Genomic DNA, 54,957 nt, shown 5'->3' on the forward strand with positions numbered 1-54,957 from the left:
GGAAGGCATCGCCGGAGACGAGACTCGCGCGCAGCGGCAGGGTCAGACGCGCGCCGCGTTCGCTGACGCTGAGACGGATGCGCCGCGCGCGCGGATCGCGCACGCGCAGCACCTCGATCTCGCGCCCGTCCTCGAGCGTCAGACGGAGCGAGTCGCGCTGGATCGAAGCGGGCTTCGCGGAACGCGACAACAGGCGCGACAGGGACGGCATGCGCGGATTGTAGTGCGCGCACGCCGCGCGGTGGTCTGCGGTGGACGCACGCATGCGCCCACGGACAGCAGGATCACTCCGCCTTCGACAGCTTCAGCGCGCCTTCGAGCACCGTGAACAGGCGCTTGAACTCGCCGCGCATCAGCGCGAAGCGGGCATCGAGTTCGGCGCGCATGTCGTCGTTCTCGGTGTGCTCGAGCGAATCCAGTGCGCCGTCGAGCAGCTTGAACTTGCGCACGATCAGATCCTCGCCGAGCACGAACGAGACGTGGTCGTCGAGATTGAGCGCGAGCTTGGTGACCTGCTTGCCGGCATCGAGATGGCGGGTGATCTCCTCGCACTGCAGATCCTGACGCTGGCAGCGCACGATCGCGCCCTGGTCGGACGGATCCTTGAGTTCGCATTCCTCGCCCAGCGTCAGGCCGTCGGGCAGCGGCTCGCCGGCGATCCAGCCGGTCATCACGCCACGCGGGGAGACCTCGGCATTGAGCGGCAGCGCGGGAAAGCTGCCCAGCGCGGTGCGGATCTGCGACACCAGGTTTTCCGCACTCTTGCGGCTGGACGAGTTCACCGCGACCACGCCGTGCTGGAGGTCGATCAACGCATCGCTGCGCACCGGCTTCACGAACGCGCGCGGCATCAGTTCCTGCAGCAGGTCGTCCTTCATCTGCTTGCGCATCTTGCCGCCGGGCTTGCGGCCCTGCTTTTCCTCGAATTCCTCGATGCGCCGCGACAGCAGCTCATTGACCACCGGGCCGGGCAGGATCTTTTCCTCGCCGCCCACGGTGACCCAGATCGTGTCCTCGATGCGGTGCGCCATCACTTCGGCCTCGCGACCCAGCGGCGAGACGAAACCGTGCGAGGACATCTCCAGCGGGCCGACCGGCTTGAGCGGGAATTCCGCCAGACGCGCGTCGAGCTCGGACAGGTCGAGGTTGGTGGGGAAGCGGAACAGGGTCAGATTGCGAAAGAACATGGGGCTGATGAGTCCATTGGAAGTGGGGAGGGACGCCGCAGGGACGCGGTGGCGTCAGAACGTGCGGGATACGGGCCTGCGCCGCGCGTGGACAGGCGTGGACGGCCGGCGCCGCGTCGACGCGGCGCGGATGGCGGTGGTCATGCCTCCCGCATCGCGATGTCGATCGGCGCGTGCGGCGCGTCGGGCAACCAGGCGTCGATCGCGGCAGGCGCCGCGCCGGCACCGGACATGCGGAAATCGAACAGCGCCGGATCGCTGAGCTGCGACGGGCTGACATTGCCCAGCGAGCGCGCGATCGTCTCGATGCGTCCGGGCGTCTCGCGCTCCCAGGCCTCCAGCATCTTCTGCACCTGTTTGCGCTGCAGGTTCTCCTGCGAGCCGCACAGGGTGCAGGGGATGATCGGGAACGCCCTGGCCTGCGCATACGCGGCGATGTCGGCTTCGGCCGCGTAGGCCAGCGGACGGATCACGACATGCTGGCCGTCGTCGCTGCGCAGCTTCGGCGGCATGCCGCCGAGTTTCGCGTGGAAGAACATGTTCAGGAAGAACGTTGCGACCAGATCATCGCGATGATGGCCGAGCGCGATCTTCGTGAATCCGTGCTGCTCCGCGTGGTGATACAGCGCGCCGCGACGCAGGCGCGAGCACAGCGCACACATCGTCTTGCCTTCAGGGATCACCCGGCTGACGACCGAGTAGGTGTCCTGCTCGATGATGTGGAAGTCGACACCGCGCGATGCCAGATAGTCGGGCAGCACGTGCGCGGGAAATCCGGGCTGCTTCTGGTCGAGGTTGACCGCGGTGATCGAGAACGCCACCGGCGCCCTGGACTGCAGCTGCAGCAGGATGTCGAGCAGGGTGTAGCTGTCCTTGCCGCCCGACAGGCACACCATCACCTTGTCGCCGGCCTCGATCATGCCGAAGTCGGCGATCGCGCGACCCATCTGGTGGCGCAGCCGCTTGCCGAGCCTGTGCACGGCCGGCGCGTCATGGCGCGGATCATGCGCGCGCGACAGCGGTTCGTGCAGGGGCAGGACGGTACTCATCGCGCCAGTTTACCGGGCGCTCCAATCGGCCGTACGGCAACATCCCCGCGACCGCGCGCCAACACGCGCCATGCCAGGCTGCGACGCCATTCCTGTTGAACGGAGAGCGCACATGTCGCGCATCGTCATCATCGGCGGCCATGGCCGCGTCGCCCTGCAGCTGGCCCGGCGCCTCACCGGAAGCGGACACGCCGTGACCGCGCTGTTCCGCAACGCGGCCCACCGCGACGCGGTCGCCGACACCGGCGCGACGCCGGTCGTTTTCGACATCGAGCACGCGCAGACCGATGCCATCGCCGCGCAGCTCGCAGGCCACGACGCGGTGATCTGGTCGGCCGGCGCAGGCGGTGGCGATGCCGCGCGCACCTATGCGGTCGATCGCGATGCGGCGATCCGCTCGATCGACGCCGCGGCCAGCGCCGGCGTGCGGCGCTACGTGATGGTGTCCTACATCGGCGCCGGCTTCGACCACGGCATCGCACCGGACGACGGCTTCTTCGCCTATGCGCAAGCGAAAGCCGCCGCCGATGCGCATCTGCGCGACAGCGCGCTGGACTGGACGATTCTCGGCCCGGGCCGGTTGACCGATGACGCCGGCAGTGGCCGTGTCGCCGACGGGACGGAGGCCGACAGCGGCACGCCGGTCTCGCGCGCCAATGTGGCGGCGGTCGCCGCTGCCGCGCTGGACGCGCCGGGCACCGTGGGCCGCACGCTGGATTTCGTCGATGGCGACGTGCCGATCGGGACCTTCGTACGCGGCGACTGATCGCCGGCACGTGCGGATGGCCGGGCATCCGTTCGCCTGCGCCGTCCGCACTGCGCGTTAATGCGGCGGTGCGGCGCGCGGTCGTAGACTGCACGCCGATCGCGTGGCCGCCCGTTGCGGCACGTGGCGTGCAACGAATTCTCCAGGAGCGCAATGACGTGAAGCACTGAGCCGACATCGAGCCCGACGACCCGACCGGGTCGCGTCCCCATGTCCGCGAGGTCTTCCATGTCCGTGCCCGTCTCCCCGACGCGTTCCGCGTCGCTGTCTGTCTCTCCTGCCGTCGTGGCCGCGCTGCGCGCCCGTGGCCTGTCCGCCGCGCGCGACGACGGCAGCCTGCTCTACGACGCTCTCTCGCTGGTGCTGCCCGACGGCCCCAGCGCGCTGGTCGGTGCCAACGGCACCGGCAAGTCCACGCTGCTCCGGCAGCTGGCCGCGGGCGCACGCGCCGGCACGGTCGAAGTGGCCGGCGGTCTGCAGCTGCTGACGCAGCATCCGGGTCCACTGCCGCCGCGCGTCGTCGATCTGCTGGGTCTGGGCGCGCGTTTCGATGCGCTGCATCGGCTGCTGGCGGGTCATGGCGACGCGGACGATGCAGCATGCGTCGACGACGACTGGTCGCTCGAAACGCGACTGGAGGATGCGTTCGCAGCGCTGGGCCTCTCCGGTCTCGCGCCGACAGCCGATCCGTCGCAGCTGTCGGGTGGGCAGTGCCAGCAGCTGCGTCTGCTCGCGGCCTCGTGGTGCCCTGCGCGCGTGCTGCTGCTCGACGAGCCCAGCACCTTCCTCGATGGCGACGCGTCCGCGTCCTGGTGCCGGCAGTTCCTGCAACGCGCAGGGGCCCTACTGATCGTGACCCACGATCCCGTGTGGCTGCGCGCGATGCCGCGGCTGGCGGAGTTGCGTGGCGACGGGCTGCAATGGATCGACGGCGGACTCGACGCGTGGCGCGCCGCGCGCGATGCCACGCGTCGTCAGGCCGAGGATGCACTCGCACAGGCACGGCGCGACCGCGCGCGGACGCAACGCGCGGTCGGACGCGAACGCCAGCGGCTCGACCAGCGCCAGGCCCGCGGGCAGCGGATGCGCGAGGACAGCAACCAGTCCCCGCTGCTGCTGGACCACGCCAAGGGCAATGCCGAACGCCATGCCGGACGCACGCGCGGTGCACTGGCGCAGCGTCTCGCCGATGGCGACGCCGCGGTGCGTGACGCGTTCGCCGCGACCGATGCGATGCCGCCACCCGAGTTCGTCGACGCCGAGGTCATGCTGCCGGTCGCGCGGCGGGTGTTGCGATTCGACGGCGCGCATCCCGTCGCCGCCGCGCCGGTGCAGGCGCTGACATGGGATGCGTTCGGCCCGGTGCGCATCGGACTCGAAGGGCGCAACGGCAGCGGCAAGACCACGCTGCTGCGCGCGCTGCGCGGCGAGACGAGGCTCGCCAGCGGCACCGTCGAGGCCTGCGTGCCGGTGCAGTCGCTCGACCAGACGCTCGCGACCCTGCCCGAGACGATGCCGGCGCTCGACTGGCTGGCCGCGCAGATGCAGGCCGATGCGATGGACGTGCCCGCAACGCGACTTGCGCTGCTCGGCCTGACCGGCGCGCGGGCGCGCCAACCGCTGGGCCGGTTGTCGGGCGGCGAACGCATGCGGGTCGCAATCGCGGCCGCCGCATGGGCGCAGCCGGCCGCGCCGTTGCTGCTGCTCGACGAACCCGCCAGCCATCTCGATCTCGACAGCGTGGATGCGCTGGTCGCGCTGCTGCGTGGCTGGCCCGGCGCACTCGTCGTGGTCAGTCACGATCCTGCCGTGCTCGATGCGCTGGCGCTGACCCACCGTTTGCACCTCGATGCAAACCGCCTCCATCTGCAACCCGTCGATCCCTGAGCGACAAGCTGCACCCGCAGGACGGGCAGAGCGCAGCGAAACCCATCAAGTGGCCTGGTACGTCGAGCGTCAGTCGCGTCACCTCAACGAAAACAGGCGCCTTCCGGCGCCTGTCTCGTTCCACGCTCAATCCGATGCGGCTTGTCTCAAGGCACCCACACCAGATTGCGCGTATTGGGATCGGTGGTGATCTCGCGCACGCGGCCGCTGCCGTCGAACTGCACCTGGAACTCGGCGAAGCTGCTCATCCAGTAACGCCACAGCTCCGCGTCCAGATCCGGGTTCTCGCTGCTGATCGGATAACCCAGCGACATCAGCACCTGTTCGCGGGTCATGCCGGGGGTGATCTTCGCGCGCTTGATCGCGTCCTGGACCTTGGCCGGATACGTGGCGATCTTCGCCGCCGGATCCTCGGTCACCACGTAGCGCTTCGCGAAGTCGGGCAGGGCGATGTCACGGCTGTAGTCGTTGCCGATCGACTGGCGTGCGCCGTCGATGCGTACATTGACGCGGTGACGGCCATAGCCGGTCACGCTGGTCGGCGTGCCGACCGGGATCACGCGCTTGCCGTTCTCGGCGTAGTTGCTGTCGCTGATCCAGCTGCCGTCGCTGCGCAGGTTGCAGCACAGGTAGCCGTCGTACTTCTCCTGTGCGGAGAGCTGGGCGGTGGCCGCCAGCGCGGCGAGGGCGAGCAGGGGCGCAGCGAGGCGCGCGGATGCGCGACGGTTCGATCGGAGGGACATCCTGGTTCCTTGGCGAAGCGGCCGGGGCTGCCGCAGGTGGGCACCACGCGGCACGCGCCGGCGTCGCGCCGGCCCCCTGCACGGCGCACCGCATTGTCTCAGCGGCGCCGCACGCCGCCAAGACGCCGGACCGGCACGGTGTTGCGATAAGCTGCACCGCATGTCGACCGACACGCCCGACATCGACCCGAGCCGGAGCGCGCTGCTGTTGCGGCTGCGCACCGAGCATCGCGATCTCGACCGCACCATCGCCGAACTCCAGGCCACCCCGGCGCCCGAAGCGCTGGCGATGCAGCGCATGAAGAAACGCAAGCTGCAGCTCAAGGACTGCATCGCCCGGCTGGAGTCGGACATGATTCCGGACGAGCCGGCCTGAGGCGGAACGCCGGCATCTGCGGACAGAGAGCAGGTGCCGGTTGCGCTATCTCGAGGCAGCGGCGACATCGGTCCAGACACGTGCGCGTGCGCTCAGTCCCGCGTCTCCGGCGGCACTGGATCCGGATAGACATCGAGTGGGCGAAGCAGTGCTTCACGTGGAAAGTCGACCGGCACTGCACCGCCGTCGACGATGCGCCTGACGATATCGACCGCAGGCGATCGCCTGGTGGCCTCGTGGTAGAAGTCGAGCGAGAGATCCAGGATCGCCTGTTCCGTTCCCCATAGCGCCAGAAGCGGTCCCTCTTGCGACGTCGCTGCCAGATAGATCTGGCCGACGCTCATGCGTGTCGAACCGCAGTCGCGAAAGCTGTAGGTGATCATCTTGAAAGCGTCCGCATTGCCCTTGAGGGCATCGAGCACCTTGATATGGCCGACTGCATGATGGGTGCGCGCGGCGCCTCCCAATGACCTCTCGACTTCGAACGCACTCGTCAGCTGGAACACGAAGACCGTCGGCGCGGTCGCCACGATCTCCCGGAAGACTGCCTTGGGCGGATCCGCGCATGCCACCGCACGGGTGGCCGGCAGGCACGCGAGCAGCAGGAGCAGGACACCAGCGAAATGCGAGCGGCTGATACGAGAAGCAGCGGAGCGCTTCAACATCGGCGGCAACCTTCAAGGCGGACGGGCGGACGGGCGGACGGGTCGAGAGGACGCGGGTCAGTCAGGAATGACATGCCCGATCCGCCAGAGCACACCGGTCGGATCGATCAGTGTGAAGTCCCGGATTCCCCAAGGCCGATCGTCCGGCGGACTCAGACGAACCGAGAATTTCGTGACCACACCTGACGCCTCGACATTGCGGTGCCAGTCGTCTGCATTCAAGACGAGCATGTGCATGACGAAGTTGTGCGCGTGTTCCGGGTTGTAGAACTGCGACAGCAGGAATGATGTCGCGCCGAAACGGACGTATGCGAGATCGTGCGATTCCAACGTCGTCTCGAAGCCAAGCGCCTCGTAGAACGCCATGGATTCGGCGAGTTCGCGCGCTGGCACGAACGCCTTGATTTCGATCGTTTCCAGATTCATGTGTCTCGCCTCCGGGATTGCGTTGATCCAGCCATGGGCCGGCGTTGGCTCGCGCAGGTTTCAGGGATCACCGTAGCCGGTCACCGAGAGCGGGCCGGGAAGTCCGGACGCCTCGTAGCCGATGATTTCCAGGCCCGCGATCGCATCGCCTTGTGACCAGACGATCACGGCAACGGAGGCGCCATCGATGGAGGCAGGCGCCTCGGCAAGCAAGTGGCCGACGGTGGCGTCACCATCGGGACCAAACCAGATGGTGGCGCAGCCACATCTGCAGGTAGCGGTCACGCTCAGCGCGGGAATGGACGCGATCAGCGCGGGGCCGGGCGGCACTTTGGCGCCGACGGCCAGAACGCGCGCGACGAGTTTCGCTTCTTGATGGGAGATCGGGCGCGACATGTGGTCTGTTCGATGCACCTTCGGGCCGAGCGTGCGAAGTGGGTCGGAGACACCCGGTCAGAAATCGTCCTGCGTACCGGCACTGCGTCCGAAGAGGGTGCCTGCTGCAGTGCCGATCAGCAATGCGCAAATGAGGACCAGCCACTCCAACACGGCGAAGGGGTGCTCGACAGGATCGAGGATGACGCGAAACACCTGCGACACCACGACGGCGGCAAACACCTGAAGCATCAGCGCGGCCCAGGCGTGGACAAAAGGCCTGGATGTCTGCTTCGCGGACAGGTGGGCAAAAATTCCGCTGCACACAACCAGGGAGGCAAGACTGCTGGCCAGAGCGGTGTTCCAATCGGCTGGCAGGCAGTATCCCTCGAAGAACCCGAGCAGGAGCTGGGCGGCAAACAACAACGCTGCATATGTAGCGATGCGTTTCCAGTTCACGACGTGCGCCTCGACTGCCAGTTCCCCGGATCAGATCGAAGCGGGATTCGACTGTACTTGACCGGTTTCAGCTTGCTTGGCCCTTGCGACTGACGGGCAGCGTGTATGTAAAGCGCATCGGCCCGGGATGCGCATCGCGGGCAGCGATGAAGCTGGCCGCACGGGAGGCAAAGATCATTGCCTGCGTCAGCATTGCCCAGGACATGCCGACGATCTCGACGGTATTGCCGGTCATACAGCCTGCGTCCGCAACGGCGACCCGGCGCGCCGCGAAGACCGGGATGGCCCCCCCAGCCCGTTCGCTGGAATGAGGTTGCGGGACATCGGTCGCGCCGTCGGCGCGCCGCGCGGACGAAGCGGCCACGTCACTCGGCGACGGCGACTGCTGCTTCCGCAGGCTTCACCGCCTCCGGACTCACCTTCTCGATCGAGTGCCGCAGTTCGCGGCCGAGGATGACCTTCGCGTCCTTGGCCCAGTTGGCGAGGCGGTCGTCGAAGACGAGTTTGCTGTTGCCGTCGAGTTTGACGAGGCCGAGTTCGCGGAGCTTCTGGATGAAGCCGCGGAACAGGGACTTGTCGAAGAACTCCGGTGCGGCCGGGGCGTAGAGCAGCGACAGGCGCTGGGCGGCGAGCTGGCACAGGCTTTCGAGCTCGCCGGCGCCGAGCGTGCCCGGCCCGTTCTTGGCGAGCACGGAAATCGCGATGTAGTAGCGCTCGAACGCCTGCTGCAGCGGGTGGCTCAGCGCGCGCAGGCGGAAGACTTCGTCGGTCTGGCCGGCGTTGCGGGCATAGATGCCGTCGTCCTCGTCGCTGACGCGCTCGAGCAGCGCTTCGCGCTCGAAGGTCTCCAGCGTCAGGGCGATGCGCTCGGCGAACGTGTCCTCGTCCCACGGCAGATACAGCTCGGCCTGCAGGAACGGATACATCGTGCGGCCCAGGCGCAGCAGCGTGTGCCGGCTCATGCGCCGGTTGTGCAGGAAGCAGCACGCGATCCAGGCCGAGGCGGTGAACAGGTGCAGTACGTTGTTGCGGAAGTAGGTCAGCAGCACCGACTTCTCGTCGTCGACGCGGAACACGTCGCCCAGCGGATGCGCGACGCGTTCGAGCACGTTGATCTCTTCGCCGTGCGCGACGATTTCCTGCGGCGTGTGCGGCGTCACCGTGACGCGGTCCGAATACGGCACGTCGACCAGCAACTGCTTGGACAGCGCGATCTGCGCGAGCAGATCCGCTTCGCCCATCGCGTGCTTCGGCGTCGACAGCAGCGCCAGCGCCAGCAGGTTGATCGGATTGACGTCGGCGGCGCGGTTGATGTTGACGTTGATCTTCTGCGCGATGACGTCGACCGTGCGCGACAGCCACTCGGGACGCTCGCTGTCGGCGACCGCGTTGCCGTCCCAGCCGGTCGCGTGTTCGGCGAGCACATCGGCCAGCGCGATCGGCTCGCCGAAGTTCACCACCACCTGGCCGTAGTTGGAGCGGAGCACCTGCGGAATGCTCCACAGCAGCTGCCAGATCGATTCCTTCTTCTTGCTCTTGCCCGACAGCTCGTCGAGATAGCTGCTGCCTTCCATCAGCTTCTCGTAGCCGACGTAGATCGGCTGGAACAGCACCGGCCGGCTGGGCTGGCGCAGGAACGCGCGCAGCGTCATCGACACCATGCCGCCCTTGGGCGCGAGCAGGCGCCCGGTGCGCGAACGGCCGCCTTCGACGAAGTACTCGATCGAATAGCCGCCGGCGACGAGCTGGGCGACGTACTCGGCCAGCACGGTCGAATACAGCGCGTTGCCGCGAATCGAGCGGCGGATGAAGAACGCGCCACCCTTGCGCAGGATCGTGCCGATGACCGGCAGGTTGAGGTTGATGCCGGCCACGATGTGCGGCGGCACGATGCCGCGGTTGTAGAGCAGATAGCTCAACAACAGGTAATCCATGTGGCTGCGGTGGCTGGGCACGTAGACGATTTCGTGTCCGGGCGCGGCGGCCTTGAGCGTGTCGATGTGGTGCACCAGCACGCCACGGAAGATGCGGTTCCACACCGTGGTCAGCAGGTAGCTCGCCGAGCGCACGACGGGGTGCGAGTAGTCGGCGGCGATCTCGTAGGCGTAGGCGTGGGCCTTCTTCCACGCGTCCTCGGGCTTGCTGTTGTCGCGGCGCGCCTGGTCGGCGATCGCGTCCTTGACCGCGGGCGAGGCGAGCACCTTGTCGACCAGCAGGCGGCGGGTCGAGAGGTCGGGGCCGATGATCGCTTCGCGCACGCGGTTGAAGTGGGTGCGCAGTACGCGCGAGAGCTTGCGCACCGTGCGCTCGGCGTCGAGACCTTCGGCGAGCAGCGGGCGCACGTCGACAGGCTCGGCGAAGCGCACCAGGGTGTCGCGGCCGTTGAGCAGGATCGCCAGCAGGCGCCGGAAGCGACCGACGATGGTCCAGTTCTCGGAGAACAGCACCGCGAACCAGCCGTTGTTCTTGTCCGGCGAGCGGCCGACGAAGATCGAGACCGGCACCACCTGCACGTCGAGCGCCGGGTCGCGGCGATGCGCCTCGAGCAGGCGCGCCAGCGATTCGGAATGCGTCGCCTTGGATTGCGGCTGCCCGGTGGCCATCGCCAAGGCGCCGCCGGCATTGCGCCGCGACAGCGCGACATAGGCGCGCTTGCGGCCGAGCGGATCGCCGGGCAGGGGTTGCAGCGGCGAGGGCAGGCCGGCCTCGCGACATGCGCGTTCGAGGATCAGCGCATTCGACAGGCCGTAGTCCTCGAGCACGTAGCAGACCGGGCGATGGTCGACGAGCGTCTCGGGCGTCTGCGGCTCCACCTTCAGGCCGATCCACGGACCCATCAGCCAGCCCAGCAGGCCGGCCCACCACGGACGGCGCACCGCGCGGCGCGGCGCGGCCAGCGGCACCGGCAATGTGCTCGGCGCGACGGGCGCGGTTACCGGGGCGTCGTCGGCAGAGGCCGCGTCACGTGCGGGCGCCGCGGCATCGTCCGCAGGCGCGACATCCGGCGCAGGCCCGGAGGCCGCGGGCGGAGACACGGCGTCGGCCGGGCGGTGGTCGGTGCGCCCGGTGGCGTCGCCGTCCGGGAACTCGAGGGTCGGTTGATCAGGCATCGTCGGCATTATGCCCAAGCGGCCCGTCCGGGCCGCACCTGCGGCGCCCCACTCAGGGTTCCGCCGGCGCAGCGGCGGGCGCGGCTGCCGCAGGCGCCGCCGCGGCCGCGCGGGCATGGGCCAGGAAGTCGCTGACGTACCAGCGGCCGTCATGGCGTTCGACGGCGATCACCGCGTCGACCGGGCGACCGGCCAGCTGATACCGCATGCGCACGCGCGCGGCTTCGCCGGTCTGGCTCTCGAGCGTGGCCTCCACGCTGTCGAAGGTCTGGTCCAGATCCAGTCCATAGGCGGCCAGCCGCAGCTTGCCGGCGGTGAACAGCGGCGACAGCCCGGTCAGCCCGGCCTGCATGCCTGCGGCGCCGAGCGCGGCATCGCTGGCGATACCGCCGGCCCGCGCAGCGGCGACCAGCGCCGAGATCGTCTCCTGCGCGCGCACGCGGTCGGCCAGTGGCGCGGCGCCGGCCCAGTCGCTGGCCGCGGCGATCAGCTGGGTGTAATGCGCGCGTTCGTCCTCGCTGAAATCGCCGCCCTGCTCCAGATACTGGATGGCGAACCCGCCCAGTCCGACCGCAGCCGAACGCATCTCGCGCTCGGCGCCGGCGAACTGCCGGTTGAAGGTCTGCAGCAGCACGCGTTCGGCCTGCGGCGCGCTCAACGCTGCAAGGACCGACGGCAACTGCGCCGACAGTGGCAGTTCGTCGAGCGGCCAGCGGGTGCGCCCGGCGCGCCAGGCGGCGTCGAGTTCGGGCCGCAGTTCGGGCGTGGCCGCATCCCGCGCGAAGGCCGCCAGATCGCCGGCACGCAGATGCGCCGTGAGCAGCGTCACCGCTTCCACCGGCGTCGCCCCACCGACGGCCGGCGCGGCCTCGGCCGTCTCGTCGCGCTGGCAGGCCGCCAGCCACAGCACCAGCGGCAGCAGCACCGTGACGGCACCTGCGCGGCGGCGTCGACGACGCGCGTCGGGCGTGCGGGCGGAGAGGGACATGCAATGGATTCCTGCGAAGCCGGACACCCCATCTTGCAAGCCGGTCGATGACCGGACAAGCGCGACCGTTACAGGTCGCGCAGCACCCAGCCGTGCGGCGTGTCGGTGGCGCGGGCATCGAGCGCGGCCTGGGCGATCTCGTCCGGGCTGCGGCCGGCCTTCCAGGCGGTCGCGATCGCCGCCAGCCGCTCGCGGGTCGCGCGGGTGTAAGCGCCTTCGAGCTCGTTCTGCGCGTCGACGGCCAGCTTCTGCGGATACAGCGTGCGGGCGTCTTCCGACTGGTTCAGCAGCGCGATCATCCGCGACAGGCTGGTGTGGAAGGTCTCGGCCGACAGCGCGGTGCGCTGGGTGCGCTGCAGGTGCCAGACGGTGAGGTATTCGACCGGGCCGAGCATGCGGCGCGGGGTCCCGCCGAAGAATTGGCCGGAGAAATCGCTGGCGGAGACCGGCGCGGCGCTGTCGGGCAGGCGGGTCGCGCCCCAGGAACTCAGCGCACCGCCGGGCAGATCCATACGCCGCAGCGCGGTGCCGATCGTGTCGGCGAGCAGACGCTGCGCGCGGGTGTCGTCGCTTTCCGCCACCACGCCCAGCAGACGCAGGAACACCGGATACCGGTCCTCGCCGAGCCGCCGCACCAGCCGCTTGAGCACGGTCAGGCGGTACTCGGGATCGGCATGCGCCGCCAGCGCCGACACCATGCGATCGGCGGCGACGCGCAGCGACTGCGCGGAGGGAACGGCATTCATGGACGGAGCACCAGCGTCAGGCACGGAAGTCGAGGCGCCCGGACTTTAACCCAGCCGCTGGCCGGGCCTGCGCAGGAAACTCAGACGAGTGCGTCGAGAATCGCGTCGGCGCCCTGGTCGGCCGCCTGCGACAGATCGATCGCCGACAGGCGCGCTTCGAACGCTAGGTCGCCGGGCAACTGACGGTTGCCGGCAGCAACGCCATCCCAGGCGGCGACGTTGAGCACATCTTCGCCCGGGTCAGCCTGCGGGCCGCGCGGGGCATCCGCATAGCCACCATCGGCCGGTGCGAGATCGGCACCCGGCTGCTGGCGCAGATCGTCGAACGCGACATGCCCACCCAGCCGGTCGAGGCTGGCGGCATTGAAGCTGACGTCGGAAGGCATGCTGCTCATCGGAACGGAGGCCTGAAAACCCTTGGGGGACTGGACCGCTTCTGCGGCGATGGCGGGACTGTAACGCTGGTGCCATGGAACGGCTATCTCGGGCTGTCCCTAGGGTGTCGGCCAACCCGCATGGGCCGGGCCCCGCGGCTGAATCCCGGTTGGACAGCGCCGCGCGCGACCACGTCGTCTTCACCCGCGCGTCCCGGTTTCCAGCTCGAACGGATGCGTCACCCGTGCATGCTAGCCTCCGCTCGAACCGCGCGAACCCGCGCGCATTCGATCGATCGGAGTGCGGATGGCCGAAGAGAACGAGGGCGCCGACAAAACCGAAAAACCGACCAGCAAGAAGCTCAAGGACGCGCGCAAGGACGCCAACGTCGCCAAGAGCCGGGAGCTGACCAGCACCGTGCTCATCATGGGCTGGCTGGCCGGTGGCTGGATGCTGATGGGGTACATGTTCCGGCGGATCAGCGGGCTGTTCGATCAGAGCCTGAACGTCATGAACCAGCCGTTCGACATCGCGCTTCGGACGATCGGTCCGCTTGCGGCGCAGACCCTGCTGGCGGTCACGCTGCCGCTGCTGCTGCTCGCGGTGCTGCTGGCCCTGGTCGTCGAGTTCCTGCAGGTCGGCCCGGTCCTGTCGATGAAGAAAGTGACGCCGGACCTGTCGAAGATGAATCCGGTCAGCGGCGTCAAGAAGATGTTCTCGATGGACAACCTCGTCGAGCTCATCAAAAGCGTTCTCAAGAGCGCGGCGCTGCTGACCATCGGCGGCTTTGTGCTGTGGGGCATGTTGCCGAACCTGCTGCAGCTGCCGTTCGCACAACCCGCCGCGATCGGCAGCGCCATCTGGCACGCCCTCAAGTGGATCGGCATCTGGACGATCTTCGTGTTCTTCTTCGTGTCCGCGGTCGACGCCTCGTACCAGAAGTACTCGTACATGAAGAAGCTGCGCATGAGCCGCCGCGACATCAAGCAGGAGGTCAAGGAGAACGAAGGCGACCCCTACGTGAAGCAGCGCCGCAAGCAGTTGCACCAGGAATGGTCGCAACAGAACATGCTCAATGCCGTCCGAGGATCGAATGTCATCGTGACCAACCCCACCCACATCGCCGTCGCCCTGCAGTACGAACAGGGCGACGATCTGCCGCTGGTCGTCGCCAAGGGCGAAGGCCACGTCGCCGAAGAGATCAAGCGCGTCGCCGAGGAAGCCGGTGTGCCGATCCTCGAGAACGTGCCGCTGGCCCGCGGACTCAATGCGCGCGTCGAGATCGACGACTACATCAGCGACGATTTCTTCGAAGCCGTCGCGCAGGTGCTGTACTGGGCCGAGGGCGTGCGCATGGGCGAGCATCGTCCCGAGCCGCCGGAATTCAATCCGCCGCCGGACATGCGCGAGGAGATCGGGCTGGCCGAACCCGAGGCGTTGCCGCCGCCGCTGGCGGATGATCCGTCGGTCGTGGAGCGGCTCGAGGATCCGCGGGATCCAATGCGATAGGGATGGGTTGCGGCGCCGAGGCGCCGCTTCTTTTTGCTGGTTCTTTTCGAGCGCGCCAAGCGCGCTCGCTTTTGCCTGCCTTGCTTCGCTTTTGCCTCTGCTTCTGCTCGTGCTTTTGACTTCAATCGAGCCGTAAAGCGAGCCGAGCATCGCAGGGCGACGGGGTCGAAGAGCAGCCCATGTCTGAGCGCAGCGAGCTTGGGCTGCGTGCCCCGTTGCCCGAGAAGCGCAGGGGACCGCCGCGGCTGTATCGCGGCGGATCGCGTCCGGCGAAGACGGTTTTGCTTACTTTTGCCAAGACAAAAGTAAGTCGCGCGACAGCGCGGAAGCCCTGTACTTGATCTTCGCCTTCCGAGCACTTCGTCTGACGGCGCATCGAAATCCAGCGCCAAGGCTGAGAAGCGAAAAGCAATTGCAGGGCTTTCGCCCGCTGCGCGTGCGAGTCCCTTTTGGATGGACCCAAAAGGAACCAAAAGGTCCCTTCGCCGAACGCGAGCCGACGCGATGAAGCCGCGTCGGTGCCCTGTGCTCCTCGTCTGACGCGGCACGCAGCCCAAACTCGCTGCGCTCAGACACGGGCTGCTCTTCGGCCACGTCAGCCTCCGGTGCTCGGCTCGCTTTACGGCTCGATTCAAGTCAAAAGCTGAAAGCAGAAGCAGAAGCAGAAGCAGAAGCAGAAGCGAAGCTAAAGTCCAGAGCCTAGCTAAACGTCGGAGCCGGCGCCCGATGCGGGAGCGCGCGCTGAAGCGCTGAAGCGCTGCAGCGCCTAAGTCGCACTGAACGCGTGCTTGAGCGCCTCGATCAAGCCACTGTTGTCGACCAGCCGCGTCATCACGATTTCCACGAACACCCCGATCATCAACAGGATGATCGCCGTCGCCAGCCACGCCTTGATCGGCATCGTCAGTGCGAAGACGTTGAGCTGCGGGGCGTAGCGGTTGACCAGGCCGAAGGACAGGTCGATGACGAGCAGGATCACCATGGCCGGCGCGGCGATCAGCAGCATCGCGGTCATCAGATAGCCGAACTGCCCGACGAACAACGCCATCCCGCTCATTCGAAGGTCGGGAAAGAAACTCAGCACCGGCCAGACCGTGTAACTCGTCATCAACAGATCGAGGAACACGAGAAATGCGCCGCTGGCCATGAACAGCCAGGTCGAGAACTGCGACAGGAACTCGCCGTGCAGCGAGGTCTGGTGGCCCTGGATCGGGTCGAAGATCTGCGCCATCGACATGCCGACCTGGGTGTCGATGATCACGCCGGCGGAACTGATCGCCCAGAAGACGATGCCGTAGCAGAAGCCGATCGAGATCCCGATGAAGGTTTCCTTGAGCACGATCAACGACCAGTGCGAGGTGCCGGCCGCTTCGATCAAAGGCGCGCCGGCGAGCGCGATCGGAATCGCAACGATCGCTAGGCTCACCATGAAGCTGTTGCGCACCATCGCCGGCACCGTCTCGGTGGTCAGCAACGGCAGCATCAGGAATGCGCCGGCGATGCGCGGCAGCGTCAGCGCGAGGGCCAGCATCGGATTCGAGCCGAAGTCCATCAGCGTCGGACGAGGCCGGGGAAATCGATGAAGATGCGGTCGGCGAACACGTACAGCGTGCCGCCCATCAGAGAGGCGGTGATGAACAGCGTGATCACCACCGCCAGGAATTTCAGCGCGTAGGGAAACGTCTGTTCCTGCAGCTGGGTCGCCGCCTGCAGGAACGCGACGACGAGGCCGATCAGCGCGGCCGCGGCGACCGGCGGGCCGGACAGCAGCAGCACCAGCCACAGCGCTTCCTTGGTGAACTCCAGCACGTCGCTCATGTGGTGACTCCATACGTGAGCACCAGGCCGTGCACGAGCTTCGCCCAGCCGTCGATCAGCACGAACAGCAGCAGCTTGAACGGCAGCGAGACCGTCGTCGGCGACAGCATCATCATGCCGAGCGCCAGCAGGATGTTGGCGACCACCAGGTCGATGATCAGAAACGGCAGGAAGATCAGGAAGCCGATCTGGAACGCGGCGGTGAGCTCGCTGACGGTGAAGGCCGGCACGATGACGATGAAGTCGTCGGGCGTCAGGCCGTCGCGACGCTCGGGCGGCAGCATGCGCTGCACGCTGCGCAGGAAGAACGCGCGTTCGGAATCGCTGGAGTGCTGGATCAGGAACGTGCGCAGCGGCTCCTTGCCCGCATCGATCATCGTCAGCATGCGGTTGGTGTCGAAGCTGCCGCCCGCCGCCGCAGGCGCACCGCCGCCCGTAGTGGCCGTGCCGCCGGTGACTTCTTCGGCCAGACCCCTGGGCTGTTCGGCAGCGTCTTCTTCGCGCGGATCATTGCTTGAACCGCCACGCACCGCGGCGAACATCGGATCGACACCTTCGGGCGTGCCCTGTGCCTGCGCTTCGGCGGCGAGCGCGTCGGCCGCGGCCGGGCTCGTCGGCCCAGGCGTCTGCGCTTCGGCAGGCGCCGGTGTCGCCGCAGGACGCACATCGATCGGACGACCCTCACGCACCGCCTGCTGCTGCGCACGTGCGTCGATCTGGCGTTGCACCGACGCCGGTGGCGGGCGCCCTTCCAGGCGCGCCTGCACCGCTTCGTTGACGTCCAGGATCACCGGATACATCACATAGATCGACAGCACGATCGCCAGGCCGTTGATGACCACGTTCGGCGGCACCTGCTGCAGGCCGAGTGCGTTGCGCAGCAGGCTCAGCACCACGACGATCTTGGTGAACGAGGTGACCATGACCGCCACGAACGGGGCCAGCGCGAGGCTGACCACCGTCACCAGGACGAGGGCGGGCGAGAACGTGCTGAAATCCATGCATCAGCTCCAGGACAGCAGGCGGACGCCCAGCGTATCGCCAACCGCGACCAGTTCGCCCTGTCCGGCGACGCGGCCGTTGGCGCGGATGGTGACGTTGGCGCCTTCGAGGTGCGCAGGCAGCGCGAACACGTAGCCCGGCTGCAGGCCGGCGATGTCCGACAGGCGCAGTTCGACCTTGCCCACGTCGAACTCGACCTCGACCGGCAGGCGGCCGGACGGATCCTCGACGGCGGGGGTGTCTTCGGTCTGCGGTGTTTCGGCGGCGTCGGTCTCGCTCATGCGGGGCGTCTCCTGGTGGCGGGGGCGTTGGGTGGGCGGACCGTCGATGCGCCATCCGTCCGGTCCGGATCGGACCGGCCAGCGCAGACCGACGGCATTGGCGTGCAGCGGGGGCATCTTGACGTGTCCGACGACGATGACGTCGCCGGGCCGCAGACTCTGGACGTCGGCGCGTGTCAGCGGCGGCGCCAGGATCGCGATCGTCGCGACCGTCGGCAGCTGGCGCCAGTGCCCCGGATCGATCGGCGGACGCGGATCGGCATCCGTACGGGCGAACAGGGCCTGCAACCAGGACGCGGGGGCGCGCAGCGCGCCACTGACCGCGGCGCCGCCATCGGCGGGCGTGAAATCGAGGTCCAGCCAGATGACGTCGCTGTCGGGGGCGGTCACCGGCGCATCGGGCAGCGGCAGCAGCGAGGTGCCGAGCGCGTCGCTGATCTGCACCAGCGTCGTCTCGTGCATCAGGCTCCAGGCCAGCACGCGCGCGCGGCCGCGCCGGTCCTGCCAGTGCAGGCCGTCGTCGTCGACGCGCGGCGACGACGCGAGCTGCAGCGCAAGCCGGGTGCCGTCGGCGTCGAGTTCGAACACGCCGCCGTCGAGGGTCGCGACCGCGGGCGATCGACCGCTGCGCAGCCGCAGGATGCCGGTCGGCGTGGTCCATTGCCGGGCACGCGCATGCAGGCCGCGCAGCACGTCGGCCTGGGTCGGCGAGAGCCGCGGCAGGCGCTCGCGCAGCGGCGCGTGCGAGGACCCGTGCGACAGGGAAACCGCGTTCGCGTCAGCCATGGCCCAGCGCCACCTTCATCAGTTCGGGGAGGGATCGCACTCCGAGTTTGCTCATCATGTTGGCCCGATGCAGTTCGACGGTCTTGATACTGATGCCGAGGATGTCGGCAATGATCTTGTTCGGTTTGCTGGCGACGACGAGATCCAGCACCTGCCGCTCGCGCGGACTCAGCTTCGCGAGCGCGGCGCCCTGCGGCGAGCCTGCCTGCGCACGTTCGCGACTCAGTGCGTTGCGGATCGAGTCGACGATGGCATCGTCGCTGAAAGGCTTCTCGAGGAAGTTCGACGCGCCCTTGCGCATCGCCTCCACCGCCAGCGGCACGTCGCCGTGCGCGGTCACGAATATCAGCGGCAGCGTGGAGCCACGGCGCAGCAGTTCGTCCTGCAACTGCAGGCCGCTCATCTCCGGCATGCGGATGTCGGACACCAGACACTCGCCGTCGCCGTGGCGGGTGCTGTCGAACACGGTGAGGAAGGCCGCGCCGGATGCGAACGCGCGGACCTCGAACCCCGCGGTCTCGAGCAGCCAGGCCGTGGAATCGCGGAAGCCGTCGTTGTCGTCGACGAGATAGACACAGATGCCGGTCACGCGTCAGATCCTCCTGTCCGGGGTCGGTAGCGTGAACCCGAACACGCTACCGCCGCCATCCCTGGCCTCGAAGAACAGCCGGCCTTCGTGGTATTCGATGATCGAACGGCAGATCGCCAGGCCGATGCCCAGTCCGTCCGACTTGGTGGTGTAGAACGGCGAGAACAGCTGTTCGCTTTCGGCCTGGCTCAGGCCGGGGCCGCGGTCGCAGACGCGCACCTCGACGTCGCCGTCCAGATTCACCCGTGCCTCGATGCGCAGGCCGCGCTGCGCGGCAGGCACTTCGCGCATCGCCTCGATCGCGTTCTTGACCAGATTGAGCAGCACCTGCTCGACCATCACCCGGTCGGCGTAGACCTGCGGCAGTTGCGGTGCCAGCGCGAGTTCGACACGCAATTGCAGGCGTTCGGCCTCCAGGCGCAGCAGTTCGAGCACGGTGTCGACGATCAGCGGCAGGTCCTGGGCGTCGCGCCGTGGCTCGCGGGCGCGGACGAACTCGCGGACGCGCGCGATCACCGCACTGGCGTGTTCGGCCTGGGTGCGCGCGGCCTGCAGGGCGCGTTCGACCTGCACCGGCCCGCCGGCCTGGTCGACCAGACGCAGGCTGCCGTTGAGGTAGTTCACGATTGCCGCGAGCGGCTGGTTGAGCTCGTGCGCGAGCGTCGCGGCCATCTCGCCGACCGACATCATCCGCGAGGTGAACAGCAGTTTTTCCTGCTGCGTCTTGTGCGAATCCAGGGTCTCGATGCGTTCGCTGATGTCGACCGCGGTCAGCAGCGCCAGCGCACGGCCGCCGCAGTCGAGGTCGCGCCAGTGCAGCGCATACCAGCGCCCGCTGCCGGGCGCGCGGACTTCCTCACCCCGGGCCTCGCCGGTGATTTCGCCGTACAGCGTCGCCAGCAGCGCATCGCGCTGGGCATGGCCGGGCAGGGTGCCCAGATCGCCTTCGAACCGGCAGTTGGCGGCGACCCGCACACCGGTGGCGCGGTCGAACGCGGCGCAGGCGAACGGCACCGCCTCGAGGACTTCGGTCAGCGCCTTGGCGCCATCGTCGGTGGCCGTGGCGGCAGTGCGCGCCGGGCCCGCGCGCCGGGTTCCGGTCGGCGGCGTCATGCGATGCGCGACATCGTTTGACTGCTAACGTGACGGCGCACCAGCAGGGTGTCCCTTCCGCGAGAACCCATGATCCGCGTCGCCCGACTCCGCTCCGCCCTCATCGTCCCCGCCGTGCTGCTCGCCACGACCGCAGAAGCGGCCGCCGCGCCCGCCCGTACGCCGAGTGACTCGTTCGTCGGGGAGTTGCTCGCCATCGTCATTCCACTCGTTCTGATCATCGCGGGCCTGCTGTTCCTGCTCCGGCTGGTACGACGGCGGTACGGATTGTCGGGGACCGATGCCCCGTTGACGGTGCTGCAGATTCTGCCTGTGGGACCCCGGGAGCGCGTGGTGCTGGTCAAGTCGCGCGCCGGCCGGGTGTTCGCGATTGGCGTGGGGGCGCAATCTGTGACGTTCATTACAGATCTCGATACCGAAGATCTGGAAGCCCCCGCGTCGGCGGCCTCCCTGGCCACTTCGCATTCACTGTCCAATATCGACGGTGATCGTTAAGTCCCTGTGACGCTTGGGTTTTTATCCGGCGACACCCGGAACGGAACCGTTTTCACACCGATTCGACACTTTGGCTGGAACCTCCTTGCAACATCGAATTGACCTGTACATAACATAGGCCGACTATCGTACAGGGGCACAATGTGACGCACGAGGGCAGGGGCTTATGCGCCGAATGGACACCAGAGTGTGTGGATCTGCCGTTTCCGGCGCGCGTCTCCGTATGCGTGCCCGTGACTGCGTGATGCGTGTCCGTCCGGCGATGGGGGTGGCCTCGTGAAGGCCTTTCTCGCCACCCTGACCGGGGCGCCGGCCGGCGCAGCGCCGCGCGCCAAGCTGGGCTACAGCGACATCATCCTGGCCTTCGCCGCGGTGACGATCATCAGCGTGATGATCCTGCCGCTGCCGCTGGTGATCATCGACACCCTGGTCGCGGTCAACATCTCGATCGGCTTCGGCCTGCTGCTGCTGGGCATCTACATCCCCACGCCGGTGGCGTTCTCCAGCTTCCCCAGTGTGTTGCTGCTGACCACGCTGTTCCGGCTGGCGATCTCGATCGCGATCACCCGGTCGATCCTGCTGCACGCCGAGGGCGGTCACATCGTCGAGACCTTCGGCACGCTGGTCGCCGGCGGCAATCTGGTCGTCGGCATGGTGGTGTTCCTGATCATCACCGTCGTCCAGTTCATCGTCATCGCCAAGGGCGCCGAGCGCGTGGCCGAAGTCGCCGCCCGCTTCACGCTGGACGCGATGCCGGGCAAGCAGCTGTCGATCGACTCCGATCTGCGCGCGGGCCTGATCGACAAGGACGAAGCGCGTCGCAAGCGCCGCCTGCTGGAGACCGAAAGCCAGCTGCACGGCTCGCTCGACGGCGCGATGAAGTTCGTCAAGGGCGATGCCATCGCCGGCATCGTCATCATCCTGATCAACCTGCTCGGCGGTCTGGCGATCGGTGTGCTCCAGCGCGGCATGCCGCTGGCCGAAGCGACGCACGTCTACAGCATCCTGACGATCGGCGATGGCCTGGTGTCGCAGATTCCGGCGATCCTCGCGACGATCGCCGCCGGTCTGGTGGTCACGCGCACCACTGGCGAGATCGACGACCGTCATCTGGGCGACGCGATCACCCGGCAGGTGTCGAACCAGCCGCGCGTGATCCTGATCACCGGCATTCTCGCGCTGCTGATGACGCTGGTGCCGGGTTTCCCGTGGCCGGTGTTTCTGGTGCTGGGTCTGGGCCTGCTGACCTTCAGCGCTTACCACTACCGCTACCAGTTCGAACTGCTGCGCCGCCTGTTCCGGGTGACCGACGAAGAAGTGGTCGCCGACGTGCATGCGTCGGTCGATCACGACGATCTGGCGCCGCCCGCGCCGCTGCAGCTGCAGGTCTCGCCGCTGCTGGCGCAGTCGATGGGTGCGCACAATCTCGAGGCGCGCGCAGTCGACATCGCCCAGCGTCTGCGCGAGGAATACGGCGTGCCGGTGCCGGTGCCGTCGCTGCGTATCGTGTCGACCTTCGGCGAGGACGAGTACCGTCTGACCGCGTTCGGCGCACGTATCGCCACCGGTCGCCTGCGCAGCGATGCGATGCTGCAGCCGCAAGCGGCGACCGCAGCGAATGCGAACAAGCTGCCCGGCTTCTACCCGGCCGTGGTCGCGGGCGAATGGGTACAGAGCGGCGAAGGCACACAGCCGCCGCTCGAAGTGCTCGGTGCCCATATGACCGCGGCGATCCGCCGGCGCATGGGTGGTTTCCTCGGCATCCAGGAGACTTCGAACCTGTTCGCCAAGATGCAGCGCGACTATCCGGATCTGGTCAAGGAGATGCTGCGCGTCGTCGCGCCCCAGCGCGTGGCCGATGTGCTGCGTCGCCTGTCGGAAGAAGGCGTGCCGGTGCGCAACCTGCGCGATGCGTTCGAGGCGATCACCGATGTCGGTGGCCGCGAGAAGGACGTGGTGCTGTTGACCGAATACGTCCGCGTCGCGCTCAAGCGCGAGATCGCGGATCGCTATTCAGATGCGGAACGGACGCTGCATGTACTGTTGATCCATCCGGAACTCGAGGACAAGTTGCGGCAATCGGTCCGCGTGGCGGGCGGTGCCAGCCAGCTTGCGATCTCGCCGGAACTGGCCGGTCGTCTGGGCAACGAGGTGCGTGCGCACCTGGGCCGTCAGGCGGCAGGCGTCAAGCCGGTGCTGCTGTGCTCGCTGGATGTGCGCCGGCACCTGCGCAAGCTGATGGAGGTCGATTTCTTCGATCTGCCGGTGCTGTCGTACCAGGAACTCGCACCGGACCTGCGCATCGTGCAGGCGGGCCAGATCAATGCATGACCGAGTCGCATCATTTAGGGGCGTGCGCGCCGTCTTCGCCGGAGTTCCGGCGGCAGATGCCGTGCAGGCGATGAGAGGACTGACATGACCGAACATACCCAACACCAGTCGAACAACGTGCTGCGCATCGTCGATGGCCTGCATGCCGGCGCCAGCCGCGTGCTCGCCGACGAAGAGATGATCCTCGTGGGCAGCGGCGAAGACTGCGACATCGTGCTGGCCGACGACGCCGTCGCGGCGCACCATGCGTTGATCAGTCTCGTCGGTGGCCGCTTCCTCGTCCGTGCGCTCGATGCGCCGGTGAAGGTCGGCGCGCAGGACATCCATCCCGGCGATCCCGTCGAACTGTCCGCGGTGCAGCAGGTGCGCATCGGTGACGCCGTGATTGCCTTCGGTCGCGAGAACGATCCGGCGTGGGACGAATTCGTCACGGTATTCGCACCGAACGACGAGGAGCAGGCGCCGCGCAACGGCTTCGTGCGCAAATTGCCGTGGATCGGCGGCATTGCCGCGCTGTCGCTCGCGTCCCTGGCGATCTTCGCGGCCGTGCTGCCCGCGCCCGACCAGGGCCCTGACCAGCGTGAGCGTCTGTCTGCGCTGCTGCAGGAACACCGCGTCACCAACGTGCAGATCACCGATGCCGCCAAGGGCGGCGCCACGGTGACCGGCGCCGTCGACGACAGCGCCACGCTCGAGCGCCTGCGCAACCAGGTGCGCGCCGAGAACATCGACGCGACCTTGCAGATCCGCACCGGCGAACACATCGCCGGCGATGTGGCCGAGATGTTCCGCGGCCAGTCGATTCCGGTGCAGGCGCGCTACGTCGGCAACGGCGATGTCGAAGTCGTCGGCGACTTCAAGGACGGCGCGGAGATCCAGCGCCTCGCGCAGTCGCGTGCGATCGCCGACATTCCGGGCGTACAGCGCATCCTGCCCCGCACGCCCACCGGCCTGCTGTCGCAGGGCGAGGCGGAACAGCCGCAGGCGCCGCCGGAGGCGCACATCGTGCAGATCGTGCGCGGCGAGAATCCGCATCTGCTGTCGTCCGACGGGCAGCGCTTCGTCACCGGCGAGATGATTCCCGGCAAGGGCAAGCTGATCTCGATCGGCGAGTTCGCCCACGTGCTCGGCGCCAACGGGGAGCTGACCAAGGTCATTCCCGGTCCGGCGCCGACGCCCGAGGAAGACGCCGCTGCAACGGCGACCGCAGAGGCTGGCGCCCAGGGCGCGGAACCCGGTGATCCGCGTTTCGCTTCGGTGGTCGCCAACGTCAACACCGGCAACCGGATCGCACAGGTACCGGTGGGCGATCCGGCGCGCGCGCCCGCATCGTCGAACCACTGAAGTCGTACGCAGTTCGAATCGAATCCAACGCTGTATCCACTTTCAGACCGTCGCAAGGAGTAATTCCATGACCACGATTTCCAACGATCAGATCGGCAGCTTCATCGGCCGCGCTTCGATGCAGGGTGACAACGGCGTCCGCAAGGGCGGCGGTGGTGCGAGCTCGTCGAGCTGGTATGAAGCCATGTCGCGCGCGTGGGGCCAGACCCTCGACCAGCAGGCGACCAAGATCACCAATCTCTCCGACGTCATTGGTCAGGGTGGCGATCAGCCCTCGAACGTGGTCCAGCTGACCGCCGAGAGCCTGCGTATGCAGTTCCTGTCCAACAACGCCTCGACCTCGCAGAACAGCGTCGGCCAGGCACTCGAGACGCTGGGCCGCAAGCAGTAAGCGACTCCCGCAGACAACAGCAGCAAGGAGAAGATCATGGTCGACGCGATCCAGGCCGTTGGGCTCGAAGCCGCGGCACAGGGGGCATCGGGTGCCGGCGCACACTCGCCGGTCGCCGCCGCGTACGAGGTCGGACAGTTCTCGCAGGCGATGGACCGCGCAGGCGCGAGTTCCGCCGCTACGGCGAACGCGCCGCAGGGCGTTGCCAGCACCGGTGCATCGGAGCCGTCCGAAGGCATGCGCATGGTGATGTCCGCGATGGACAACCTCAACGGCGGCGCATCGAGCATCCAGGACCTCGCCAAGACGATGACCCAGAACTCCGGCGAACTCACGCCGGGTCAGGTCATCGAGATGACGATGAAATCGCACCACTTCCTGTTCCAGTGCGAGATGACTTCGAACGTCGCCAACCGGACGTCCGACGGCATCCAGCAGCTGTTCCGCCAGCAGTCCTGATCGAGAGGTGACCGGCATGCGCGTTTCGAATCTCTGCGTATCCAAACGATGGTCCGCGTGGATGGGCATGCTGCTCGCCTGCCTGCTGCTTGCCGGTTGCGGCGGTACTGCGCTTTACAGCGCCGTGGACGAGCGTCAGGCCAACGAGATGATGGGCGCGCTCATCGGCTCGGGCATCCAGGCGCAGAAGAAGCCGTCCGCGACCAAGGTGGGCTGGGACGTGTTCGTCTCCGAGGGCGACATTCCGCAGGCGATGGCCGTGCTCGGCTCGCGCGGTCTGCCGCGGCAGAACTACCAGAACCTCGGCGACATCTTCAAGAAGGAAGGCTTCGCCTCGTCGGCCACCGACGAGCGCGGCCGGTATCTGCACGCGTTGCAGCAGGAAATCACCCAGACGCTGACGATGCTGCCGGGTGTCGCACAGGCACGCGTGCATCTGGCACTCCCCGAGCGTGATCCGCTCGGCGGCTCGAACGGCAAGACGTCGGCCGCGGTGTGGATCTTCGAGCAGCCCGGCGCGAACGTCCGCGACCGCGAGGCCGACATCAAGATCGTGGTCAAGGACGGCGTCGAGGGCCTGACCGACATCAACCAGGTCTCGGTGAAGTTCGTTTCGATGCCGGCGCCGCCGGAAGCCACGTCGTCGACCGGCACCGCGATGGCCCTGTCGGCCGTGAGCCCGATGGCGATCGTCATCGCCGCGCTGGTGGTGGCCTTGCTGGCCGTCGCCTTTGCATTCGCCGGTCGCCTGAAGGCCCGCAAGCCCGTCGCCGCCGAGAAGGCCCCGCCGGCACGTTGGCAGGGCTGATCCATGTCGCTGGATGTGCTGCTCGCCGAGGTCGATCCGCGTTGGCACGGTGCCGGCGGAGACGATCTGGACGACGCGCTGTTGCAGCGCGCCCGGTCCAGCCGTCTCGGCCGCCGGCTGCTTGCTGGTGCGCTCGCGGACGGGCCGGCCGCGCACCTGCTGGCACCATCGCCGGACGGATTCTCCGGTCTGGTGGCACGCTGGAATCGTGCGCGGCTGAGCGGGTTGCATCGCGATCTCGGCGTGCTGGCCTACGCGCCGGCGATCCGCGCGGAGGTCGGGCGCGACGCGGTCAAACGCATCAAGGCCGTACTGGGCAGCAGTTACCTGTTGGCACTCGACCGCAGCGTCTGGGACGCGAAGGTCGATGCATCGCTGCAGGGTCGGCTCGCGTCGGCGCTCGCCGACGCACTGGCGAGCGGTGACGCCTTCGGCCCGCGTCTGTTCGAAGCGCTGGAGCTGCAGGGCCGCGCGGAATTGCAGGCATGGGCGCGCCAGCGTGAGCCGGCGCTCGCCGACTGGGCGCAACTGGTCTATCCACCGGCTGAACTGCCGCGGGCGCATCTGCCGGAGAAGCCGTTGCTCGTCGTCCACACGCATCACCAGAATCGCGCCGTCGCCGCCTGATCCACTTCCCGCTCCGGAGCCTGCATGCCGACCCCAGACGCCGCTTCCGCCACGCCCGCCCGACGCGCGCCCAACGCCGCCGTGGTGTTCGAACGTCGCGAGTTCCGTCGCGGCGTGTCCGCGCCGATCGTGCGTGCCGCGGAGTGGCAGTCGCTGGCCGAGCTGGACACCTTGCTCGCGCGGGTCAATGCGCTCTACGACGAGGCGCAGGCCGAAGTGCAGAAGGCGCGTGAGCAGGGTTACGCGGAAGGCTTCGCGGAAGGCCTGGAGCGCGTGAAGCAACAGATGACCGAACAACTCGCGTCACTCAACGAGCGCCGCGCGCGCGTACTGGGTGACGCGGTCGGCCGCATCGGCGATCTCGCCTGTGCGATCGTCGCACGCATCGCACCGGACTTCGATGCGTCCACCGTCGTGCCGACGCTGGTGATGCGCGCGGTCGAATCCGCGCAGGCCGAACAGTTCCTGATGATCCGCGTGCATCCCGATGCACGCGAAGGCGTGGAGCAGGGTCTCGGCGCGGTGCGCCAGGCGCATCCGGGCGTCGGCGTGATCGAGCTGGTCGACGACGAGAGTCTGGATCCGCTGAGCTGCGTGGTGGTCTCCGAAGCCGGTGAAGTCCGCGCCGGCGTCAGCCAGCAGATCGAGGCGATCCGCACGGCGTTGGCGCAGGCGAGCGCGGTGGCGAACACATGAATTCGGGACCGACCCTGTCGCTGCTCGACGATCTCGGCGCCGGCGCGGTCGCCAGCGATCCGCTGCTGCATGCGCTCGGGCAGGTCCAGGCGATCGAGCGCGTGGGCCGCGTCAGCGAGGCCTACGGCACCCTGATCAAGGCGACGGGTCTGCGCGCGGCGATCGGCGAACTCTGCTATCTGCGCAATCCCGGCGACGGCGATTTCGAACTCGCGGCCGAAGTGGTGGGTGTCGCGCGGCAGCACACGCTGCTGACGCCGCTGGGCCCGCTCGACGGCATCGCCTCGACGACCGAGGTTTACGCGACCGGCAAGCAGGCATCCGTGCCGGTCGGCGAGGGACTGCTCGGCCGTGTGCTCGATGCACACGGCGCGCCGATCGACGGCAAGGGGTCGCTGGGCGCGACCGTCGACGCGCCGATCTATGCCGCGTCGCCCAATCCGCTGTCGCGCAAGCTGATCGACCGGCCGTTTTCGACCGGCGTCCGCGCGATCGATGCGGTGATGACGGCGGGCGAAGGACAGCGTATCGGCATCTTCGCCGTCGCCGGCGGCGGCAAGAGCACGCTGCTGGGCATGCTGGCCCGCGGCGGCGATGCCGATGTCAACGTCATCGTGCTGGTCGGCGAACGCGGCCGCGAGGTCAACGAGTTCATCAGCGACAACCTCGGCGCCGAAGGTCTGGCGAAGTCGGTCGTCGTCGTCGCCACCTCCGACCGGCCCGCGCTCGAGCGCAGCCGCGCGGCGTGGGTGGGCACCGCGATCGCCGAGCATTTCCGCGATCAGGGCAAGCGCGTGCTGCTGCTGGTCGACTCGGTCACGCGATTCGCGCGTGCGCTGCGCGACGTGGGCCTCGCCATCGGCGAACCACCGGCGCGGCGCGGTTTTCCGCCCTCGGTCTTCAGCGAAATGCCGAAGCTGTTCGAACGCGCGGGCAACAACGACAAGGGCTCGATCACCGCGTTCTACACAGTGCTGGCCGAAGACGAAGACGGCGGCGATCCGATCGTCGAGGAAGTGCGCTCGATTCTCGACGGCCACATCGTGCTGTCGCGCAAGCTGGCCGCGGCCTACCACTACCCGGCGATCGACGTGCTGACCAGCCTCAGCCGCACGATGCCGCGCGTGGTCGACAAGCCGCATCTGCGCGCTGCCGGCCAGCTGCGCAAGTATCTGGCCAAGCACCAGGACATCGAGCTGTTGCTGCAGCTCGGCGAGTACAAGCGCGGCACCGACCCCGACGCCGATATCGCGATCGAGAAGATCGGTCCGATCCGCAATTTGCTGCAGCAGTCCGAACACGAACTCGTGCCGTTCGACACCTCGTCCGGCGCACTGCGGAAGCTGTTCGGATGAAACGCTATCCGCTCCAGACGCTGTTGCAACTGCGCGAACACCGCACCGAAGCGGCGCGTCTGGTGGTGCTGGAGAAGCAGCGCGCGCTGCAGCAGTGCATCGAAGCCTGCACGCGTGTGCAGGGAGAACTGACGGGTCTGGAGCGCGACCGCAGCGGTCATCGTGCGCGTCTGCTCGATCCGCCGCCGTCCGGCGTGCCCTGGCCCGCCGCGCTGACGCAGCGCGAGGCGCATATCGATCTGCTCGGCGAGCAGATCGTCGGTGCGCAACAGCGCCTGTCGAAGGCCCAAGAGGCTGTGCGGCAGGCCGAGACCGTATTGCAGGAGGCGCGCGATGCGTTCTTCCGCGCCAAGGGGCGGCAGGACGCACTGGAGAAGCGCCGGGATCTGTGGAAGCGCGAGCAGCGCGGGCTGTTCGAGCGGCAGGAAGAGGCGACCAACGAAGACCTGATGCAGGCGCGCTACATGGCGGCGCGGCAGCAGTAGTCACGGACACGAGGAGACGACGATGAGCGTGCAGCGCAACGATTCCGCATCCAGACCGCCGGACCAGGCCGCGCGCAACCGGCAGGTCGACCGCGAAACCAAGGCCGACGCCAAGGACACGCCGCCGCGGGAGCGTGTAGACCAGTTCCGCTCGATGATGCAGCAGGCCCGCGGCGACATGCAGGGTCTGCAGGGTGAGTCCGAACTCTCGAGCGGCGGTCTGCTGCAGGGGGAGGGCGAGCTGAAGGAAGGCGAGATGGCGGAGCTGGCCAGCCAGCAGGAAGCCGCCAAGTCGCGCCAGTCGCTGACCGACGTCGTCGATGCGCGCACGTTCCGCCAGCAGCACGACAACGGCTTCGGCAGCCTGCATACCCCGGGCATGGAATCGGCGGCGATCCTGCAGGCGCAGATGGCGTTGCGCGATGGCGCGCCTGCGGCTGCGCCCGCCGCTGCGGCGTCCAATGCCGGCCAGCTGTTCGACATGATGGAAAAGCACGTGCGACAGATGGCGGTGCACGATGCCCGCGATCCGGGCGGCGATGGGCAAGTGCTGCTGCGGATGTCCGACGCCACGTTGCCCGGCACCGATCTGCTGCTGAGCAAGAGCGCCGACGGCTGGGTGCTGCGCGCTGACAGCCGTTCGCGCGAGAGCTTCGATGCGATCCGCGAAGCAGGCCCGCAGCTGGCCAAGCGTTTCGCCGAGCAGAATCTCGGCACGCTGACGATCGATCCGCACTACCACAGCTGACGCATCCGTCGCCGCGCCGCCTCCGAGCGGTGGCGCGGCGGCCTGTCCCACACGCATCACTCCTGTGGAGATTCCTCGTTCCGCGCGCCGGCCCGCCGCGGTCGCAGGCCGTGCCAGTCCTCGCGCGCCAGGCGGAAGCGGCGCGCCGGATTGCCGAACTGTTCGCCGGTTTCGATCTCGTCGAACCCCAGGCGCAGCAGCAGCGGCGGTACCGACCGGTTCTCCGGCGCGCACTGCGCGATCAGCGCGGGCAGCTGCAGCGTTTCGAATGCGTGCGTGCACAGCGCCGCGCCACCTTCGATCGCGTAACCGCGACCCCAGGCAGACGGCAGCAGCCGCACGCCGATCGCGACGTCGCCCGCATCGCCACTGGGCGTCAGCGAGAACAGTCCGATGAAGCGACCCGAGCGCTCGCGTGTATGCCACAAGCCCAGGCCCGGCCGCTCGCGATACAGCTTGTTGGCCCAGACGACCAGGCCCATCGCATCGTCGAGCGTGGCGATCGGATCGTCGAGCAGCATCCGCGTGACGCGTTCTTCGCGGCCAAGCTGCAATAGATCGATCACGTGGCGGAACGCGAATCCATGCAGTCGCAGACGTCGCGAGCGCAGGTGTTCGTCAGTCGGATAATCACGCCCTTCCGCGGGCAGGTCGTCGCGGGAGAACGCAGGTGGCGTGGGAACTGCTACATCGACAGATGCGGTCGGTTTCGTCGGCATGCGCCTGTTATAGCGCGCTCGATCGCGATCGCGTGGAGAGCGCGTGAGCTAGGGCGGACCCTAGATGGGGTACGACCTAGCTGTCTCGGCGATGCGTTGGGAAGACACTGCGTCTGTAGTCGCGCAAGTCATTCATCCAGGTAGAGACGGCGCGCACAGATTCAAGTGTTGTTTTCTCTTCAATCCAAAGGAGTTTCATCATGTCCAGCGACGTCTTCTCCGGCATCGGATCTCTGATCGGCACCGCTTTCGGTGGCCCTCTCGGCAGCATCATCGGCAATCTTCTCGGTGACCTCGTCGGTCAGCTCTTCGATTCGGCCCTCAGCGGCCTGTTCGACGGTCTCGGCCTGCCGCAGTCGGCACAGGATGCCGTCACCGAAGGCTTCAAGGGTGGCTTCAACATCAACTTCGGCGGCAAGTAATCCATGCACGACCAGCAGGCCCAGCGACAAGCGTGGATCGACGGTCTTGCCCAGCTCCGGCAGCAGGGTGCGATCGATGCGGATGACGAGAACACCCTCATCCGGCATATGGACGAACGTCTTGAAGCGGTGCAACTCGAACTCAAGGCACTCGTGCCCGAGTACGAAGAGCGCAGCGAACGCGATGGCAGGGAAGCCGCGGATGCCTGGTTGGGCGAACGCTCCCGCGAGATGGGTGAGCGTGAGGGTGCGGATGCAAGGCGGATGGTGGATTCGTTGACCTCGGTCCAGACCCCCGCCACCTGAGCACTGCCCGCTCGCCCTGTGATCGTAGTGCTGTATCGAAGAAGCCTGCAGGCCACACCTGCAGGCTTCTTTCGTTATCTATGCCGATGTCGCGTTCCTAGGGCCTGACCTAGATGCGGTGAACGCCTTGGAGCGGCATCATCGGCGCAGGCGGTTGCCGCAGCCGCCGTCCACGAAGGCTTCATCATCCAGGCTGCAGCCTGACGCAACCGTATCCGCGATACGACCCGAAGCAGACGATGCCCGGTCGGATTGCACTCAAGAAGGGAGTTCGAGCGCATGTCGTCATCCGCATCCAATCCGTCCACCGATTTCAAGGCACTGCGCGCGTCGCTGCTCGAGCGTTTCGAAACGGAACTTCGCGAGCAGCGCGACATCGACGCCGCAAGCCGCGAAAGCATGCTGGCCCAGATGGAACAGTCGCTCGACAACATGTCCTCGTTGCAGGACCCCACCGATGCGTCGCAGATTCGCGCGAGTCTGGCGCAGACGCTGGGTGTGCTGCATGCCAGTGGTCTGGTGGACCAGGCAGGCAGCGAAGAAGTCGAGCAGGCCTTCGCCGAAAGCTATTGCGTGTTCGACAATCCCGGCGTCAAGCGTGCCCTCGAATTCGCGCGCATTTCTCGCGAACAGGGTGAAGAGGCGGCGCGTGGATGGCTGGCCGCGCAGGAAGGCGGCAACGCACGCACTGCGGCATGAACTGAATAGAGGAATCGGCGCATTTCTAGGGTACGCCCTAGTTGCCGGTCCCCAGCGCGACGAGCAGGATTGATCCATCAGCGGTATGTGGCTCGAATCTCCTGATTGCAGCAGACGCAATGCGCAGCGGAATCGGCCCATCGAACGGATTCATGTGTTTTCCAAAACTTTGAAACCCAGGAGATAGTCCAATGAGCGTCAACTTCGAAGTGAATCTGCAGATCGCCCAGGCCGGCCTCGACAGCATCAGCGGCGAGGGCAAGGGTGGTAAGGGTGAAAGCTGGCTGGTGGCCATCGCCAAGGCGATGGGCAGCATCCTCGGCGAGAAGGCCCAGAAGCTCAACGATCTCAGCGAGAAGCTGAACGGCCTGACCGGCAAGGATGACGCGCAGGAATTCAGCGCCACGCAGACCGAGTTCCAAGCCGAATCGCAGATGTTCAACATGCTGTCGAACACCATCTCCACCGCGATCAAGTCGATCGGTGAAGGTCTGGCAGCGAACGCCCGCAAGCAGTAATCGGGCGGTTGCGATACCGGAGGGCAGGTGCTTGGCACCTGCCCTTCTTCGTTTCCGGTGGGGCGGTGTATGTCACGACATCGTGCTGACATATGTCGCGCGAGCATCCGGCCGGGGTCCATCCAGGAGAAACGCCATGACACGTTCAAGATCCGGAGTACCTGCACAGCAGCGGGCCATAGGTCCGCGGCGGACAGGCCGTCTGGCAATGGTGTTGCTGTGCGCCTCGGCGCCTCTTTCGTTGGCGATGGCCCAGTACGATCCGGGCGCCACGCTCGATCTGGGCATGGGATACGGGCAGAACGCCCTGTCGCAATCCGCGATGCGCAATACCTCCGAGAATCTGCGCGATTCCGAACGCGGTAAAGATGCCGATTACGCCGGCAGCGGCAAGTCGCGTGACGCACACCTGGCGGAGCTGCGCGGCGAGTATGCGCGGCGCGTTGCAGCCGATGGCGTCGCCAGCGCGAATGCGTGGGCCTCCGAGATGGGACGGCGCGACGCGCGCGCCGAGCGCGATTGAATGCGGTGGTCGATGCGTTTCAGCGGCCTTGCGCTGTTCCTGATGGGATTCGGATTCACGACGGGCTGTTCCGGCAGTTCTGCGGAGTCCGCAGCGACGGGCGCCGAGGTCGAAAACGCTGACGTTGATCCGGAGCGACTCGACGCGGATTTCATGAAGGCCTATCGCGAAGGGTTCTCCGCAGGAGAGTCGGTGCCCGCGGCGCGTGGCGAGGTTTCCAGCGCGCGCGAAACGGATGTTTCGGGAATCGACGGTGACTTCGTGGCCGGTTACTCACAGCTGACCAGCTTGCCCGTGCACGATGTTGCGACATTCGTCGGATCGGGCGATGCGGACGCGTTGCTGCAGGCGCGCTACCGGGTGAGCGGGCTGACCCGGGGCGAGTTGATCCCGGCCAACGTGTTGTTGTTCGTCGCATCCTGGGAGGCTTACGACGGATCACGCGCATCGCCCGAGCAGGTGCGCGGGTTGAAACAGCAGATGCAGTCGCTTTGGACCAAGGGCGCTGATTTCGAACGTTCCCCCGAAGGTCAGCGACAGCGCCGGCTCTACGAATTGTTGGCAGCGGTTCTGATGCGCGAGAACGCGCGTGTCAGGCAATCCGGCGACGCAGGCAGCATCGCTGCGTTCCGGGAAACAGTGCGCGAGGATTTCCTGCGCCAGTCCAACAACGATCTCGCGCTCTATACCCTGACCGGCGACGGATTCGTCGAACGTTGAGCGGTCGTCGCAGCAGGTTCCGCTCGACATGCGGGGAGCGAAATCCCGCATGCAGATTTCAGATCACAGGAGTTCCGCCATGACCGAGATGCATCGTGCGACCGCCCGTTCCCGTTGGATCGTCTGGACGTCAGCGCTTCTGTGCGCGTGCGCATTGGCGACATCGGTCCACGCAGCCGACGGCGACGCAGCGGTGCAGCGCGCGTTGCAGCAGGCCATTTCCCGACCTGCACCCGCGCAGGTGGATGCGCAGGCTGTGGAGACGCTGTCGTTCCGCCGCGACGCGGCAGTCAGCGCGCGCGTGCAGCAGGAAACGATCCGCGCCTTCGGACGCAATCCGCAGCAGGTGGCGGATCTGGAGAAGGTCATCGGCTCGGGCGAGATGCTGCGCGAGTTCGACAAGATCCTGCGCCGCTACGGTTACGACCCGACCAATCTCGGCGATGTGCTGGCGGCACACTTGTTGATCTCTTGGGAGGTGGTCAACGACCGCGATTCGCGCCAATCGCCGGCCGGCCAGCGGGCAGTGCGGCGGCAGTTGATCGGACCGCTCGCGGCTGTCCCGGAGGTCGCGGAAATGTCGGATGCGGCGAAGCAGGCGCAGGCCGAGCGGACCGCCTATCTGACGATGGTCTCCGCGCTGACGTATCAGACGCTCAAGCGTGACGGTAACCGTCAAGCACTGACTGCGCTGTCGGCGAGCGTGCGCCAGGGCCTGCAGGGCAACGGTGTGGATCTGCAGCGCGTCACGCTCGGCGAGGGGGGGCTCGTCACGCGCTGAAGAGCGGTAGATCGAGGCAGAAGAAGGGCGCCGCATGCGGCGCCCTTTTCTTGCGGAGCAGGCACTAACGACGGATCGGATCGGGTGGTGGCCGTTGCGCACGCATGAGCTGTCGACCCAGCCACCAAGCACCGAGAGCGGCCAGCAGTCCCGCCCATGCGAACTCGCCCGTCCAGCGACGCAGTGTGGGCGCGGCGGGCAGTTCGCCGAGGCTCAGCAGGAAGCTGACGAGAACGAGGCCCAGGCATCCATAGGCCACGATCGCGAGCACCCAGAACATCTGCTGGAAGACCTTGGCGACCTGGCGCGGCGTGTCGTCGTCGTAGGGACGCATGAGATGCAGCCGGCCTTGCGCGGCCGCGAGCATCCACTGGCCTAGGTCCTGCGCGCCGACCTTCATGCGTCCGCGTCGACGCAGGCCAGGTCCATCCAGCGTGTAGGTGCCGGCGCCCGTCAACTCGGCGCGGACCGGGCCACCGGCATCGAGCGAGGCCGTGCCAGCAATGGGACTGCCGGACACCTGCGCCTGCGGATTGCCGGCGAGCTGTTGTGCGACCGGCGCCTGCGCCACGGTCGTGGCCAGCGGTACAGCTGCGAGCAGGGCGGCGCCTTGCGGTGCGCTGGGCACGTTGGGCTGCACGGGCGGCTGTGCCTGTTGCGGAACCCCCGCACGATCCGCGGCCGGGTTACCGGCTGTCGCAAACGCGGCGTCCGTCCGCGCAGGCTGCGCCTGCTGCGGAGCGGGTGGTGACGACGCCTGTTGCGCCAGCGTGCTGGCGCTCTGCGGCTGGGTCGGGGCGGGCTGTGACTGCAGTGGCTGGGCCATGGCCTGCGCAGAGGTCGCAAGCTGCTGCGCGGGCACGGCCTGCGACTGCGCCAGTGTCTGCGCAGGGGCGGATTGCATCGAGCCCGTCGGTTGCGGGGTGGACGAGGCTTGGGTCGCAACCGGGTTCGTCCCTTGCGAAACCGCGGTCGGTGCGCCGGGCAGCGCATTGGCGACCGTGCGCACCACGTTCGCTGCGGTGTTGACGACATTGCCTGGCAGGTTGCCGAGGCCAGGCGCATTGCCCAGGCCGGGCGGAGCGCCCGTCGCGGCGCCGGGCGACGGCAAATTGGGTGGCAACGCGCCCGGCGTCGGTCCTGGCGGACTCAGGATGTTGCGAAGCGAGGTTGTGACGCTGTTGAGGACGTTGCCTGCGGTGCCGATCAGTCCGCCACTGTTCGCCTGCGGTGCAGGCGCCAGGTTCCCAGCGCTGCCGGCATTGCCTGAGAACGGCAGAGGCGGCGGTGCGATCGAGAGGCCTCCCGGCAGATTGATGGTGGGCAGCCCGGCGGGCGTCTGGCCCGCTGCGGCGTTGCCAGCCGCCGGCTGGCCAGCGCCGAGGTTGGCGCCTGGAAACATGCTCTGCGCCTGCTGCTGCGGCATCGTCTGCATCTGCTGGCCGAAGTTCGACCGAAGCGCCTGGAATAGACCGGGCACCAGACCGGGCCCGCGTGAGGACGAGGCCGAAGACGAGAACAATCCGAGCGGATCGGGAAGGAGTGACACCGTTGCCTCCGGGGGCTGGATGGCAGGCGGAAAAAGTGGGCCGGCGTCCGCTTCGATGACGGCTTGCCCGAGGGTAGGCGTCGCGAGGCGCCATCACACCCTGGGGTCGACCCTAGATTGCGCCGTTCTGGGACCGCGGTCGCACCATAAAAAAAGGGAGACTTGCGTCTCCCTTCAAGCCGGCAGAGCCGGAGGACTATGGTGTGGCGAACGCAGGCTACCGCGTCCGGATACCTGATGCAACACTTGAAATAGTATGTTGCAAGTGATTGATTCGATTAGTTCGCCAGTTCCAGTGCGTTGCGCTTCGATTCGCGACGGGCGCCCGTGGGCTGATCCCAGGCGTTGTTGAACTGGGCCGGTTCCCAGCCGCCGTAGCTCGGATTGGCCAGCATCCACCAGCGCTCGCCGAACCAGTCGCCGTAGGTGTCGAGCAGCTCGCCACGGGCGTCAGGTGTGTTGGCGAGGATGTCGACGAAGTCGCCCAGCTGGTCGCCGAACTGCATCAACACACGGTAGTCGCGGCCGGCCAGGCGGCGGCGGCAGGTCTTCTCGGTGCCGTTCTGCTCGCAGTTCTCCACGAACGTGCCCAGCCCGAGGAACACGCTCTCGTCCTTCACCGGCAGGCCTTCGGCGCGCAGGTTCGCGAGCGTCGCCTCCTGCAGATGCTGGGCGCGGTTGGACAGATACAGGATGGTCACGCCCTTGGCCTCGGCCGCCTTGGCGAACTCCAGCACGCCCGGCACCGGCTTGGCCTTCTTCTCGGCGACCCACTGCGCCCAGGTGACTTCGTCGTACTCCAGACCGTTCTGGATCAGGCGCGCCTGGTAGGGGGAGTTGTCGAGCACGGTCTCGTCGATGTCCATGATCACCGCCGGCGGCAGCGCCGTGGCGTCGCCGATCAGCTCACGCTCTTCGGGCACCAGCGCATCCCAGTTCTTCTCGGCCAGCGCATCGTCGAGGTGATCGGCGGCGGCGCGGAAGATCGACAGGCTGTTGGCGCGGTACTCCTCCGAGCGCTGGATCCACAGCACCGCGTTGAGGTTGTCGCTGGGATCGGTGGCGGCCGGCGCCTGCGCGGCTGGAGTAGTCGGCGTTGCTTCTGCAGCGGCATCTGCCGGCGCGGTCGCAGGCGTCGTCGGCTTGCAGGCGGCCAGCAGCAGCGCGCTGGCGAGCAGGGTGAGGGCGGGTGCGTTCAGGCGCATGGGCGGGTCCGTCGTCATCGTGTGAACACGCGAGTTTAACGGCCGCGATCGCCGTGAACATGACAGGCCGGCATGGGGGGCGCATCCTGTCGCCCCCTTCGAGGCTGGAATTCCCATGGACGAGCAGGCGCAGGACCCGGACCGCTGGCCCCGACTCACCCCGATCGAGGCGCGTGTGCTCGGCTGCCTGGTGGAGAAGCAGGCAACCACGCCCGATGTCTATCCGCTGACCGTCAACGCCGCGCAATCGGCGGCGAACCAGAAGACCGCGCGTGATCCGGTGATGTCGGCCTCGTTCGGCGACGTGCAGCACGCGCTTCGGCAACTGGAAGGCCACCGTTTCGCGCGGCAGTCGTTCTCCTCGCGCGCCGAGCGGCACGAGCACGTACTGGGTACGGCGCTGGATGTCCCGCAGCCGCAGGTCGTGTTGATCGCGCTGCTGATGCTGCGCGGCGCGCAGACGCTCGCCGAACTGGTGACGCGCAGCGAGCGCATGCACCCCTTCGCCGATGCCGACGATGCGCGCCATCATCTCGAGCGTCTGGCCGGCAAGGGGCTGGCGGTGCGCATTCCGCCGCCCGCCGGACGCCGCGAGGACCGCTATGCACATCTGCTGTGCGGGCCGGTCGATGTAGCCGCCATCGCCGCGGCTGGTCCCGCCCGAGAATCCACCGGCGACGCGAGTCTGGCGGCGCGCGTCGACGCGCTCGAGGCCGAGGTCGCCGCATTGCGCGAGGCGCTCGACACCCTGACGGCGCGTCTGCCCGGCTGAGCGGAATCAGCTGTCGAGCAGCGCGCGGATCGCGGCGAACCCGTGGTCGGCGCGTTCGCGCTTGCGGGCCGCGTCGGCGACCGGATCGGCGCCGTCGCGTTGCACTTCGGCCGCGGGCAGTTCCTCGAAGAACCGGCTCGGCGTGAGCCGCAGCTTCTGGCCCCAGCGCTGGGTCTCGCGCGGATGGCTCAGCCACAGCTGCTCCTTCGCGCGGGTGATGCCCACGTAGAGCAGACGCCGTTCCTCGTCGATGCGGCCCTCGTCGATGCTCGACTCGTGCGGCAGCGTGTTGTCGTCCATGCCGATGATGAAGACGTAGCGGAACTCCAGCCCCTTGGCCGCGTGCATGCTCATCAGCCGCACCTGGTTGCCGGGATCGCCCTTGTCGGCGTGGCTCAGCAGTGCCAGCTGCGAGGCGAGTTCGCCAGGCCCGGCGCCACGTGCGCCTTCGAACCAGTCGGCCAGTTCGTTGAGGTTGCCCGAGCGGATCCGGAACAGCTCGTCGCTCTTGCACTGAGCCTTGAGCATCGCGATCAGCCCGGAGCGCTCGTTGAGTTCGCGCACCAGTTCGCCGGCCGGCAACCGGCGCGCGTCCTCGCGCAGCCCGCGCAACACATCGCCGAACTCGCTGAGCGCATTCGCCGCGCGCGGCGGCAACTGCTTGAGCAGGCCCATCGATTCGATCGCACGCGACATCGGCATGTCGGCCGCACGTGCGAGTTCCGACAGTCGCGCCAGCGAGGTCTGGCCGACGCCGCGCGCCGGTGACTGCACCGCGCGCAGGAACGCCGAATCGTCGTCGGGGTTGGCCAGCATGCGCAGCCAGGACATCGCGTCCTTGACCTCGCCGCGATCGAGGAACGCCGTGCCGCCGCTCAGGTGATACGGCACGCGCAGCAACTGCAGTGCCTTTTCCAGCGGGCGCGAGAGATGGTTGCTGCGGAACAGGATGCAGAACTCGCTCCATTCCACTTGGCGCGAGGACTGCAGGAACTGGATCTCGCCGGCCACCTTCTCGGCCTCGTGCGCGCTGTCGCGGCACTCCCAGATGCGGATGCGCTCGCCATCGGCCTGCGCGCTCCACAGCGTCTTGGGATGTTCGTGCGGATTGTTGGCGATGAGTGCGTTCGCCGCGCGCAGCACGCGGTTGCTGCAGCGGTAGTTCTGTTCGAGCTTGACGATGCGCAGGGTCGGATAGTCCGTGCCCAGCGCGGTCAGGTTTTCCGGATTCGCGCCGCGCCAGGCGTAGATGCTCTGGTCGTCGTCGCCCACGCAGGTGAAGTTGCCCTTCGGCCCGGCGATCGCCTTGAGCAGGCGGTATTGCGCGTCGTTGGTGTCTTGGCACTCGTCGACCAGCAGATAGCCGATCCGCTCGCGCCACGCGTCGCGCGCGTCGTCATCGGATTCGAGCAACTGGACCGGCAGACGGATCAGATCGTCGAAATCGACCGCGTTGAATGCGGTCAGGCGCTCCTGGTAGCGCGCGTACAGCGCCGCCGCCTCGAACTCTCGCGCGCTGATCGCCACCGCATGCGCCTGTTCCGGCGAGAGGCCGGCATTCTTCGCCTTCGACACCAGGCCCTGCAGCAACTGGATCATGTCCGGCTTGACGCCCGGCAGGAGATCCTTGATCTGCGACGCGCTGTCGTCGGCATCGAAGATCGAGAACCCGCGCCGCAGCCCGAGCTTGGCGTGGTCGATCTGCAGCATCTTCAGGCCGAGCGCGTGGAAGGTGCAGATCGTCAGCCCGTCGGCCGCATCCCCGCGGATGCGCTTGGCGATGCGCTCGCGCATCTCCTTGGCCGACTTGTTGGTGAACGTGATCGCCGCGATCCGCTTGGCCGGGTAGCGGCCTGACTGGATCAGATGCGCGATCTTCTCGACGATCACGCGCGTCTTGCCGCTGCCCGCGCCGGCGAGCACCAGCAACGGACCTTCGATGTGGCCGAGGGCCGCAGCTTGTTGGGGGTTGAGACCGTGCATCGGGACCACTGGATTCAGCGATGCGCATTGTAGCGGCCGGACCTCTGCCGGGCCTGAAGGCCGCCGGTAGAATGGGCCCATGGCCAAGCTGTACTTCTACTACTCGGCGATGAACGCCGGAAAGACCACGACGCTGCTGCAGAGCGCGCACAACTACCGCGAGCGCGGCATGCGCGTCGCGTTGCTGACCCCGCGGCTCGACCATCGCGCGGGTGTGGGGCGGGTGGCGTCACGGATCGGGCTGTCGGCCGATGCGATCGCGTTCGATCGCAACGACGATCTGCTCGCGCGCATCCGCGCGCTGGTCGACGGCGACGGCAGCCTGCATTGCGTCCTCGTCGACGAAGCCCAGTTCCTGTCGCAGGCGCAGGTGTGGCAACTGTCGGAAGTCGTCGACGCGCTGCGGATTCCCGTGCTCTGTTACGGGCTGCGCACGGACTTCCGCGGCGAGCTGTTCGAAGGCAGCCGGCATCTGCTGGCCTGGGCCGACGAACTGACGGAGATCAAGACGATCTGCCACACCGGCAAGAAGGCGACGATGACCGTGCGCGTCGACGAGCAGGGCTATGCGGTGCAGGACGGCCCGCAGGTCGAGATCGGCGGCAACGAGCGCTACGTGTCGGTGAGCCGCGCGGAGTTCAAGCGCATCGTGCGCGGCGAAGGGCGGATCGAGCCGGTGCAGCCACCGTTGCTCTGATCTAGGCGCGAAAGCCTCACTTGGCTTCGCTGGGCCCGAGATCGTGTCCGCCGTGGGATGGCCGTGTCGTGCCCAACCGGCTGCGCAGCATGCGGCGGGACAGGCTGAGGATGAGATAGCGTGCGAGGCGGTGGCGCCAACCGGCGCCGGTAACGCGGAAAACGCCGACCGTATCACCCCAAGGTGCACTCTCCGGATCCTCATCCGGCTGCCAGTCCGTCGTGATCTCAAGGCTCTCGGCACCGCCCCAGCGCGCCAGCGCGTCGAACCCGTCGGGATAGAAGCGCCAGCAGTCGACTGGATAACGGTGCTCGGGACCGCGGGACGGGGCGATCATCAGGATCAGGCCTCCCGGCTTCACGACGCGGATCATCTCGAGCCAACTGACCCAGAAGAAATCCATGTGCTCGAGGGCCTGACCCGAGAGCAGGACATCCATCGAAGCGGTCTTGAAGGGCAGACGGTACGGGGAGGTCATGACGATATCGACGTTGGGGCCCGGCTCGAGGTCCACACCCGTGTACTGCCACCTCGTGTCGCCGATCAGATCCTTGTAGCTTCCGTTGACGTCATAGCTTCCGATGTCCGCAATCGTCAGGCCGAGAGCGGGGTCCAGATAGCGCGACAGGACGTCTCGCATGTGACGCATTGAACTCGTGTGCATACGTGCGGGATCCTTGGCGGCTGCGCGGAAAATCCAGGGTCGACACGCGTGCGTGTGGTGCGTAATCGCCGGCCGACGATTATGGCAGCGTTCCAGGAAGGCGACAAAAGCCGCTCGGAGTACAGCACCGAAGCGTCTCGCGGCGGCCCATGTGCCCGATGCCCGGCAGTGAGGTCAGACCCGCGGACGCAGAAACGGGCGCACGATCTCGTGCGCCCGTTTCAATGAGGCAAGCTAGGCTTCAGCGGCCGGGAACACGGCAGCACGTTGCATCAACGCGGTAACCGAGCAGCCCTCCCAACACACCTGCCGTCACGCTGCAGGTCCAGCCGTTCGGACGACCCGTGCCGTCAACGGTGGGATGCGAGCTGGCTACGGTCAATCCGATGGGCCCGCCACAGGCGCCGCCTGTCGACGTGTAGCCCGCCGGGCAAGTCGCGGAAGGGTTGAGAGACCCGTTCAGCAGGCTGCCCGTCTGCGTCTGCACCATGCAGTCCAGCGCTGTGGCTGGCGGCTCCATGTAATAGCCGTACACGTCAACGACGAAATCGGTTTGGGATGTCGAGAAGGTCGAGAACTGTGTCGGGCAACCGGGGCGGCAGAGTTTGAGCGCGATGTTGTTGGCGACGTCGGATTCACTGAAATTGAGCGATGCCGCGTTTGGTTGCGGCGTGTCGGAAGGGAAGACGGTCAGGTAGCCAACAGACTGGACCGCGTTGACTGCAACGACGTTTGCAACGAGAGCGGATGCATTTTCCGGAATGTTGCAGTTGGTCGTTGCACCGCCCTGGGCGGTGAAGTCACCTGTCGTCCAGCCGCTGAAACTGCGCGTGCCCATCGCCGGAATCGGGCCGCCGACGACACGGGTATCGACAATACGACAGGGCGGAAGCGGAGTGAACACGAGACTGTTTTCGGTGGAGCCAAGCTGCAACGGTCGGACATCGTTACGATTGGATGCCGAGCTCCCGCCGAACAGTGCCCCGGACATGCTGTCGAACGTCGGCGCAGCAGCGGCGCGGCGAAGGTTGTCGATGTCGGACGCGCTGAAGGTGCCCATCATCAGCTCGGTCCATTCATTCGCGGAGATGCCATAGCGCCGCTGGATCTCGCTCCCCCAGCGATTTGATATCGTCGCGGCATATCGCGCTTGCTCGACGACGTTGCTCTTGTTGGCTTCACGCGGCGCGGCAATAGCCAGTGTCGAGAATGATGCGCAGGCAACCAGTACCAGAGCAGTGATTCGTTTCATGCATGCGATCTCCATTCGGACGTTGCGACCAGGAATTCACGTTGCAGGCGCGACAGGGATCACATTCGCACCCGACGTTCCGATACAAGCATGTGCTTTGAGAAACGGGCTATGAGAGTTTTCTGAAAGCTGCCTGAGGTTGCCGGTGAGTCCAACCGATTCCTGCACCAGAGCGACATTGCAGGAAGACCGGGCGAGCGCGTGCCCAGGGCTTCAGAATCTGGCCAGCAGCACACCGCAGCGCTTGCGGGCGGCCTCGATGTCGCGGCTGATCGCGCCGCCCTCCGGCTGGGCAGCGCGGACCTGGGTGGCGAGCGCTGCGAGGTCGTCCCGGGCGCGCAGCGCACCGGGCGCGGCGCAGCGCAGCGCGGCGGCATGGGCGCGCGCGATCCAGGCGATCTTCCGCAGTTCGCTGTCGTCGGGCGGCGTGCGGGCGAGGCGGTCCAGTCCGGCCAGTGCCTCGACATCGCCGGCGTCCGCGGCGATGCGATCACGCGACAACGCCGCGCGCAATGCGTTGGGATGCTGCGCGCCGTAGGCCTCGGCGGTGATGGTGGCCGCGTCTCCTAGGTGGCGCGTGCCGGCGCCCGGCTCGAGCGCCGCTTCCACTTCGCCGAGCATCCGCAGCGTGTCGCCGACCAGTCCGTGACGCGGGCCGAAACGCGCTTGGCGCAGCGCGAGGGATTCGAGCAGCAGCGGCTGCGCCTGGGCGTCCCGCCCTGCGGCGTGCAGCACCATCCCGTGATTGAACAGACCGTCGGCGAGCATCGCGTTGGGGCTGGTCTGGCGCCAGATGTCGACGGTGCGCGCCAGCGATTCCAGCGCCGCGTCCTCGTCGCCGCGTTCCCAGGCGACGATGCCGAGGCTGTTGTGGATGCGCGCGACGTCGGCATGGCGCGCGCCGAGCCGCGCGACCGTCCAGACCAGCGCATCGCGGAACTCCGCTTCGGCTTCGGCGAAGCGTCCTTGGTCGACGTGCAGGGCGGCCAGTTGCCGGCGCGCATCGAGCGTGGCCGGATGGCGCGCGCCGTGCAGTGCGAGCGCGAGCGACAGCGCCTCGCGGCAGCTCTCTTCGGCCGGCCGCGTGCGACCGTCCGCGCGCAGCAATGCGCAGCGCGTGCGCAGCAGTTCGACCGCGAGCGGATGGCGCGGATCCAGACGCTTTCGCAGGCGGTCGAGCGCGGCATCGGTCCCGGCCAGCGCCTCGGTGATCTCGCCGGCGGCGCTGTGCAGCGAGGCGAGATCGGCGAGGCTTTCGATCGTGCCGGCTTCGTCCGGCACCGCGCTGTCGCGTCGCAGTTTGAGCGCACGCCGGAACAGCAGGCGCGCGCTTTCGGGCTCGCCGATGTCGCGCCGGCCGCGCCCCAGCTGCGTGTACAGCTCGGCCGCCTGCCGCGGCAGCAGTTGTTCGCGCTGCAGCGCCAGCGCCTGCAGTGGCTGCATCGCCGCGATCGCGTCGCGCGGCCGGCCGAGCAACCGCAACGTGCGGCCATGGTCGCTGGCCGACTGCAGGCGCAGACTGGGCGGTGCATCGGCCATGCCGCCGACGACGGCCGACTGCCGTTCCAGCAGCGCCAGCGCCTGATCGTAATCGCCGAGTCCGAGACGCAGGCGCGCGATCATCCCGTAGAGTTCGGCGCGTGCCACCGGCTGGTGCGCGAGCTCCGCATCGCCGCGTTGCACGCCGGCTTCGAGCAGCTGGCGGATGTCGAGTGGCGCACCGCCGGCCGCAGCGCCGGCCTGCTCGAACAGACCGACGACGAAATCCTGCATCGCCTGCGCGCGCGCCGATTCCTCGATCGCCTGGTTCGCCTGCCAGGTCACCGCGACCATCGAGGCCACGAGCGTCAACGCCACCAGCGCCGCGCTCGACACCGCCCAGCGGTGCCGACGCAGATACTTGCCCACGCGATACGACAGCCGCTGCGGCCGGGCCAGGATCGGCTTGCCGTCGCTCCAGCGCCGCAGGTCGAGCGCGAAGGCCTCCACCGACGCGTAGCGATCGGCGGGCGCCTTTTCGAGCGCGCGCAGCACGATGGTGTCGAGGTCGCCGGCGATCGCGCGCGCCATGCGCTTGCGCTGCACCGGCTCCACGCCATCGTCGACGCTGCGCAGCAACGTCTGCGACGGTCTGGGCGGATCGGCATCGAGAATCGCCTGTTCCCACTGCGCATCGGTGATGCGTGCGGGCTGATAGGGCTTGCGCCCCGACAGCAGTTCGTAGAGCACGACGCCCAGCGAATACACGTCGGTCATCGTCGTGACCGGCTCGCCGCGGATCTGTTCCGGCGCGGCGTAGTGCAGGGTGAACGCGCGCACGCCGGTACGCGTGTGTTCCGGCGCTTGGCCGGCGGTGTCGAGCAGTTTGGCGATGCCGAAATCCAGCAGCCGCACATCGTCGAGTGCGGTGACGAGGATGTTCGAAGGCTTGAGATCGCGGTGCACGATGAGGTTCGTATGCGCGTGGCTGACCGCGTCGCAGACCTGCAGGAACAGGCGGATGCGGTCCGCGACACCCGGCTGGTGGCGCCTGCACCAGTCGGTGATCGGCTCGCCGTCGATGTAGTCGAGTGCGAGATAGGGCTGCTGGTCGGCGCTGATGCCGGCGTCGAGCAGGCGCGCGATGTGCGGATGTTCCAGCCGCGCGAGGATCTGCCGCTCGCGGGTGAAGCGCAGGCGCAGGTCGGGATCGGCCAGGCCGGGCCGCAGCAGTTTCAGCGCGACGCGGCGCTCGTACAGACCATCGGCACGCCGTGCGAGCCAGACCTGGCCCATGCCGCCTTCGCCGAGCAGCCGTTCGAGTTCGTAGGGGCCGACGTGGCGGCCGGGCAGCATGCCCGACAGTGCGGCGACGATCGGTTCGGCGAGGAAGTCCTCGCGTTCGGCGTCCAGCGCGAGGAGCGCTTCGAGCTCGGCAGCGAAGGCGGGGTCGTCCAGGCGGACGGTGGCCAGCGCCGCCGCGCGCGCGTCGTCATCGAGTTCCAGCAACGCGTCGAGGGCTGGGGACAGCCGCTGCCAGCGCGCGCTGTCCATGCGCGGCGCTCAGTCTTCCCGCAACGACGCCAGCAGGTACATCCGCGCCTTCTGCCAGTCGCGGCGGATGCTGCGTTCGGAGCGGTCCAGCAACGCGGCGATCTCCAGTTCCGACAGACCGGCGAAGTACCGAAGTTCGACCACCTGCGCCAGTTTTGTGTCGACCGCGGCCAGCCGCGTCAGTGCGATATCCAGCGCCAGCGTGTCCTCGTCCAGCCGCAGGCCGCTTTCGATGTTCTCCGGTAGCTCGGTGACGCGGTGCAGATCACCGCCGCGCTTCTGCGCGAGCCGCTGCCGGGCGTAGTCGACGACGACGCTGCGCATCGCCGATGCGGCATAGGCGAAGAAATGCGCACGGTCGTCGAAACGCGCCTCGTGGCGACCGATCAGTTTGAGGTAGGCCTCGTGCACCAGCGCGGTCGCATCGAGCGTATGCCCGTGTTGGCCGGCGAGCTGGCGCCGGGCCATCTGGTGCAGTTCCTGGTAGAGCGTGGCGAGCACGCGATCGAGCGCGTCGCGATCTCCGCCGCGCGCGGCATCCAACCACTGGGTGATCTCGGCAACCTGACCCTCGTGCATGCCCGGCCCTCGCCCCGCGCCGCGACTATAGCGCTTATCCGGGACCGGGCGCGGCAGGCCATCAGCGCTGGCAGCGCGGGCACCAGACGGTCGCGCGCTGGCCCACCAGCGCCTGCCGGAGCGGCGTGCCGCAGGCCGGGCACGGCAGGCCGCCGCGCCCGTACGCGGACAGCTCCTGCTCGAAGTAACCGGGCGCGCCATCGGGACTGATGAAGTCACGCAGGGTGGTGCCGCCGCGATTGATCGCATACGCCAGGATCCGCTTCACCTCCGCCGCCAGCCGCGCATAGCGTTCGCGCGAGATGCGCCCGGCATCGCGCAGCGGCGAGATGCCCGCGGCGAACAGCGCCTCGGCCGCGTAGATGTTGCCCACGCCGACCACGATGCGCTGGTCCATCAGGAAGGTCTTCACCGGCGCGCGGCGGCCACGGCTGGCGAAGAACAGATGGTCGCCGTCGAAGACGTCGTCGAGCGGTTCCGGGCCGAGATCGCGCAGGAGGTCATGCGTGTCGCCGGGCGCCTGCCACAGCAGGCAGCCGAACCGGCGTGGATCGTTGAAGCGCAGGATTTGCCCGGAATCGAGCGTCATGTCGACGTGGTCGTGCGTGCGCACCGGCACGTCCGGATCGAGCACGCGCAGACTGCCGGACATGCCCAGATGCAGCAGCGCGCTGCCGGCACCGGTGTCGAGCAGCAGGTATTTCGCGCGCCGGCGGATCGCCTCGACGCGCTGGCCGGGCAGCACGGTCGAGACTTCACCGGCGATCGGCCAGCGCAGGTCCGGCCGCCGCAGCACGACGCTGCGGATGGTGCGGCCGAGCACGTGCGGCGCCAGACCGGCGCGGGTGGTTTCGACTTCGGGCAGTTCGGGCATGCGTTCTAGATCGGGCGTTGCCGCGCGGATTCAATCCACGCGGCTGAACGCGAGACGGATCGATCAGCCCGTCCAGCCGGGCAGGCGCTTCGCAACCGCAGGCGCATCGACCGTCGCGTACTTCGGCAGCCCGTCGCGGCCGTACGGCGGCGGCGCTTCACCGCGGATCAGCGGCTCGAGATAACGCCGCGCGGCCGGGGTGATGCCGAAGCCGTCGCGGCGGATGAAGCCGGCCGGCATGATCTTCTCGTGGTTGGCCACCTTCTCCAGCGGCGCGGCCTCGATCGTCCAGCGGTAGGGCGCATCGGAGGTGCGCCTGATCGACGGCATCGTCGCGTTACGGCCGGCGAGGGCGAACTGCACCGCCGCGCGCCCGACCGCCATCGCCTGGTCGACATCGGTCTTCGACGCGACGTGCCGCGCCGAGCGCTGCAGGTAGTCGGGCAGCGTCCAGTGCACCTTGTAGCCCAGCGTGTCCTTGACCCGGCCGGCGAGATGCGAGGCCACGCCGCCGAGCTGGGTGTGGCCGAACGCGTCCTGCCCACCGCCCGCATCGGCGACGAAGCGGCCGTCCTTGTCGCGGATGCCTTCGCTGGCGACGACGACGCACCAGCCGACGCGCTCGACGACGCGCTGCACCTGGGCGAGGAAGGCGGCCTCGTCGTAGTCGCGTTCCGGGAACAGGATGATCTGCGGCGCGTCGTCGGAACCCTGTCCGGCCAGGCCCGCGGCGGCGGCCAGCCAGCCGGCGTGCCGGCCCATGGCCTCGTAGACGAAGACCTTGGTCGAGGTGTCGGCCATCGCCGCGACGTCGAGCGCGGCTTCGCGCACCGACACCGCGGTGTATTTCGCCGCAGAGCCGAAGCCCGGGCAGCAGTCAGTGACGGCGAGATCGTTGTCGATCGTCTTCGGCACGCCGATGCAGGTCAGCGGGTAGTCGAACTGCGCGGCGAGCTGCGAGACCTTGAGCGCGGTGTCGGCCGAGTCGTTGCCGCCGTTGTAGAGGAACCAGCGCACGTCATGCGCGCGCAGCACCTCGATCAGGCGTTCGTACTTGGCGCGGTCGGCCTCGATCGATTTGAGCTTGTAGCGGCACGAGCCGAATGCCCCGCCCGGCGTGTGCGCGAGCGCGCGCACCGTGGCCAGCGGAATCTTCGACGCATCGACCAGATCCTCGCGCAGCGCGCCGAGGATGCCGTTGCGCGCCGCGAGCACCTTGACCCGCCGGCTGCGCGCTTCCTGCAGCACCGCCGACGCGGTGGCGTTGATGACGGCGGTGACACCGCCGGACTGGGCGTAGAGCAGGGTTCCGGACGTCATTGCACGTGTCCTTTCGATGGCCTGAGGCGGGATACGGTAAGCTGGCGCGGCCGTCCGCCGCCGTGTCGTTCGAGTGTACGTCGGAGCGGTGGCGCGGTCCCCCACAGTTGCAGGAGCGTTCGATGCGTTTGGTTCTTCTCGGTGCGCCCGGTTCGGGCAAGGGCACGCAGGCGGCGCGGTTGAAGGACCATCTGCAGGTGCCGCACATCTCCACCGGCGATCTGCTGCGCGCCGAAGTGGCCGCCGGCACGCCGCTCGGCCTCGAGGCCAAGGCGATCATGGCGCGCGGCGATCTGGTCTCCGACGAGATCCTGCTCGGCATGCTGGAAGACCGCTTCTCGCGCGACGACACGCAGTCGGGCTTCATCCTCGACGGCTACCCGCGCAACCTCGCCCAGGCGGCCGCGCTCGACGCGCTGCTGGTCAAGCTCGGCACGCCGTTCGATGCCGCCGTGCAGCTGGAAGTGGATAACGAACAGATCATCGCGCGCCTCGCCGGCCGCGCGCAGGCCGAAGGCCGCGCCGACGACAGCCCCGAATCCGTGCGCCATCGCCTCAACGTCTACGACCAGCAGACCGCGCCGGTGATCGCGTTCTATCGCGAGCACGACCAGCTGACCGTCGTCGACGGCGTGGGATCGCTCGACGACGTGTTCGACCGCATCGTCAAGGCGATCGGTCGGGAGCAGGCGGCGGCCTGATCGCACGCGCGTCGCCTGTCGTTGACTGTGCCGCCCTGCAGGAATTCCGCGTCGTGAAACTTCATATCCTCGGCATCGCCGGCACCTTCATGGGCGGCGTCGCCGCGCTCGCGCGCGAACTCGGCCACGCGGTCGAAGGCAGCGACCAGGCGGTGTATCCGCCGATGTCGACCCAGCTCGAAACGCTGGGCATCACGCTGCACCAGGGCTACGACCCGGCGCACATCGGTGACGACGTCGACCAGGTCGTGGTCGGCAACGCGCTCTCGCGCGGCAATCCCGCGGTGGAAGCGGTGCTCGACGCCGGACGCGCCTACACGTCCGGCGCCGAGTGGCTGCGCGACAACGTGCTGCCCGGCCGCGAAGTGCTCGCCGTTGCCGGCACCCACGGCAAGACCACGACGACGACGATCCTGTCCTACCTGCTCGAAGCCGCGGGCCGCGCGCCGGGCTTCCTGATCGGTGGCGTCGCGGAAGACTTCGGCGTGTCGGCACGCATCGGCAGCGGACGCGAGTTCGTCGTCGAGGCCGACGAATACGACACCGCCTTCTTCGACAAGCGCAGCAAGTTCGTCCACTACCGTCCGACGGTCGCGATCCTCAACAACCTCGAGTTCGACCACGCCGACATCTTTCCCGATGTCGCCGCGATCCAGCGCCAGTTCCACCATCTGGTGCGCACGGTGCCGGCGCGCGGACGCTTGATCGTCAACGGCCACGACGCGCGCCTGGGCGAAGTGCTGGCGATGGGCTGCTGGACGCCCGTCGAGCGCTTCGGCTTCGACGCCGGGTTCGAATGGTGCGCGGTGAAGCGCAGCGACGACGGCAGCGTATTTCAGATCCTGCGCGGTGGCGTGTCGGTCGGCACGGTCGAATGGCCACTGCTCGGTGATCACAACGTGCTCAACGCGCTCGCCGCGCTCGCGGCCTGCGCGGCGGTCGGCGTCGATATCGCGGCACTGTTGCCGGCGCTCGCCGCGTTCCGCAGCGTCAAGCGGCGGATGGAAGTGCTGGGCAGCGCGGGTGACGTCACCGTCTACGACGACTTCGCCCATCACCCGACCGCGATTGCGACGACGCTCGCCGGTCTGCGCGCGAAGGTCGGCGATGCGCGCATCGTCGTGGCGATGGAGCCGCGCAGCAATTCGATGCGTCTGGGCGCACACGCCGATGCGCTGGCGCCGTCGCTCGATCTCGCCGACGTGGTGGTGTTCCTGCATCGCCCGGAGCTGGCCTGGGATGCGGGCGCGGTGGTGTCCGCCGTCCGCGGCGAATCGCGCGCGGTGGCCGATGTCGATGCGCTGCTGGCCGACCTCGCCGCGCGCGTACGGCCCGGCGACCATGTGGTCTTCATGTCCAACGGCGGGTTCGACGGCGCACCGCGTCGCTTTGCGCAACGCCTGCGCGACTGAGGTTTCGCATCGGCCTGCGTACACTGGACGCATGCAAGACGACACTTCCCTGCCGCTGTTCCCGTTGCGCACCGTGCTGGTGCCCGGCGCCGCGCTCGGCCTGCGCGTGTTCGAGCCGCGCTATCTCGATCTCGTCCGCGAATGCGGCCGTCGCGGCAGTGGATTCGGCATCTGCCTGATCCTCGACGGCGACGAGGCCGGCGCGCCGGCGACGCCCGCGGGCGTCGGCACGGAAGCCCGCATCGAGGATTTCGACACCGGCGCCGACGGCCTGCTGACGCTGCGCGTGCGCGGTGCGCGCCGGTTCCACGTGCGCCGCACGCGGGTGCGCGACAGCGGCCTGATCATCGCCGATGTCGACTGGTGCGCCGCCGATCCCTCGATCGAGCTGCAGCCCGAACATGCGCTGCTCGGCGTGGTGCTGCGCAAGATCCTCGAACACATCGACGGCGCGGACCAGACGTTCCCGGAGCCGCACTTCGACGATGCGGCCTGGGTGGGCTGGCGGCTCGCGGAACTGCTGCCGCTCGAGCAGCCGCATCGCCAGCAGCTGTTGCAGCTCGACGATCCCGACGAGCGGCTGGAAACCCTGTTACGGCTGGTCGATGTCGTCGACGACGAGTGAGCCGTCCGCCGTGCGCACACGCAGCGTCGGCACGCCCGATTGCGGGTGCACGTCCTCGCGCGACGGGAAGGCTTCGAGCACGTCGCGCAGACCGCGGTGCACGCCGTGCGCATCGGGCTGCGGCTGCCACAGGCCGAAGGCACTGAACGGACGCGTATAGAGCATCGACTGGCTGGTACCGATCCACAGCTCTGTGCCATCGTCGAGCACCGCCGGGGCGCGCCACAGACGCAGCACTTCGACCCGGTCCGCATCACCGTCGCGGCGCATCAGCAGCGTTTCCGCGAGCGTGTCCAGCGTCGCCGGCAGCACCGGTTGTTCGGCCTGCGGCACGCTGTCGTCGAGCAGATTGATCACCCGCATCCAGTCGGCCTGCGGCTGCACGCGCCAGCCCTTGGCCTCGAGCTGCGTCTGCAGCGGCGCCAGCGGGCCGGCGATCTGCAGATCCAGCGGCCAGCGATGGGCGGGATCACGCTCCCGCAACTGGCCCGGCAACCGCGCCCAGTCCGACGCCCACCAGTCCTGCGCCGACAGCGTGACCGTCGACGGCTTGGGCGCGAACTTCGCGAGCAGCGGATCCACCGCGCGCGGCGCATGCCACAGCGCGGCCACGGCGAAGGTGATGTAGAAGATCAGCGCGACCGGACGCATCCAGAACGAGCGCTCGACGTGGCGCCGGTAGGCGATGCCCAGCACCAGCAGCCAGACGATGCCCAGCAGCATGCCGCCGACGATGTCGCTGAGCCAGTGCGCGCCTAGATACAGACGCGAGAAACCGAGCACCGCGACGACCACGCCCGACACCAGATACGGCCACACGCGCGTGCGGCCGGGCAGTTCGCGTGCGATCAGCACCGCGAAGAAGCCGAACACGATCGTGCACATCGTGATCTCGACCGCAGGGAAGCCGAAGCCGCCGTGCACGGTGGGCGGCTTGGGCATGTCGATCACCGCGCCCAGCAGCGCGGTCAGCGCCATGCCGAACGCCAGGGCGGCCAGCCAGTGCGCGGCGCCCAGCCAGCGCCGGCGCCAGATCAGCCACGCGAGCGTCAATGCGACCGCAGGGCCGAGCACGTGGACGTCGCCGATCGACGCGAGTCCCGCCATCAGGCGGTCGGCCAGCGGGTTGCGCAGCTCGTACATGAACTGGAACACGGTCTGGTCGATCAGCAGCGGCTCGCCGCGCATGATCACCGTCGCCAGCAGGGCGAAGCAGGCCCAGCCGATCGCCAGCAGACAGACCGCGAGGATCGCCAGCGATGCGGATTCGGGGCGCTTGGGATCGACCAGCGCGATCGCGTAGCGACCGAGCCAGGGATGCGCGCGCGACCACGCCAGCAGACGCGCGAGCAGTGAATTGGCATGCGCATCGAACCAGCGGTAGCTGTAGATGACGATCGCCCAGGCCAGCGCCAGTACCACCAGCAGCGCGCCGAGCACCAGCGCCAGACGGTCGGCGACCGCAGCCACCGCGTCATAGGACGCGCCGAACAGCCAGCCCGGCGCGAGGAACAGCGCACCCCACGACAGACAGGCTGCGAAGCTGATCGGCAGGTACTGGCGCATCGGCATGTGCGCGATGCCGGCGATGGCCGGCACGAACGGGCGGATCGGCCCGACGTAGCGCGCGACCAGGATGCTCTTGATCGCATTGCGCCGGAACACGAGTTCGCTGCGGTCGAGCAGCTGCGGATACTTGCTGAAGGGCCACACGGTGCGCAGGCCGTGGCCCCAGCGACGGCCGACCCAGTAGCTCACGCCGTCACCGGCCATCGCGCCGAGCGCGGCGCAGGCCACCGCGTAGGGGCCGGAAATTTCGCCCAGACCGATCAGCACGCCGATCGCGAACAGGATCGGCAGGGCCGGGACGATCGCGCCGAGGATGATCACCGAATCGCAGAACGCGATGAGGAAGATCACGAGGCCGGCCGCGACCGGGTGGTTGCCCACCCACGTCACCAGGCTGTTGAAGAAGTCAGTGAGCATCCGGCCATTATGACAGCGGTGGATGACCGTCCCCGGACCACGATGGGGCAATGGCCTTGTGCGAGGGCCACGCTGCATCGATATGCGGCGCAGGATCGCGAAACCTCGCACGCATGCGGTGCATCGGTGCGGATTACGTTGTGGGCCCACGCCGGAGCGATCGCCCCGGGCCGCGCCCGCCGTCGCTCCGTACAATGACGCGATGTCCGCACACGATGCCAGGGCCGCCAGGGCCACCGAAGCAAAAGCGCTGAAGTCCGACAGCTTCGGCCGCATCTCCTTGATGCGCGGCGCAGACGGCGGTCTGTTCGTGCGCCGCGACCTGCGTCACGTGCCGCTGTGGCTGCGCCTGCCGGCGTGGTGGCTGGCCCGGCGCGAAGCGCGCGGGCTGGCGGCGGTGGCCGGCATGCAGGACGTGCCGCAGCTGCTCGCCTGGACCGGGCGCCAGCTCGATCGCAGCTACATGTCCGGCGACGCGATGTACCAGCGCCCGCCGCACGGCGATCTTGTCTACTTCCGCCGCGCGCGTCGGCTGCTGCAGGGCCTGCACCGCCGAGGCCTCGCCCACAACGATCTCGCGAAGGAAGCCAACTGGCTGGTGCTCGACGACGGACGCCCGGCGATCATCGATTTCCAGCTCGCGGTGCGCGGCAATCCACGTTCGCGCTGGATGCGTCTGCTAGCCCGCGAGGATCTGCGCCATCTGCTCAAGCACAAGCGCATGTACTGCCGCGCGTCGCTGACGCCGGTTGAGAAGCGCGTGCTCAAGCGCACCTCATGGCTGCGCGATGTCTGGTTCCGTACCGGAAAGCCGGTCTACCGCGTGGTCACGCGGAAGATCCTCAAGTGGGAAGACAATGAAGGGCAGGGGCCGAAGCCCTGAGAACCTGTTCAATGTCCTGCTGCGCTTGTCAGCTGGCGCGCGTGCGGTGCTCGGAATGCTCACGTACCACACGTACGCTGCGCTTCCTGCGCTCCACCACGCGCCATCTGGCGGCGCTCGCGACGGACCTTGAGCAGGTTCTACGCCTCAGTCGGCCTCTCGCAGGGCGATGACGCTGCGGCCCTGGTAGCGACGGTCGGCGTCGAAGTCGTAGCCCAGTTCGAGCGTGCCGACGTCTTCGCAGGCGTGACAGGTGCGCATCGGCACATCGAAGCGCAGACGCACGCCGCCGTCGGGCAGCACTTCGCTGCCGACTGCCTGCGCCGGCGCGAACGGCATCGCATCGGGATGCGCATCGAGGAACGGCTTGAGTTCGCCGCGCAGACGCACCGCGCCCGCAGGCAGCACGTTCTCGTCGACATCCACCGAACGCCCGTCCGCATCGACCAGCCACAGACCCTGGTTGGTGTTCGCGCGGAACGGATAGGTGATCTCGGCGTGTCCAACGCCTTCGACCTCGCGCCAGGCGCTGACATGCCCCGGATTGTCGAGTGCGATCAGCCGCGTGCTGGCCGCGATGGCCTCTGGGGCTGCGCCTGCTGCGCGCATCGTCGACAGCAGACAGTCGTCGACATCCGCCGTGCCGGTGCGACACGGCGACAGATCGCCCTGCCAGACCGACTTCGCGCTGACGACGAGGTCGCCGTCGGCTGCCGCCGCAAGGTCGTCGGCCGCCACGGCAGGC

General features: G+C 67.9%; 59 protein-coding genes and 1 pseudogene (2 of these 60 only partly in view). 29 read left to right on the forward strand and 31 right to left on the reverse strand.

The annotated features are described in order from the left end of the window. From V3391_RS08030 to ttcA, 3 genes are all read right to left on the reverse strand, one after another. Positions 1-211 carry the 5' portion of a M48 family metallopeptidase gene (locus tag V3391_RS08030; protein WP_332077919.1) on the reverse strand. The gene continues 569 nt to the left of window position 1, outside the view, so 211 of the gene's 780 nt are visible here — the first part of the coding sequence; it begins with the start codon at positions 209-211; the stop codon falls past the left edge of the window. Between the two features lie 73 nt (positions 212-284). Then, a complete protein-coding gene (locus tag V3391_RS08035) occupies positions 285-1,187 on the reverse strand; it encodes a recombination-associated protein RdgC (RefSeq protein ID WP_332077920.1) in 903 nt (300 codons plus the stop codon). A gap of 140 nt (positions 1,188-1,327) precedes the next feature. Then, positions 1,328-2,236 (reverse strand): tRNA 2-thiocytidine(32) synthetase TtcA, encoded by a 909-nt coding sequence (gene ttcA / locus V3391_RS08040; RefSeq protein WP_332077921.1) that lies wholly within the window; start codon positions 2,234-2,236, stop codon positions 1,328-1,330. Between the two features lie 112 nt (positions 2,237-2,348). Between ttcA and V3391_RS08045 the strand changes: the two genes are divergently transcribed. The 3 genes and pseudogenes from V3391_RS08045 to V3391_RS17830 all read left to right on the forward strand — a co-directional run bounded on the left by V3391_RS08045 (position 2,349) and on the right by V3391_RS17830 (position 4,889). Then, the gene (locus tag V3391_RS08045; RefSeq protein WP_332077922.1) at positions 2,349-3,002 is read left to right on the forward strand and encodes an NAD(P)H-binding protein; all 654 of its coding nucleotides are present in this window, start codon (positions 2,349-2,351) and stop codon (positions 3,000-3,002) included. Positions 3,003-3,230: 228 nt separating this feature from the next. Then, positions 3,231-3,770, forward strand: a pseudogene (locus V3391_RS17825) (ATP-binding cassette domain-containing protein); the annotation flags it as partial. Between the two features lie 594 nt (positions 3,771-4,364). Next, positions 4,365-4,889, forward strand: a complete 525-nt coding sequence (locus tag V3391_RS17830; protein ID WP_425497245.1) for an ATP-binding cassette domain-containing protein — start codon at positions 4,365-4,367, stop codon at positions 4,887-4,889. A 146-nt stretch (positions 4,890-5,035) separates the two neighbouring features. On the opposite strand, the gene bamE is transcribed toward V3391_RS17830, so the two are convergent. Further along, positions 5,036-5,632, reverse strand: coding sequence for an outer membrane protein assembly factor BamE domain-containing protein (bamE, locus tag V3391_RS08055; protein WP_332077924.1), 597 nt, complete (start codon positions 5,630-5,632; stop codon positions 5,036-5,038). Between the two features lie 160 nt (positions 5,633-5,792). Here bamE and V3391_RS08060 point away from each other — a divergent pair, with 160 nt between their 5' ends. Then, on the forward strand, positions 5,793-6,008 hold the full coding sequence (locus V3391_RS08060) for a YdcH family protein (protein WP_332077925.1): 216 nt from the start codon (positions 5,793-5,795) through the stop codon (positions 6,006-6,008). A gap of 92 nt (positions 6,009-6,100) precedes the next feature. Here V3391_RS08060 and V3391_RS08065 read toward each other — a convergent pair whose 3' ends face one another. The 9 genes from V3391_RS08065 to V3391_RS08105 all read right to left on the reverse strand — a co-directional run bounded on the left by V3391_RS08065 (position 6,101) and on the right by V3391_RS08105 (position 13,172). After that, entirely contained in the window at positions 6,101-6,673 is a 573-nt protein-coding gene (locus tag V3391_RS08065) for a hypothetical protein (RefSeq protein ID WP_332077926.1), read from the reverse strand. Between the two features lie 57 nt (positions 6,674-6,730). Continuing rightward, positions 6,731-7,099 (reverse strand): VOC family protein, encoded by a 369-nt coding sequence (locus tag V3391_RS08070; protein ID WP_332077927.1) that lies wholly within the window; start codon positions 7,097-7,099, stop codon positions 6,731-6,733. 60 nt (positions 7,100-7,159) lie between these two features. Further along, positions 7,160-7,495, reverse strand: a complete 336-nt coding sequence (locus V3391_RS08075) for a hypothetical protein (protein WP_332077928.1) — start codon at positions 7,493-7,495, stop codon at positions 7,160-7,162. Positions 7,496-7,552: 57 nt separating this feature from the next. Beyond that, a complete protein-coding gene (locus V3391_RS08080) occupies positions 7,553-7,933 on the reverse strand; it encodes a hypothetical protein (RefSeq protein WP_332077929.1) in 381 nt (126 codons plus the stop codon). Positions 7,934-8,000: 67 nt separating this feature from the next. Continuing rightward, positions 8,001-8,297 carry a hypothetical protein gene (locus tag V3391_RS08085; RefSeq protein ID WP_332077930.1) on the reverse strand — a complete coding sequence of 99 codons (297 nt, stop codon included), beginning with the start codon at positions 8,295-8,297 and terminating at the stop codon, positions 8,001-8,003. A 1-nt stretch (position 8,298) separates the two neighbouring features. Then, positions 8,299-11,052, reverse strand: coding sequence for a glycerol-3-phosphate 1-O-acyltransferase PlsB (plsB, locus tag V3391_RS08090; RefSeq protein WP_332077931.1), 2,754 nt, complete (start codon positions 11,050-11,052; stop codon positions 8,299-8,301). Positions 11,053-11,095: 43 nt separating this feature from the next. Continuing rightward, on the reverse strand, positions 11,096-12,031 hold the full coding sequence (locus V3391_RS08095) for a hypothetical protein (RefSeq protein WP_332077932.1): 936 nt from the start codon (positions 12,029-12,031) through the stop codon (positions 11,096-11,098). A gap of 68 nt (positions 12,032-12,099) precedes the next feature. Continuing rightward, entirely contained in the window at positions 12,100-12,777 is a 678-nt protein-coding gene (locus V3391_RS08100) for a hypothetical protein (protein ID WP_332077933.1), read from the reverse strand. An 80-nt stretch (positions 12,778-12,857) separates the two neighbouring features. Beyond that, positions 12,858-13,172: a hypothetical protein gene (locus tag V3391_RS08105; RefSeq protein ID WP_332077934.1), complete on the reverse strand. Its 315-nt coding sequence runs from the start codon at positions 13,170-13,172 to the stop codon at positions 12,858-12,860. 286 nt (positions 13,173-13,458) lie between these two features. On the opposite strand from V3391_RS08105, the gene sctU reads away from it, so the two are divergent. Further along, positions 13,459-14,661, forward strand: a complete 1,203-nt coding sequence (gene sctU / locus V3391_RS08110; protein WP_332077935.1) for a type III secretion system export apparatus subunit SctU — start codon at positions 13,459-13,461, stop codon at positions 14,659-14,661. 766 nt (positions 14,662-15,427) lie between these two features. On the opposite strand, the gene sctT is transcribed toward sctU, so the two are convergent. From sctT to V3391_RS08140, 6 genes are read right to left on the reverse strand one after another with little or no spacing between them, the layout of a single operon-like run. After that, a complete protein-coding gene (gene sctT, locus V3391_RS08115; RefSeq protein ID WP_332077936.1) occupies positions 15,428-16,213 on the reverse strand; it encodes a type III secretion system export apparatus subunit SctT in 786 nt (261 codons plus the stop codon). Beyond that, complete coding sequence (gene sctS / locus V3391_RS08120) at positions 16,213-16,479, reverse strand: type III secretion system export apparatus subunit SctS (protein WP_332077938.1); 267 nt, start codon at positions 16,477-16,479, stop codon at positions 16,213-16,215. The genes sctT and sctS overlap by 1 nt, the downstream gene beginning before the upstream one ends. Next, positions 16,476-17,480: an EscR/YscR/HrcR family type III secretion system export apparatus protein gene (locus tag V3391_RS08125; RefSeq protein ID WP_332077939.1), complete on the reverse strand. Its 1,005-nt coding sequence runs from the start codon at positions 17,478-17,480 to the stop codon at positions 16,476-16,478. The genes sctS and V3391_RS08125 overlap by 4 nt, the downstream gene beginning before the upstream one ends. A gap of 3 nt (positions 17,481-17,483) precedes the next feature. Next, the gene (sctQ, locus tag V3391_RS08130; RefSeq protein WP_332077940.1) at positions 17,484-18,548 is read right to left on the reverse strand and encodes a type III secretion system cytoplasmic ring protein SctQ; all 1,065 of its coding nucleotides are present in this window, start codon (positions 18,546-18,548) and stop codon (positions 17,484-17,486) included. Next, entirely contained in the window at positions 18,541-19,137 is a 597-nt protein-coding gene (locus V3391_RS08135; protein WP_332077941.1) for a response regulator transcription factor, read from the reverse strand. The genes sctQ and V3391_RS08135 overlap by 8 nt, the downstream gene beginning before the upstream one ends. A 3-nt stretch (positions 19,138-19,140) precedes the next feature. After that, positions 19,141-20,250, reverse strand: coding sequence for a sensor histidine kinase (locus V3391_RS08140; RefSeq protein WP_332077942.1), 1,110 nt, complete (start codon positions 20,248-20,250; stop codon positions 19,141-19,143). A gap of 69 nt (positions 20,251-20,319) precedes the next feature. On the opposite strand from V3391_RS08140, the gene V3391_RS08145 reads away from it, so the two are divergent. The 11 genes from V3391_RS08145 to V3391_RS08195 all read left to right on the forward strand — a co-directional run bounded on the left by V3391_RS08145 (position 20,320) and on the right by V3391_RS08195 (position 29,989). Then, entirely contained in the window at positions 20,320-20,745 is a 426-nt protein-coding gene (locus V3391_RS08145) for a flagellar biosynthetic protein FliO (protein ID WP_332077943.1), read from the forward strand. Positions 20,746-21,021: 276 nt separating this feature from the next. Beyond that, positions 21,022-23,076, forward strand: a complete 2,055-nt coding sequence (gene sctV, locus V3391_RS08150) for a type III secretion system export apparatus subunit SctV (protein WP_332077944.1) — start codon at positions 21,022-21,024, stop codon at positions 23,074-23,076. An 84-nt stretch (positions 23,077-23,160) separates the two neighbouring features. Beyond that, complete coding sequence (locus V3391_RS08155) at positions 23,161-24,420, forward strand: FHA domain-containing protein (RefSeq protein ID WP_332077945.1); 1,260 nt, start codon at positions 23,161-23,163, stop codon at positions 24,418-24,420. Between the two features lie 67 nt (positions 24,421-24,487). Then, complete coding sequence (locus V3391_RS08160) at positions 24,488-24,811, forward strand: hypothetical protein (protein ID WP_332077946.1); 324 nt, start codon at positions 24,488-24,490, stop codon at positions 24,809-24,811. 36 nt (positions 24,812-24,847) lie between these two features. Continuing rightward, positions 24,848-25,270, forward strand: coding sequence for a hypothetical protein (locus V3391_RS08165; protein ID WP_332077947.1), 423 nt, complete (start codon positions 24,848-24,850; stop codon positions 25,268-25,270). Positions 25,271-25,331: 61 nt separating this feature from the next. Next, on the forward strand, positions 25,332-26,078 hold the full coding sequence (locus V3391_RS08170) for a hypothetical protein (protein ID WP_232150618.1): 747 nt from the start codon (positions 25,332-25,334) through the stop codon (positions 26,076-26,078). Positions 26,079-26,081: 3 nt separating this feature from the next. Further along, entirely contained in the window at positions 26,082-26,705 is a 624-nt protein-coding gene (locus V3391_RS08175) for a hypothetical protein (protein WP_332077948.1), read from the forward strand. 24 nt (positions 26,706-26,729) lie between these two features. Beyond that, a complete protein-coding gene (locus V3391_RS08180) occupies positions 26,730-27,401 on the forward strand; it encodes a FliH/SctL family protein (protein ID WP_332077949.1) in 672 nt (223 codons plus the stop codon). Further along, entirely contained in the window at positions 27,398-28,756 is a 1,359-nt protein-coding gene (locus tag V3391_RS08185) for a FliI/YscN family ATPase (RefSeq protein WP_332077950.1), read from the forward strand. The genes V3391_RS08180 and V3391_RS08185 overlap by 4 nt, the downstream gene beginning before the upstream one ends. Continuing rightward, the gene (locus tag V3391_RS08190) at positions 28,753-29,241 is read left to right on the forward strand and encodes a hypothetical protein (RefSeq protein ID WP_232138366.1); all 489 of its coding nucleotides are present in this window, start codon (positions 28,753-28,755) and stop codon (positions 29,239-29,241) included. Before V3391_RS08185 ends, V3391_RS08190 begins: the two co-directional genes overlap by 4 nt. A 22-nt stretch (positions 29,242-29,263) precedes the next feature. Further along, a complete protein-coding gene (locus tag V3391_RS08195; protein WP_332077951.1) occupies positions 29,264-29,989 on the forward strand; it encodes a hypothetical protein in 726 nt (241 codons plus the stop codon). A gap of 56 nt (positions 29,990-30,045) precedes the next feature. On the opposite strand, the gene V3391_RS08200 is transcribed toward V3391_RS08195, so the two are convergent. Beyond that, complete coding sequence (locus V3391_RS08200) at positions 30,046-30,708, reverse strand: GNAT family N-acetyltransferase (protein WP_332077952.1); 663 nt, start codon at positions 30,706-30,708, stop codon at positions 30,046-30,048. A 200-nt stretch (positions 30,709-30,908) separates the two neighbouring features. Here V3391_RS08200 and V3391_RS08205 point away from each other — a divergent pair, with 200 nt between their 5' ends. The 7 genes from V3391_RS08205 (at position 30,909) to V3391_RS08235 (ending at position 34,677) form a co-directional block, all read left to right on the forward strand. Further along, positions 30,909-31,130 carry a hypothetical protein gene (locus V3391_RS08205; protein ID WP_232138363.1) on the forward strand — a complete coding sequence of 74 codons (222 nt, stop codon included), beginning with the start codon at positions 30,909-30,911 and terminating at the stop codon, positions 31,128-31,130. Positions 31,131-31,133: 3 nt separating this feature from the next. Continuing rightward, a complete protein-coding gene (locus V3391_RS08210) occupies positions 31,134-31,436 on the forward strand; it encodes a hypothetical protein (protein WP_332077953.1) in 303 nt (100 codons plus the stop codon). 279 nt (positions 31,437-31,715) lie between these two features. Next, positions 31,716-32,135 (forward strand): hypothetical protein, encoded by a 420-nt coding sequence (locus V3391_RS08215; protein WP_332077954.1) that lies wholly within the window; start codon positions 31,716-31,718, stop codon positions 32,133-32,135. A gap of 191 nt (positions 32,136-32,326) precedes the next feature. Then, entirely contained in the window at positions 32,327-32,653 is a 327-nt protein-coding gene (locus V3391_RS08220) for a hypothetical protein (protein WP_133394710.1), read from the forward strand. A gap of 247 nt (positions 32,654-32,900) precedes the next feature. After that, the gene (locus V3391_RS08225; RefSeq protein ID WP_332077955.1) at positions 32,901-33,176 is read left to right on the forward strand and encodes a hypothetical protein; all 276 of its coding nucleotides are present in this window, start codon (positions 32,901-32,903) and stop codon (positions 33,174-33,176) included. Then, entirely contained in the window at positions 33,177-33,896 is a 720-nt protein-coding gene (locus V3391_RS08230) for a hypothetical protein (protein WP_332077956.1), read from the forward strand. It abuts the gene before it with no gap. Between the two features lie 28 nt (positions 33,897-33,924). Then, positions 33,925-34,677: a DUF6683 family protein gene (locus V3391_RS08235; RefSeq protein ID WP_332077957.1), complete on the forward strand. Its 753-nt coding sequence runs from the start codon at positions 33,925-33,927 to the stop codon at positions 34,675-34,677. Positions 34,678-34,741: 64 nt separating this feature from the next. On the opposite strand, the gene V3391_RS08240 is transcribed toward V3391_RS08235, so the two are convergent. Together V3391_RS08240 and V3391_RS08245 are read right to left on the reverse strand one after the other, a co-directional pair. Next, positions 34,742-36,226 carry a hypothetical protein gene (locus V3391_RS08240; protein WP_332077958.1) on the reverse strand — a complete coding sequence of 495 codons (1,485 nt, stop codon included), beginning with the start codon at positions 36,224-36,226 and terminating at the stop codon, positions 34,742-34,744. A 278-nt stretch (positions 36,227-36,504) separates the two neighbouring features. Then, the gene (locus V3391_RS08245) at positions 36,505-37,431 is read right to left on the reverse strand and encodes a 5'-nucleotidase, lipoprotein e(P4) family (protein WP_332077959.1); all 927 of its coding nucleotides are present in this window, start codon (positions 37,429-37,431) and stop codon (positions 36,505-36,507) included. Positions 37,432-37,546: 115 nt separating this feature from the next. Here V3391_RS08245 and V3391_RS08250 point away from each other — a divergent pair, with 115 nt between their 5' ends. Continuing rightward, positions 37,547-38,203, forward strand: coding sequence for a YceH family protein (locus V3391_RS08250; protein WP_332077960.1), 657 nt, complete (start codon positions 37,547-37,549; stop codon positions 38,201-38,203). Positions 38,204-38,209: 6 nt separating this feature from the next. On the opposite strand, the gene V3391_RS08255 is transcribed toward V3391_RS08250, so the two are convergent. Continuing rightward, on the reverse strand, positions 38,210-40,186 hold the full coding sequence (locus V3391_RS08255) for a UvrD-helicase domain-containing protein (protein WP_332077961.1): 1,977 nt from the start codon (positions 40,184-40,186) through the stop codon (positions 38,210-38,212). Between the two features lie 79 nt (positions 40,187-40,265). Here V3391_RS08255 and V3391_RS08260 point away from each other — a divergent pair, with 79 nt between their 5' ends. Beyond that, a complete protein-coding gene (locus V3391_RS08260) occupies positions 40,266-40,883 on the forward strand; it encodes a thymidine kinase (RefSeq protein ID WP_332077962.1) in 618 nt (205 codons plus the stop codon). 16 nt (positions 40,884-40,899) lie between these two features. Here the strand turns inward: V3391_RS08260 and V3391_RS08265 are convergent, their stop codons facing one another. The 6 genes from V3391_RS08265 to V3391_RS08290 form a co-directional block, all read right to left on the reverse strand. Continuing rightward, the gene (locus V3391_RS08265; RefSeq protein WP_332077963.1) at positions 40,900-41,523 is read right to left on the reverse strand and encodes a methyltransferase domain-containing protein; all 624 of its coding nucleotides are present in this window, start codon (positions 41,521-41,523) and stop codon (positions 40,900-40,902) included. Between the two features lie 265 nt (positions 41,524-41,788). Next, positions 41,789-42,799 carry a hypothetical protein gene (locus V3391_RS08270; RefSeq protein ID WP_332077964.1) on the reverse strand — a complete coding sequence of 337 codons (1,011 nt, stop codon included), beginning with the start codon at positions 42,797-42,799 and terminating at the stop codon, positions 41,789-41,791. Between the two features lie 213 nt (positions 42,800-43,012). Further along, the gene (locus V3391_RS08275) at positions 43,013-45,832 is read right to left on the reverse strand and encodes a serine/threonine-protein kinase (protein WP_332077965.1); all 2,820 of its coding nucleotides are present in this window, start codon (positions 45,830-45,832) and stop codon (positions 43,013-43,015) included. A gap of 9 nt (positions 45,833-45,841) precedes the next feature. Continuing rightward, on the reverse strand, positions 45,842-46,411 hold the full coding sequence (locus V3391_RS08280; RefSeq protein WP_332077966.1) for an ECF-type sigma factor: 570 nt from the start codon (positions 46,409-46,411) through the stop codon (positions 45,842-45,844). 61 nt (positions 46,412-46,472) lie between these two features. Beyond that, entirely contained in the window at positions 46,473-47,285 is an 813-nt protein-coding gene (mutM, locus tag V3391_RS08285; RefSeq protein WP_332077967.1) for a bifunctional DNA-formamidopyrimidine glycosylase/DNA-(apurinic or apyrimidinic site) lyase, read from the reverse strand. Positions 47,286-47,348: 63 nt separating this feature from the next. Then, positions 47,349-48,605 (reverse strand): 6-phosphofructokinase, encoded by a 1,257-nt coding sequence (locus tag V3391_RS08290; RefSeq protein WP_332077968.1) that lies wholly within the window; start codon positions 48,603-48,605, stop codon positions 47,349-47,351. Positions 48,606-48,727: 122 nt separating this feature from the next. Between V3391_RS08290 and V3391_RS08295 the strand changes: the two genes are divergently transcribed. The 3 genes from V3391_RS08295 to V3391_RS08305 are packed head-to-tail and all read left to right on the forward strand — an operon-like array spanning position 48,728 to position 51,343. After that, positions 48,728-49,306 (forward strand): adenylate kinase, encoded by a 579-nt coding sequence (locus V3391_RS08295; RefSeq protein ID WP_332077969.1) that lies wholly within the window; start codon positions 48,728-48,730, stop codon positions 49,304-49,306. A gap of 53 nt (positions 49,307-49,359) precedes the next feature. Continuing rightward, entirely contained in the window at positions 49,360-50,718 is a 1,359-nt protein-coding gene (gene mpl / locus V3391_RS08300) for a UDP-N-acetylmuramate:L-alanyl-gamma-D-glutamyl-meso-diaminopimelate ligase (protein WP_332077970.1), read from the forward strand. A 31-nt stretch (positions 50,719-50,749) separates the two neighbouring features. Further along, a complete protein-coding gene (locus V3391_RS08305) occupies positions 50,750-51,343 on the forward strand; it encodes an LON peptidase substrate-binding domain-containing protein (RefSeq protein WP_332077971.1) in 594 nt (197 codons plus the stop codon). Here the strand turns inward: V3391_RS08305 and V3391_RS08310 are convergent. Further along, positions 51,311-53,329, reverse strand: coding sequence for a bifunctional DedA family/phosphatase PAP2 family protein (locus tag V3391_RS08310; RefSeq protein WP_332077972.1), 2,019 nt, complete (start codon positions 53,327-53,329; stop codon positions 51,311-51,313). The genes V3391_RS08305 and V3391_RS08310 overlap by 33 nt on opposite strands. A gap of 202 nt (positions 53,330-53,531) precedes the next feature. On the opposite strand from V3391_RS08310, the gene V3391_RS08315 reads away from it, so the two are divergent. Further along, complete coding sequence (locus V3391_RS08315) at positions 53,532-54,212, forward strand: protein kinase family protein (protein WP_332077973.1); 681 nt, start codon at positions 53,532-53,534, stop codon at positions 54,210-54,212. A 147-nt stretch (positions 54,213-54,359) separates the two neighbouring features. Here the strand turns inward: V3391_RS08315 and V3391_RS08320 are convergent, their stop codons facing one another. Next, on the reverse strand, positions 54,360-54,957 hold the 3' portion of the coding sequence (locus V3391_RS08320) for a hypothetical protein (RefSeq protein WP_332077974.1). The gene runs 134 nt beyond the window's last position; 598 of the gene's 732 nt are visible here — the last part of the coding sequence; its start codon lies off the right edge, out of view; its stop codon occupies positions 54,360-54,362.

Origin of the sequence: Luteimonas flava, from assembly GCF_036584485.1 — a bacterium.
In the GTDB taxonomy this organism is placed as follows: Bacteria; Pseudomonadota; Gammaproteobacteria; order Xanthomonadales; family Xanthomonadaceae; genus Luteimonas; species Luteimonas flava.

What these genes read in the sequence shown, in the direction of transcription:
- V3391_RS08075 (WP_332077928.1), bottom strand. Translation starts at nt 7,495, where the DNA reads ATGTCGCGCCCGATCTCCCATCAAGAAGCGAAACTCGTCGCGCGCGTT.
- V3391_RS08255 (WP_332077961.1), bottom strand. Translation starts at nt 40,186, where the DNA reads ATGCACGGTCTCAACCCCCAACAAGCTGCGGCCCTCGGCCACATCGAA.
- V3391_RS08305 (WP_332077971.1), top strand. Translation starts at nt 50,750, where the DNA reads ATGCAAGACGACACTTCCCTGCCGCTGTTCCCGTTGCGCACCGTGCTG.
- mutM (WP_332077967.1), bottom strand. Translation starts at nt 47,285, where the DNA reads ATGCCCGAACTGCCCGAAGTCGAAACCACCCGCGCCGGTCTGGCGCCG.
- V3391_RS08215 (WP_332077954.1), top strand. Translation starts at nt 31,716, where the DNA reads ATGTCGTCATCCGCATCCAATCCGTCCACCGATTTCAAGGCACTGCGC.
- V3391_RS08205 (WP_232138363.1), top strand. Translation starts at nt 30,909, where the DNA reads ATGTCCAGCGACGTCTTCTCCGGCATCGGATCTCTGATCGGCACCGCT.
- V3391_RS08045 (WP_332077922.1), top strand. Translation starts at nt 2,349, where the DNA reads ATGTCGCGCATCGTCATCATCGGCGGCCATGGCCGCGTCGCCCTGCAG.
- V3391_RS08185 (WP_332077950.1), top strand. Translation starts at nt 27,398, where the DNA reads ATGAATTCGGGACCGACCCTGTCGCTGCTCGACGATCTCGGCGCCGGC.
- sctT (WP_332077936.1), bottom strand. Translation starts at nt 16,213, where the DNA reads ATGGACTTCGGCTCGAATCCGATGCTGGCCCTCGCGCTGACGCTGCCG.
- V3391_RS08155 (WP_332077945.1), top strand. Translation starts at nt 23,161, where the DNA reads ATGACCGAACATACCCAACACCAGTCGAACAACGTGCTGCGCATCGTC.
- V3391_RS08315 (WP_332077973.1), top strand. Translation starts at nt 53,532, where the DNA reads ATGTCCGCACACGATGCCAGGGCCGCCAGGGCCACCGAAGCAAAAGCG.
- V3391_RS08265 (WP_332077963.1), bottom strand. Translation starts at nt 41,523, where the DNA reads ATGCGAGACGTCCTGTCGCGCTATCTGGACCCCGCTCTCGGCCTGACG.
- V3391_RS08280 (WP_332077966.1), bottom strand. Translation starts at nt 46,411, where the DNA reads ATGCACGAGGGTCAGGTTGCCGAGATCACCCAGTGGTTGGATGCCGCG.
- V3391_RS08275 (WP_332077965.1), bottom strand. Translation starts at nt 45,832, where the DNA reads ATGGACAGCGCGCGCTGGCAGCGGCTGTCCCCAGCCCTCGACGCGTTG.
- V3391_RS08235 (WP_332077957.1), top strand. Translation starts at nt 33,925, where the DNA reads ATGCGGGGAGCGAAATCCCGCATGCAGATTTCAGATCACAGGAGTTCC.
- V3391_RS08070 (WP_332077927.1), bottom strand. Translation starts at nt 7,099, where the DNA reads ATGAATCTGGAAACGATCGAAATCAAGGCGTTCGTGCCAGCGCGCGAA.
- V3391_RS08140 (WP_332077942.1), bottom strand. Translation starts at nt 20,250, where the DNA reads ATGACGCCGCCGACCGGAACCCGGCGCGCGGGCCCGGCGCGCACTGCC.
- V3391_RS08250 (WP_332077960.1), top strand. Translation starts at nt 37,547, where the DNA reads ATGGACGAGCAGGCGCAGGACCCGGACCGCTGGCCCCGACTCACCCCG.
- V3391_RS08160 (WP_332077946.1), top strand. Translation starts at nt 24,488, where the DNA reads ATGACCACGATTTCCAACGATCAGATCGGCAGCTTCATCGGCCGCGCT.
- sctS (WP_332077938.1), bottom strand. Translation starts at nt 16,479, where the DNA reads ATGAGCGACGTGCTGGAGTTCACCAAGGAAGCGCTGTGGCTGGTGCTG.
- plsB (WP_332077931.1), bottom strand. Translation starts at nt 11,052, where the DNA reads ATGCCGACGATGCCTGATCAACCGACCCTCGAGTTCCCGGACGGCGAC.
- bamE (WP_332077924.1), bottom strand. Translation starts at nt 5,632, where the DNA reads ATGTCCCTCCGATCGAACCGTCGCGCATCCGCGCGCCTCGCTGCGCCC.
- V3391_RS08200 (WP_332077952.1), bottom strand. Translation starts at nt 30,708, where the DNA reads ATGCCGACGAAACCGACCGCATCTGTCGATGTAGCAGTTCCCACGCCA.
- sctQ (WP_332077940.1), bottom strand. Translation starts at nt 18,548, where the DNA reads ATGGCTGACGCGAACGCGGTTTCCCTGTCGCACGGGTCCTCGCACGCG.
- sctU (WP_332077935.1), top strand. Translation starts at nt 13,459, where the DNA reads ATGGCCGAAGAGAACGAGGGCGCCGACAAAACCGAAAAACCGACCAGC.
- V3391_RS08310 (WP_332077972.1), bottom strand. Translation starts at nt 53,329, where the DNA reads ATGCTCACTGACTTCTTCAACAGCCTGGTGACGTGGGTGGGCAACCAC.
- V3391_RS08295 (WP_332077969.1), top strand. Translation starts at nt 48,728, where the DNA reads ATGCGTTTGGTTCTTCTCGGTGCGCCCGGTTCGGGCAAGGGCACGCAG.
- V3391_RS08245 (WP_332077959.1), bottom strand. Translation starts at nt 37,431, where the DNA reads ATGCGCCTGAACGCACCCGCCCTCACCCTGCTCGCCAGCGCGCTGCTG.
- V3391_RS08175 (WP_332077948.1), top strand. Translation starts at nt 26,082, where the DNA reads ATGTCGCTGGATGTGCTGCTCGCCGAGGTCGATCCGCGTTGGCACGGT.
- V3391_RS08095 (WP_332077932.1), bottom strand. Translation starts at nt 12,031, where the DNA reads ATGTCCCTCTCCGCCCGCACGCCCGACGCGCGTCGTCGACGCCGCCGC.
- V3391_RS08210 (WP_332077953.1), top strand. Translation starts at nt 31,134, where the DNA reads ATGCACGACCAGCAGGCCCAGCGACAAGCGTGGATCGACGGTCTTGCC.
- V3391_RS08195 (WP_332077951.1), top strand. Translation starts at nt 29,264, where the DNA reads ATGAGCGTGCAGCGCAACGATTCCGCATCCAGACCGCCGGACCAGGCC.
- V3391_RS08220 (WP_133394710.1), top strand. Translation starts at nt 32,327, where the DNA reads ATGAGCGTCAACTTCGAAGTGAATCTGCAGATCGCCCAGGCCGGCCTC.
- V3391_RS08145 (WP_332077943.1), top strand. Translation starts at nt 20,320, where the DNA reads ATGATCCGCGTCGCCCGACTCCGCTCCGCCCTCATCGTCCCCGCCGTG.
- V3391_RS08190 (WP_232138366.1), top strand. Translation starts at nt 28,753, where the DNA reads ATGAAACGCTATCCGCTCCAGACGCTGTTGCAACTGCGCGAACACCGC.
- V3391_RS08105 (WP_332077934.1), bottom strand. Translation starts at nt 13,172, where the DNA reads ATGAGCAGCATGCCTTCCGACGTCAGCTTCAATGCCGCCAGCCTCGAC.
- V3391_RS08060 (WP_332077925.1), top strand. Translation starts at nt 5,793, where the DNA reads ATGTCGACCGACACGCCCGACATCGACCCGAGCCGGAGCGCGCTGCTG.
- ttcA (WP_332077921.1), bottom strand. Translation starts at nt 2,236, where the DNA reads ATGAGTACCGTCCTGCCCCTGCACGAACCGCTGTCGCGCGCGCATGAT.
- V3391_RS08260 (WP_332077962.1), top strand. Translation starts at nt 40,266, where the DNA reads ATGGCCAAGCTGTACTTCTACTACTCGGCGATGAACGCCGGAAAGACC.
- V3391_RS08165 (WP_332077947.1), top strand. Translation starts at nt 24,848, where the DNA reads ATGGTCGACGCGATCCAGGCCGTTGGGCTCGAAGCCGCGGCACAGGGG.
- V3391_RS08225 (WP_332077955.1), top strand. Translation starts at nt 32,901, where the DNA reads ATGGCCCAGTACGATCCGGGCGCCACGCTCGATCTGGGCATGGGATAC.
- V3391_RS08125 (WP_332077939.1), bottom strand. Translation starts at nt 17,480, where the DNA reads ATGGATTTCAGCACGTTCTCGCCCGCCCTCGTCCTGGTGACGGTGGTC.
- V3391_RS08035 (WP_332077920.1), bottom strand. Translation starts at nt 1,187, where the DNA reads ATGTTCTTTCGCAATCTGACCCTGTTCCGCTTCCCCACCAACCTCGAC.
- V3391_RS08100 (WP_332077933.1), bottom strand. Translation starts at nt 12,777, where the DNA reads ATGAATGCCGTTCCCTCCGCGCAGTCGCTGCGCGTCGCCGCCGATCGC.
- V3391_RS08180 (WP_332077949.1), top strand. Translation starts at nt 26,730, where the DNA reads ATGCCGACCCCAGACGCCGCTTCCGCCACGCCCGCCCGACGCGCGCCC.
- V3391_RS08230 (WP_332077956.1), top strand. Translation starts at nt 33,177, where the DNA reads ATGCGGTGGTCGATGCGTTTCAGCGGCCTTGCGCTGTTCCTGATGGGA.
- V3391_RS08270 (WP_332077964.1), bottom strand. Translation starts at nt 42,799, where the DNA reads ATGAAACGAATCACTGCTCTGGTACTGGTTGCCTGCGCATCATTCTCG.
- V3391_RS08290 (WP_332077968.1), bottom strand. Translation starts at nt 48,605, where the DNA reads ATGACGTCCGGAACCCTGCTCTACGCCCAGTCCGGCGGTGTCACCGCC.
- V3391_RS08065 (WP_332077926.1), bottom strand. Translation starts at nt 6,673, where the DNA reads ATGTTGAAGCGCTCCGCTGCTTCTCGTATCAGCCGCTCGCATTTCGCT.
- V3391_RS08170 (WP_232150618.1), top strand. Translation starts at nt 25,332, where the DNA reads ATGGGCATGCTGCTCGCCTGCCTGCTGCTTGCCGGTTGCGGCGGTACT.